Source organism: Gemmatimonas sp. UBA7669 (assembly GCF_002483225.1).
In the GTDB taxonomy this organism is placed as follows: Bacteria; Gemmatimonadota; Gemmatimonadetes; order Gemmatimonadales; family Gemmatimonadaceae; genus Gemmatimonas.
Genome location: NZ_DLHL01000011.1, coordinates 1 through 57,671, shown reverse-complemented (window position 1 = coordinate 57,671; position 57,671 = coordinate 1). Strand labels below are relative to the sequence as shown.

Sequence of the window (57,671 nt, the reverse complement as noted above, 5' to 3'; positions counted from 1 at the left end):
CGAACCACAGTTCTGGTCGAGCCGTGTGGTGGTGGACAGTCTCTTCCCGCGCATTCGCGACGCGCTGCGCTCAGACTTCTACGAGCGCGTGGAGCTCAGCTTCGACAGTCGCCTGGGGTTTCCCACCCGCGCCGCATTCTACGCGCCGTCGCGTATTGCTGATGGCGACGTGGTCTATGTGATCTCGGGCATCACCCCGCTGGACTGACCGCGGCGGCGCCTACGCGCTCCCGGCAATGAGCCGCACGAGCTCATCGGTGGCGAACGGCTTGTCGAGTCGCTGCACATCGGCATACGGCGCGAGATGCTCGTCGCTGATGACCGCTCCAAAGCCGGACATGAGCACGACGGGACAGGCATTGCCCGACTCGCGCAGTCGCGTGATGAGCTCAGCGCCCGTCATGACCGGCATCGTGTGGTCGGTCACCAGCACATCGATGTCCGGGAGCCGTTCCAGACGTGCGAGCGCCTCCGCGCCGTTGCTGGCCGTTTCCACCACAAACTCGCGACGGGTGAGCGTGCGTTGCAGCACCTGTGCAATGGCTGGCTCGTCGTCCACGACGAGTACGCGCCGACGTGCACCGACCCGGTCAGTGGAAGCGGGCGTCAGCGGGCCACTGGCCGCCGGGTTGCGGCGGTGCGCGGGCAAACGCACCGTGACCGTGGTACCGCCACCGGGCACGGACTGCAGCGACACGTCACCGCCATGCGCACCGACAATACCGTGCAGCACGCTGAGTCCGAGGCCCGTGCCCTCGCCAACGGGTTTGGTGGTGTAGAACGGCTCAAAGGCGCGCGCCCGTACGTCATCAGTCATGCCGCTGCCGGTGTCGTGCACGGCCAGCACCAGCGTGGCCTGCTCGTCCGGGTGCGCGTTCGGGTGCCCGTTCGGGAGTTGCGAGTCACGGTCTGCCCACTTGAGCGAAACGGTGAGTACGCCGCCCTGCGTGGCCCGCATGGCGTGTTCGGCGTTTGCACAGAGGTTGAGCAGGACTTGCTGCAGTTGCGTGGCGTCACCCGGAACCCAGGCGTCGCCAGCGTGATCGTCCACTGTGAGGGTGATGGTGGACGGAATGGTGGCGCGCAGCAACGTGAGCGTCTCGTCCAGCAGCGTCCGCATGTGAATGTCGCTGCGCCGCGGCGGCGTCTTGCGGCTGAAGGTGAGAATCTGACGCACCACTTCGCGCGCGCGGCGGCTGGCTACCAGAATCTGCCGTAGCGCGTCGGCCGCTGCCGGTACGGACGCTGCCGCCTGCTGCACTTCGTGCGTGGCCAGCTCGGCGTTGCTCTGGATGACCGTGAGCAGGTTGTTGAAATCGTGCGCGACACCACCGGCCAGCGTCCCCACCGATTCGAGACGCTGCGTTTCGCGTACATGGGCCTCGAGTTCGCGCCGCTCACGCGCCAGGCGCTCCCGCTCCCGCAGGTCCTGCAACTCGAGGTGCTCGAGGGTGCCTTCGTCGAGGGGAATGCGTGTGCGCCGGACGTCGAGCGGCAGCGGTTCGCCCTGCGTGGTCCGCCCCACCAGTTCCCGGCGCCACACGTCGGACGATGGCCCCTCGGCCATGCCACCAGGCAGGCCGTCGGCAACGGGAAGCAACAGCTCGACACGGGTGCCGGCCAGCGACCCGTCCTGCGCCAGCAGTTGCTGCGCGGCGGCGTTGGCCTTCCACACCACGCCGTCGAGCACGAGGAGCTGCGGGTTCACCCCGTCTTCGAACAGACGTCGAAACCGCTCCTCGCTGATGGACAGGCGCCGTTCATTGGCTTCGGCATCACGCACGCGGCGTTGCGCCGTGCGCGTGCGCCAGCGCAGAATGCCCAGCCACGTCCCAAAGAACAGCACGCCATAACCCAGCACGGCGCCAGGCGATCGCCACAGCGGTGGCAGGACGCTGAATCGACGCTCGAACACCGGCGAGCGGCGTCCCTCAAAGTCCATGACCTGCACGCGCAGCACGTGCGGTCCGGTGGGCAGCGTGAGCTGTGTATGCGTGGTGCGGTCAGTCCACGGCGCACGGTGCAGCAGCACGCCATCGAGCTCCACCTGATAGCGCAAGTCGAGATCGCGATGGTACGACGTGGCGTAGGCGGTGAGATCGAGGCGCGCTTCATCGGCCGCCACGCGGTCGCCGTCAGCGATGGGTTGGCCCGCTCCGTTGCGAATATCGACCCCAAGCAATCGTGGCGGTGCTCGCTCCATGTTCATGGCGCGCAGGGGAATGACACCAGCGCCGAGCGTGGTGCCAACCCACAGACGCTCCTGGTCGTCGATGCCGCCGATGGTCGAGACAAAGGCATGAGGCAATCCATCGGCATCGGTGAACGACGTCACGATGCGTTCCGGCTCGTTCATGGATGCGCCGAGATCGAGAATCTGCAGACCGTCACCCGTGGCAACAGCCACGCGGCCATCGGGCAGACTGGCGAGGTCCAGCACCTCGCGGCCGGCCACCGTCCACAACCCATCCGCGTCGAGACGTTTCCAGCGTCGGGTACCGCCCGCGAAGCACAGTGCCTCGAGGCCCTCACCCGTCCCCAGCACCAGCACATGCTCACCGGAGGCCAGGCGCACCGCGGTACTGGCCCGGATGAACGACTGGCCCGGGCGCGGTGGCACGTCCGGCCGCGTCCATCGCGCTCCATCGAAGCGATGCATCACGCCTTGTCGGGTGATGGCCAGCACGGACAGATGTGGCGAACCATCGGCGTTGGGTGTGCGAGCCGTGTCGACGTTCACGCTGATGATGTCGACCGGAAAACCCTCCCAGGGCGTGAGCTGATCGCTGTCGCCGACGATCCACGCGCCGCCCGTGCCGATGACCACGGGCCGTGTGACGCCGCCGGGGGTCGGCATTTCCAGCAGACCGTGGATATAGTCGCCCGGGCCAAGGCCGTTGAGGCGGCGCCAGGTGCCCGCGGCATATTCGAAGAGGCGCCACTCCACCGACAGCAGCAGGCGTTGCCGTCCGTTGCGTGTGGGCAGGATGCGCACTCGGCCATCGCCGCCTTCGAGAAACACGTTGTCGGCGCCGAGTGTACGCAGGTCGGGCAACTGCACCGCGCCCACTCCAAGCATCCAACTCCAGAAGCCGCTCTCGCCAACCCCGCGGGTGCGCGCGAGTGCCGTCACCGGATGACCGATCCACTGCGGCGGCACCACCAGACGGCCGGCCCCGCCGAGTTGAAAGCGCAACAGCGATCCGCTGCGGAAGCCCGCGTAGACCGTCACGCGGTCCCGTTCATGGGCGATTGCGCGCAATACCTGCGCCCGCGAGCCACGCGTGCGTCCGCTCAGCTCCACCAGCGTGAACGCCTGTCCATCGATGCCACGATAGAGTTCGCCGCTCAGCGCGCCCAGCCAGGTCTCGCCGCGCCCGTTCACGAGGATGCGCAGGGCGCGCGCGAGATGTTGCTGCGGCCCGATGGCCTGCCAGCGATTGTCCTCCAGCACAAAGGCGCCCGCCTGTGTGGCCACAATCGCCTGCACGCGATCACCAGCGGGCGCTGCCGCCACGTGCTCGATGGTGAGCGCACCAAGGCCATCGTCAGCGTCCCAATGTGTCCAGGCTCCGTCCTCGAGACGCGCCACGCCGCCACCGCGCGTGCCAACCCACAACACGTCGCCGCGGCTTTGTGCACCCGGGGCCGCGTCGACCATCGCATCGAGTGCCGGCATGCCAGCGGGCAGCGGTAGTCGATCGAAACCTGTTGTCTCGCGCCAACGAAACACGCCGCCCCGTGCGCCGACAATGAGTGCACTCTGGCCATTGGCCTCGCGCCAGAGCGTCGCGGAGTAGATGGGCGCAACGTCGGTCTCAAGCGTGTCGGCGCGTTCCCATGCCGTGCCGCGGCGCAACACGACGCCGAACGTGTGCACGTAGTAGCGCACATCGCCGGGCCCCTCCAGGACATCGCGGTATTCGCGGCGGGACACCATCGGGGGCAGCGACTCGGCTTGCCAACTCCGTCCGTTGAAGCGGTATACACCCTGACTGCTTCCGGCCACGAGATGCCCGCTGCGTTCGAGGCGCAGGCTCAGTACCGGTGCGTCCGGCAGGCCGTCGCGTCGTCCATATCCCACATACGCGGCGTCATCGATCTGCCCAGGCCGTGACTGGGCCTGTGAAACTGCGGGGGCGATGGCGACCAGCAGGACGAACAGAGCCCTAAGGCGAGGGAGCATGCGGCGAGGGAGGGGGAGGCACGCCCGGCGTACGGGCTGCGCCGCCCGCTCGTGTAGCATACGTCCCCCACAACGATTCGTCACGCACTGGCCGGCCCGACATTCCGTCAGGCAATCCCGTGACCAGCCCGCTTCGGCGCTGCCAATGGGGGGAACTCGGGCGGACCGCTAACTTTGCGCATAGGCGTGTCCGCTCAACGGCGGGCCCCGCTCGACTCGTACTCCTTTCAGCAGGTGCGCAGTCCGGCACCTGAGGTGTTCTTCATGTCCGTCGCCCCCGAGATGTCCACCACCGGAACCATGCCCGCGTCACGCGCGGCCGCGCTCGCCGTGGCCTGCGGACTGGTGGGCTACGCCATCATCGACGCCATTCCCTGGTTCAGCGCGCGCGGCATTCCGCAAGGCGCGGTGCAGCTGCTGTGGCTCATGCTCATGATGGCCGCGGCCGGCCTGTGCGGGTACCTGTCGCCGGTGAAGGCCTGGCGCTGGGGTGCGCTCGTGCTGGCGGTGCAGCCGCTGTTCATGCTGGGCGTCACGCTGGTTCGCGGAGAGCCCGACGCGTCGCCGGACACCATTCCGGCCCGCACATCCGTGTTCATTGCCTCGGTCTTCATCGCCACCGTGTGCCCCTTCACCCTGCTCGCCGCCAGCGCGCTGGCGAGCAAACGTCGACAGGAACTGAACCAATGACACAACGCGCCGAGCTCCACCACAGCGCGGCAAACCGTCTCACCCGCTTGGGCGTGTTGACGGTTGCTGCCGGCCTCGCGCTCGGCGCTTCAGCGGTTCGAACACCCGCGGCCCCTGGTGCAGTCGCTCCATCAGCCGACAGCGTGTCGTCGCGTGATCCGGTGGCGCGCCTCCAGTCGCAGCTGGCGGCCGGCACGGTGCGTTTGCGTCACGACTCGGTGCTGGGCTTTCTGCCGGCGCTGCTCGACGCACTCAAGATTCCCGCGTCGTCGCAGGTGCTGGTGTTCTCGCGCACGAGTCTGCAGACCGATCGCATCACGCCCTGGTCGCCGCGTGCGCTGTACTTCAATGACGACGTATACGTGGGCTACGTGTTCGACAGCCCCTTCCTCGAGATCGGCGCCGTGGATCCAACGCGGGGCGGTGTGTTCTACACCATGCCGCAGCGTCTGGGATCGGCAGCCACGGGTGGTGTGTCCCTGCAGCGTGAAGGGCGCACCTGTCTCATGTGTCATACCTCGCGCACGGCCACCGGTGGGGTAAGCGGTTTCATGGTGCTGTCCACCGTGGCCGACCGGCATGGGTATCCCGTCACGGGAGTGCACGAGGGCAGCACCACCGACGCCACGCCGTACGCGCAGCGCTATGGCGGCTGGTATGTAACCGGCACCGGAGGACATGCGGCCAATACCTATTCGCCGCTGCTCTTTCAGGACATCAGCGACAAGGACAGCTACCGCGCGAAGTTTCTGGCCGACATCACCGCCCGTCGCAATGACGGCGCTGCGGCGCTCTCCGGCGGCGCGGTGCAGAGCCTCGGCGAACGCTTCGACACCACGGGCTATCTGACGGGACAGAGCGATGTGGTGGCGCTCTCGGTGCTCACGCACCAGACCATTCTGCACAATCTCATCACGGCCACACACGAGGCCGCGCGCCAGGCGCTGCTGCAGGAGGCCATCACGCCGGGCGGCGGAGACACGGTCTTCAGTGATCACCCGGCGCTGCGTGGCGCCGTGGAGAACCTCGTGCGCGGTCTTCTGCTCGTGAAAGCCGCGCCGCTGCCCGCACCCATGCGCGGCAGCACCAGTTTCGCGCAGGACTTCGTGCGTCACGGTCCGCGCGACACCAAAGGTCGATCACTGCGCGACCTCGATCTCGAGACGCGCCTCTTTCGCTACCCCTGCAGCTTCCTCATTCACTCCGAGGCATTCACCGCGCTGCCGCTTGTGGCGCGACGGGCCGTATACGCTCGGTTGTGGGAGATCCTGAATGGTCAGGACAACACACCGGATTTGCAGGACCTGCCGGCAGCGGACCGGCAGGCGGTGACGGAGATACTCGAAGCGACCATCCCGGAGTTCGTCACACTGCGCAGCGCTCAGCGTAGTGCTCAGCGCAGCGCACGACCTCAGGGTTGAATGGCCCGCCGGCGCGCCATGAGCGCCTCGATCTCGTCGATCTCCCTCGGCACGAGTGAGAGGCGCTCAAGACCCTTGTCGGTGATGATGTAGTCGTCTTCGATGCGCACGCCGGTGTTTTCGTAGCGCTTGACGGCCGCCAGCACTTTGGCCTTGAACTGCCGATTGCGGGGCGTGTCGGGCAACACATCGAGCGCCTTGGTGCTCACGTAGATGCCAGGTTCGATGGTGAAGGCATCGCCCTCGTGAAACACCCCATCGCGACGCGCATCGCCCTGCAGCGGATCGTGCACGGCCAGCCCGATTCCATGCGTGATGCCGTGGATGGTCCACAGGTTGGCCTGCTTGCACGACGCCGGTGAGGCCGTGCAGTCCACGCGCCAGGGCGGGTCGTACTGCGCGTCTTCGCTCTCGATGAGCCCCAGTGCGGCAAGACCCTTTACACGTACCGCGACCGACGAGTCGGCGGCCGCACGAATGCTGAGCCCGGGCTTGCTGTTGCGCTCGGCCGCTGCCTGGGCATCGCGCACCAACTGATACAGAGCACGCTGCTCGGCCGTGAAGCGGCCACTCACAGGGATCGTCCGCGTGATGTCCGCCGCATAGCCCCGGTACTCGGCGCCCGCGTCCATGACCACCAGATCGCCCGGCTTCACCGGGTCGCTGTCTTTCATGTAGTGCAGTGTGGTGCCGTTGTAGCCACCGCCCACAATGGAACCATAGGCCGGCCGTTCGGCGCCGCGCCGGGTGAACTCGTACTCCAGCGCCGCGCGCAGTTCGTACTCATGCTGCGGATTGGCTGTCAGCATGGCGGCGCGATGACCCTCGGCACTGATCTCCACGGCCTTGCGAATGAGTGCCAGTTCCGTGGCCGACTTGCGCGCGCGCACCGCCAGCACGTGCGGCATGGCATTGCGAATGGTCAGGGCCGGATGGGCACGGGTAAGCGCCTTCACCGTTTCCTGGCCGCGCGTGAGTGTGTCGAGTCGCGAAAAGTCCGTGGTCTCGACATCAGGGATGTGCCAGAACACCTGACCACTGCCGGCGAGCGAGTCCAACACGCCAGCCAGGGCGGCAAAGCTGCGCGCCGGCATACCCGTTCGTGCCATGCTGCTGGCCGAGTCGGTGCGCTGACCGTAGTAGAACGCCGTGCGAGCATCGAGTGGTGTGAGGAACAACGTGCTCTGCGGCACCTTGTCTTTCACTACCATGACCAGGGCATGATCGGGCTCGTTGAGCTCCGTGAGGTAGCGGAACGACGGCAGTTGATAGAAGGTGCTGAAATCGTGTACCAGCGCGCGCCCACCAAAGGCAATCAACACGCCGTTCTCGAGTCGCTCGGCGAGTGCGCGGCGTCGGGCCGCCGTTTCGTCGAGTGAGACCGACGGTGCGGCGACCGCGGTCCGCGGCCGCTGTTGCGCCGCAAGTGTGGAGCTGCCAGTCGCCAGCAGGGTGAGCAGGGCGGCGGCGGGGACGGAAAGAGAAAGGGCGCGCATCTGTGAAAGATAGTGCGCCCTCCGTACCCCTGCGGACGGGTCAGACCGCTGGCTGCGCGGGTGGCGCGCGCGCGAGTTTGACGGCGTACATGGCCGCATCGGCCCGGCGCAGGCAATCCGCCAGCAGCTCCGGCGCCTGCCACTCGGCGGCGCCCGCGCTGGCCGACAGGGGGCCGGCCTGCTCACGGAACGGCCAGGACAACACCGCAAGCTGGCTGCGGAAGCGCTCTGCCAGACGCTGCGCCAGCGCCAGCGTGGTTCCCGGCAGCAGGATGCCGAACTCGTCACCGCCGAGACGACAGGTCACGTCCCCTTCACCGATGAAGACCCGCGGCATGGCGTTGGCCAGCGTCACGAGCGCGGCGTCGCCCACATGGTGGCCGTGCGCATCGTTGAGGGTCTTGAGGAAGTCGAGATCGATGACCACCACACTCAATGGCTGGCCACTCAACGCGTGCAGTGCGGCGAGTCGCGTGAGTTGACGCTCGAACAGCAAACGGTTGCCCAATCCGGTGAGTGCGTCCGTTTCGCTGTCACGCCGCGCTTCCTCGAGCTGCGAGCCCAGTTGCTCCACGCGTGCCGCCAGTTGCCCGAATGCCTCACGCTGCGTGTGCTGGCGTTGCCGCGTCACCTGCTCGAGATGCTGCATGGCTTGCTGAATCTCCGACTTCACCGCGCCCGTTTCGAGTCGGTCGAGCGCCGATCGCACACGGGCCACCTGTTCATCGGCCACGGGCGAAGACTGCTGCTCCGCCAACAGGGCATGATGCGAACGTTCCACACAGGTCCAGAGTGCATCGCGCAGATCGCTGAGAGCCGTGTCCACGTAGCGCCGCTCATCGCGGCGATGTGAGGCAAAGGCTTGCGTGATGCCGGTCCAGTTGCGCTGCCGGATGCCTCCGGACGCGGGCGCTTCTGCCTCGCCGACCTCCATGGCGGCATGTTCGCCGGTCTCGCGTCCCACGGCAGGCCGCTGCGCACTGCCTGGCGCTGGTGTGCCAAGCAGTGCATATCGACGCCAGGCCTCGAGCTCGTGCTGCACCTCATGGGTGGGACGATCGGGCAGGTCGAGCACGTTTTGAACGTATTGAGCCAATACCTGTCCCAACGCGTCCAGCACCGGTCCCACCTCGTCGGCTGCCGACGTCGTAGAGGGCCCAGATGACGAAGTCGTTGGTGCAGCGGCAGGCTGACGCGAAAAGAACATGAGAAGGCGGCCGATTGTCGGAAGCTGGGCGCGTGGCAGCGCCAATGGCTTCGAGTATCGGCCGGAGTGGGCGCCGGCTTTACGACCGGCGCCTGCGAAATGCCCTTTGGCGGCCTATGCCATCAGCTCGTCACGCAACAGCCACCGCAGTACGTCCGCAGCGTGGTAGGGGCCCCCACGCGCCAGATGTCCCACAGACGCGAGGTCATCGCCGCTGGTTACCAGTGGGGGTTCCACTTCGGCGCCCCGTCGCTGGCCCAGGCCAATGTCCGCCAGCAGCCCGTTGCAGAGGCACTGTCGTCCAACTGTTGCCTCCACTGCGCCACCCTTCTTCACAAAGGCCTCGACCGGCTCGGCGGCGCAGCGATAGACCAATCGTCCGTCATCCAGGCGCACGGGTTCGCGCAGATAGCCCAGGTCACAGAGTCGTTCACGGGTCCCCGACAGTGGCGTCTGGCCGTCTCGCGTGCTGAGCTGGACGACCTTGAACGGATAACCGGTGGGTGACGCGCGTGGGTCGGTGTGCACGGACACCGTGCCTTCGCGAATGCCGTCGCAAACGGCGTGGCGCAGTTCGGGCGCGAGGCCGGACTCTTCGCAGTAGGCGAACAGTGTGCCCACCTGCACACCCGCTGCACCTGCCGCTTCGGCGGCGCGCAGACCATCCGGTGTACCGGCGCCACCGGCCACCCAGAAGGGCAGGCCCAAATCAGCCATGCGCGCCAGATCCACCGCATCCCGTTCGCCATAGATCGGCTGCCCCCGCTCGTCGAGCGTGAGCGGGCCGCGTGGTGGTGCGTTGTGGCCGCCGGCCGTCGGGCCCTCCACGACGAAGCCGTCCACGCGACCCGTGCTCTTGCGCGCCAGGGTGGCCGCCAGCGACACCGCGGACACCACGGGATAGAACGCGGGACGATGCAGGGGAGTCGTGGAGAGCGCGTGGTCGGGCCAGAGTTCTGCCGGATCGAAGCGCAGTACCGCGGCATCGTCACGCGCCGCCCCCTCAATGTCAAAGCGCAGCGTGGCCGGCGCGTGTTCGGCCAGCGCATCGAGGGCCCCGGGAATCTCGCGGGGAATCCCGGCCCCCATGATGACCGTGGTGACACCGGCCAGCATGGCCCCGTAGAGCGTGGGCAGATTGGGCATCTGCACCTTGGTGAGCAGATTGAGACCGACGCCGTGTTCGTGCCCCTCGCGGGCGAGCCAGGTTTCCACGAACGCCGCGGCCACGGTGACACGCTGTCGTGCGCTGCTCACGGCCTGCTTGTACATGGGCAGCAGGTGATAGGGCCCCCCGGCGTCGCGACCGTTCTCTCGGAAATAGCGTCGCAACAATTCGTCGGCCACACCGGGTATGGGGAAATGTGAGAGCGCCCGTCGCACATGGCCCCCCGGGTCGCCGTCCTGAAGGCGCCGCACGAACACCGTGTCAATGGCCGTGCCCGACACGACCCCCAGCTGGCCCAGCCGCGAGACCGCGTTGGCCAGTCGCCAGTTGGAGACGCCAATGCCCATGCCACCCTGGATGACCCGAGGGAGCGGTGCAGGGAGGACATTCGACGGACGCATGACAGCTCGGTGCAGGAGGATGAGTCTTCGTGATGCGCAGTGCGCCGCGCAGTGTGCCTTCGGAATGTGCCGGGACAGCACGGGTCTGCGGTATTCGCAGTTCGCCTGACGGACCTGTCGGGGAAGCGCCGACAGCCACACCGGCGCCGCTGCGGCGCGCCTTCCATGCCGCCATATGGCTGCGTGATGCGGAACACGATCATGCATCGATTCGCTCTCGACCGATCGGTGACGCGCACACAACTTGCCGGGTATTGATGGCAGGTCCTTGGGAGGGATCTACTTTCCTGGCTGCTGAGGGGCGGTCCAGGGAGGCAAGACGGGGAGCGAGGCGCACTCGGGGCAGATATGTTCCCGGCATGCGACTCCTCCCCGTTCTTGTTTCCCGCGCGCTTCGCGTCACGACTCTGCTTGCTGTGTCACTCGTGAGCGCATCGCTTTTCAGCGCCGAGACACTCAGTGCTCAAGCGGGTTCTGCGCGTCTGCGTGCGCAGCTCGACAGCCTGTCCAACTCACATCGTGGTGTGGTGGGCTACCACATTCGCAACCTCGAGACGGGCGAGACGCTCACGCGCCGCGCCGACGAGACCTTCCCCACCGCGTCGCTGATCAAGGTGCCGGTCCTGGTCGCGCTGTTCGACTTGGCTGAGCAGGGACAGCTTTCGCTCGATGATCCGGTGGTACTCACGAATCTCGACAAGGTGGGCGGGGCCGGTGAGCTGCAATATCTGCGCACGCCGCTCACGTTGCGCCTCTGGGATGTGGCCTGGCTGATGACGACCCTCAGCGACAACACGGCCACGAATCTCATTCTCGATCGCATCAAGATTCGCCGGGTCTGGCAGAAGATGGAGGCGCTGGGCCTGCCGCATACCAAGGTGCATTCGGGTTCGATGACCCGCATTGCCAGTGTGGCGCCCGACAGCTCAGCCAAGTACGGATTGGGCGTCACCACACCGGGGGAAATGGCGCAGCTCTTTGCGTTGCTGGCGGAAGGCAAGGCGGTGAGTCCGAAGGCCGACTCCACCATGCTGGAGATTCTGCGTCACAACGGCGACGACACCAAGCTGCTGCGCTTCAACTACGGCGTGCGGGCCGCGCACAAGACAGGTGACGTGGATGCCGCGCGCACGGACTGTGGCGTGCTGTGGCTCCCCGCACGCGTGGTGGCCTGTGTGATGACCAAGGAGAACGCCGACACGCGTTATTGGGCGGAAAGCGAGGGCAACGCCGTCATCGCGCACATTGGGCGGGCCATTCGCGAGGCGTGGGGGGCGGCGCCTCGCTGAACATCCCGACGGACTAACGTGGCGCGAGCGTGTCGCTCGGACTGGGCGACGCGAACTGCGTGAAGAACTGGGACTGACTGACGTCGCCACCCGCCGTGGTGATGATCTCGAGACGGGCGACAATACCTGGGCCCACTTGCAGCGTCGGGCTCAACCAACCCACGCGACCAGCCACCGCGCGAACGGCTACCTGCAGCATGCCGCCCGGTTGCAGTTCGCTCTCGGGTACCATGATGGTGCGCTGCGAATTGCCGTTGATGAGTCCCAAGCGACGATTGGACGCGCCGGTGGCGCGCACCGAGAACACATTCACGTCGAAAAAGCCACGGTTGTTCACGATCATCACCACGCTGCCGCTGCTGTTGGACACGGCGTTTTTGTAGCAGCCAAGGCCAGACAGCACGACCAGCAACAGCGCCAACGGCGCCCAGCGGACGCGTCGCACAGCGAGGGGTGTTTCAGGGAGGGTCACGGTGACTCCAGCAAGCGGTCGATCATGGACTGCGTAATGAGCACCGTACCCTTGGGACTTCGCCGGAACCGGATGGCATCCGATTCCGGATCCTCACCCACCACCAGGCCCGGTGGTATGAGTACCCCACGATCGACCACCACGTTACGCAGTTGGGCGCCACGCCCCACTTCCACGTACGGCTGCAGAACCGCCCCCTCGAGCTGCGAATACGAATGCACCCGGACCCCGGTGAACAAGAGGGAACGGTTCAGCGACGAACCGGAGATGATGCAGCCACCGGACACCAGCGAGCTGAGAGCCTGCCCGCGCCGGCCTTCCTCATTGTGCACGAACTTGGCGGGTGGAGTGATCTCGGCATAGGTCCAGATCGGCCACTCGTGGTCGTAGAGGTCCAGAGCGGGGACGACGGAGGTCAGATCGATGTTGGCTTCCCAGTACGCATCAACCGTCCCGACGTCCCGCCAGTAGGCCTCTCCTTCGGTGTCTGCCTTCACGCAGGAATCCCGGAAGCGATGCGCCACCGCCTTGCCGTGTCGCACCACATAGGGAATGAGATCCTTGCCGAAGTCTCGTGATGAATGCGGATCGGCGGCATCGCGTTTCAGCAGATCGAAAAGGAACCTGGTGCGAAACACATAGATGCCCATGCTGGCCAGCGAAAGCTGCGGGGCGCCGGGAATGCCCGGCGGGTCCGCCGGCTTCTCGAGGAAGTGCACGATGCGGTCGTGGGCGTCCACCTGCATCACGCCAAAGCCGCTGGCTTCCTTGCGCGGCACTTCCAGGACACCCACCGTGACGTCGGCGTCCTCGTTGACGTGCTGCTGCAGCATGAGTTCATAGTCCATCTTGTACACGTGGTCTCCCGCCAGGATGACCATGTACTCGGGATGATACGACTCGATGATGTCGAGATTCTGGTAGACGGCATCGGCGGTGCCGTCGTACCACTGTGTTTCACTGACGCGCTGACTGGCCGGGAGAATGTCGAAGCTCTCGTTGCGTTCGGGCCGCAGAAAGTTCCAGCCGCGCTGCAGATGGCGGATGAGACTGTGCGCCTTGTATTGCGTGGCCACGCCGATGCGGCGGATGCCGCTGTTGATGGCGTTGGAAAGCGCAAAGTCGATGATGCGCGTCTTGCCGCCGAAGTACACGGCCGGCTTGGCCCGCCGGTCGGTGAGCTCGTACAGGCGGGAGCCACGCCCGCCGGCCAGAACATAGGCCATGGACGAGCGCGCCAGGGTGCCGCGGGACGACGTCATGCCGGCGGATGCTCCATTGAAGGGAAAACAACCTGCACGCTGCCATTTTGCGTCGCGTGCGGCTTGTGCGTAAGGTAGGACATGCGAGTTCTCTTCGTGGCGGCCGAAGTCGCCCCGTTCGTGAAGACCGGCGGCCTGGCCGATGTGGCCGGTGCCCTGCCTGCAGCACTCACGGCACTTGGGCACGACGTGCGTGTCATCATGCCGCGCTACCGGGCCCTGCGCGCCCGCTCCGAACCGATGGCCGGTCCGGTTGCCGCCACCTTCCTGCCCATTGGTGAACGTGCCGAGGAGATGCGCTTGTACACCGGTGCGCTGGGTGAGGTGCCCGTGTACTTCCTCGATATCCCCGCGGCGTTCGAACGCGATGCCATCTATGGTGAGCGCGACGACATTCGCCGCTTTACGCTCTTTGCGCGTGGCGTGCTGGCGGCCATGCAGCATCTGCGCGAAGTCGATGGCTGGTCACCCGATGTCGTGCACGGCCACGACTGGCATGCGGCGCTGGTCATCAACTATCTCCGCACCTACTACGCCTATACGTTCGGCCACATCGCGTCGGTGTTCACCATTCACAACCTCGCCTATCAGGGGCAGGGGCACCCCGATCTGCTGGGCGTGGCGGGCCTCACCGAAGGCGGACTGATCGAAAACGGCATGGGGCCGGGTATCGCCGGCAGTTTCAACTGCATGGCGCGTGGCATTGCCTTTGCCGATGTCGTCAGCACTGTGAGTCCACGCTACGCCCACGAAATCCTCAGCATGGAGTATGGCGAGCGGCTCGACGGGCTGTTGCGTCATCGGCAGGACAGAGTGGCCGGCATACTCAATGGCATCGACACGCAGCAATACGACCCGTCCACTGACGTGCACCTCGCCGCGCCCTTTGGTGCCAACCACATGGAGGGCAAGGCCGCCTGCAAGGCCGACCTGCAGGCACGCTGCGGTTTGCCGGTTGACGCAACACGCCCGCTGCTTGGCGTGGTGTCACGACTTGCCGAGCAAAAGGGCTTCGTGCTGCTCGAAGCGGTGCTCCCCTGGCTGTTGCGCGAAACGGACGCCCAACTGGTGTTGCTCGGCAGCGGGGACGCGCGCCTTGAGGGGGTGCTGCACCAGGTGGCGGCGCAGCACGGAGACCGCGTGGCCGTGCGCACGGGGTTCGACGTCGCGCTGGCCCAGAAGATCTACGCAGGCAGCGACGCCTTCCTCATGCCCTCGCGCTTCGAACCCTGTGGCCTCGGGCAGATGATCGCGCTGCGGTACGGCAGTGTGCCCATAGTGCGTGCCACTGGTGGTCTGGCCGACACCGTGCGCGAGGGGCTCGATGGCAATGGCTTCGTGTTTCACCCGTTCGATGCGCGCCACTTTCAGGAGGCCATGGCGCGCGCGCTTGCGAGCTTCCGGGACACGGACGGCTGGGCACAACTCCGTGAGCGCGGCATGCGTGCCGATCATTCATGGGCGCAGTCCGCGCGTCGCTATGTGGAACTCTATGAATGGGCGCGTGCGTTGCGGCGTCGCTGAGTGGCAGCGTTCGGATTGCCACACATGCGCGGAGCTAGCGCGACATGGCCCGCACGCGACGGGCCCGCAGGTCATCCACCAGCGGCACGCCGCCCACCAGCAGCAGCACCAGCGCAATGGGTACGGTAAAGCTGTAACCCACGAGCTTGAATCCCATCGCGCCAACCAGGCCGCCAAGAAAGAACGCCAGCAGCAACCCGGCCAGCACACGCAGGCGCTCCGGGTCGGCGGCCACGTCGGGACCGCGGTCGCGCGAGCGGTTCCAGTACAGCCACTTGCCCAGCTCGATGCCGAGGTCGGTGACAATGCCCGTCATGTGTGTGGTGCGAATGACACGATCGGACAGTTTGGTCACCACCGCGTTCTGCAGGCCCATGAGAAATGACAGCAGCAGCACGGTGGCCGGAAGCAGCAGGGCCTTCGCTTCGGCCAGCCGCGAGCCGGCGAGGCCGAAGAGCAGAATGAGCAGGGCCTCGAGCAGGAGCGGCAGGGCAAACGCGCTCGTCAGCTGACGGCGCTTGGCAAAGTTGACCAGAACGGCGCAGGACATCGCGCCAATCAGAAACGCCACGACGGCGCCGATGGCCGTCAACGCCAGCGATGTGCGACCGAGCACGAGATCATCAGCGGCCGCAGACACCGCCCCGGTGACGTGTGACGTATACGTACCCACCGCCAGAAACCCACCCGCGTTGATGGCACCTGCCACAAACGCGAGGGCCCAGCCCAGCTGACGATCGGCCCGGTAGCTCCGCTCGTGACCCACCAACGCGCGCGCGGTGCGCAGCGGCATCACAAGCGTCCGGCCGCGGGCACATCGCTACCGCGCTGCCCGTCCACCGACGACAGCAACGCGCGTGTGGCGCGATGCCGCGGCTGCGTCAGCACATCCCGCGGCGCACCGACCTCCACCACCTGCCCATCGGCCAGCACCGCCACGTTGTCCGCCACCGCCTCGGCGAAGTCGGTGTCGTGTGTCGTGATCAACAGGCTGCGTCCGTTGCGTGTCAGCTCGCGCAACCCTTCTGCCAGGGTGCGACGCCGCGCCGGGTCGAGCGCGGCCGTGGGTTCGTCCATCAGCAAGACCCCCGGATCAAGCGCGAGCGCCCGCGCAATGGCCACGCGCTGCGCCTCGCCGCCAGATACTTCGCCGGGCATGGCCGTGGCGCGATGTGCCACGCCGAGGTCTTCAAGCAGCGCCATGGCCCGCGACTCGGCATCGGGTCGCGACAGACCGCGCACATGACGCGGCGCCAGTGTGACGTTGTCCAGCACCGACAAATGGGCGAAGAGCGCATGCTGCTGAAACACGAAGCCCACGTGTTCACGCAGTGCACGCAAGTGCCGCTCGCGTGGTACCGGCCCGGGCAGGAGCGTCACGGCCTGTTCCACCACGATGCGTCCATCATCGAACGGTTCGAGCCCCGCCACCGTGCGCAACAGTGTGCTCTTGCCGGCGCCGGATACGCCCATGAGGGCCCACACCTGCCCACGCGGAACGGCCAGCAGCACGTCGTGCAGCACGGCGCGTCCGCCTCGCATGGCGCGCAGCTTCTCGATGTGGACCGCGTAGCCCTCACGGCGCCGCTGGCTGGCCATGCCGCTCAGGTCCAATGGGGCGCTCACGGCAGTCTCCAGCGTGCTTCGAGCTGTCGCGCCACGCGCGCCAGGGGCAGCGAAAGCGCCAGATACATGGCCGCGCAGAGCAGGCCGGGGACGAGCCAACTGCCCACGTTCGTGGCGTAGATGGCCGTCTGCTTGGTGAGCTCCACCACCGTGATGACCGAGACCAGTGACGAATCCTTGAGCAGCGCCACGAAGTCGTTGGTCATGGGGGCGAGGGCCAGGCGCAGAGCCTGCGGCGCACGCACGAGGTGAAACACCTGCCATTCACTGAGCCCCAGCGTGCGCGCGGCCTCGAGCTGCGCGCGCGGAATGGCCTGCAAGGCGGCTCGGTACACTTCCGCCTCGTACGCCGCGTAGTTGAGCCCAAGCCCGAGAATGGCTGCCAGCAGCGCCGGCAGGCGTACCACGCCGGCCAATCCGTAGTACAACACGAACAGCTGCAGCAGCACCGGAGTGCCGCGCACGACTTCCACGTACACCACGAGCGCGGCGCGCATCCAGCTCGGTCCATACACGCGTCCGCTGGCCACCACGATGCCCAGCAGCACGGCCACGGCCATGGCCGCCACGCTGATCACGACCGTCAAGGCGGCGCCTCGGAGCAGCGCCGGCAGATAGTTCGAGTCCGAGTCCGAAAGCGGAGGGGTGGAGGAAACCACCTCACCGACCGCATCGACCCCGCCGGGGGCGGAGGTTGCGGACTGCAGCACCCGCGCCTGAAACGCAGCTTGTGCGCTGTCCCATACCTGCCAACGTCGGAAAATTCGTTCCAGCGACCCGTCGGCCATGCGCAAACGCAACATGACGTTGAGTGAATCCCGCAGCGCTTCGCGCCCCTGCGCCAGCACCCCCACATAGTGGCCAGTCGCCACCGTGCCTGGCTGAATGGCAAACCCCGGTGTGCGACGCTGCGCCTGCTCGGCAAGCACATGATCGAGCAGCACCGCCTCCACTCGGCCACTCAACAGATCGGTGTAGGGATGCACGTTGTCGTCATACGACACCGGCACCACGCCGAGGTCTTTCTGCGCATCGAGCAGGAGCCGATACGCCAGCGTGTTGCCCAGCGTTGCCACGCGCTGCCCCTTGAGGTCGGCCAGGCTGCGATAGCGGGCGGTGTCGGCCGGACGCACGGCCAGCACTTCGCGAAACTCGAAATAGGGATCGGTGACGGCATAACGGACATGCAGCGCCGGGCGATCTTCGAGACCCGACAGACCCACATCCACATCACCACGCGCCACCGACTGCTCGATGGACGCCCAGGCCACCTGCGTGAACTGGGCGGTGCGGCCAAGATGCGCGGCCATGAGCTCGGCCAGCTCCACGTCAAACCCGCGCACCAGTGACGGATCCTGCGCGTCGGCTTCCACGAACGGTGCCCCACCTTCCGCATCGCCGCCCCAGCGCAGCACCGTGTCTCGGTCCGCTGCAGCTCTACGTCCATCAGAATCGGCGGATGGCTGGCAGGCAGACAGCAATACCAGCAACCACAGTCCCGCCACGTTCAACACAGCCGAGGCCAGATGCGCGCGCAGCCGGGGCAGGGGCACGACGGCTCAGTCCCCCAGCCGGCGATCGCCCTGCAGATAGCCCTTCACGTAGTCTTTCACCGCATCGGCCAGCGACGTCACCGGGGCGATGTACTCCGCTGCGCGCAGCTTGGCGATGTCCGCCTGTGTGTGGTACTGATACTTGGTACGAATGGACTCGGGCATGTCGATGAACTCGACCTGCGGCGGCCGTTCCAATGCCCCGAAGAGCGCGGAGGTCAGCGCGAGCCAGGTATTGGCCTTGCCGCTGCCGATGTTGTACAGGCCGCCTGCCGAGGGGGTCATGGCCAGATGCAGCGTCATGGCCACGGCGTCCTTCACATACAGGAAGTCGCGCTGCTGCTCGCCGTCGCGGTAGTCGGGCCGATGGGAGCGGAACAGCCGCACCACGCCGCTGTCCTCGATCTGGCCGTAGGCCTTGTGCACCAGCGAGCGCATGTCGCCCTTGTGCGCCTCGTTGGGACCGTAGACGTTGAAGTACTTGAGCCCCACGAGACGCGGCAGCACGCCGGCGCGCGCCGCATACTGATCGAAGAGGTGCTTGGAGTAGCCGTAGGCGTTGAGCGGACGCAAACGCGAGAGCGCCGCATTGCTGTTGTCGATGTCGCTCATGCCCGCCGCGCCATCGCCATACGTGGCCGCACTCGAGGCGTACACAAAGCGCACGTGTTTGCCGAGTGCCCAGTGTGCCAGTTGCTTGGTGTATTCGAAGTTGTTGCGGGCCAGGAACGTGGCGTCGAGTTCCGTGGTGGCCGAGCAGGCGCCCAGGTGCAATACAAGATCGAACTTGCCGAGCGCCCCTGAATCGAGGCGTGGCAGCAGGTCGTCGGCTTCGAGATAGTCCTCGAAGCGCAGCGGCACGAGATTGCGCCACTTCTCATCCCGGCCCAGGCGGTCGGTCACTACGATGCGCTCGACGCCCAGGGTGTTGAGTGCCCACACACAGGCGCTGCCGATGAAGCCGGCGCCGCCGGTCACCAGCACACGGTTGGGGAGACGGGGTGGTGTGGCGGGCAGTGGCAGCGGTTCGAACATGGGCGGTGTCGAGGTGAGCGATCAGGGGCGTTACGCAAAATATCACCCACCGCACAACTCGGTATTCGATCACTCACGACTCGAAACCTTGACACAGAACCCGAAACTGATCAGTTCCGGGTTCTGTGTTGGAGTTTCGGGTTCTGAGTTCATTCCGCTTGGTGCTGCTCGAAAACCTGCTGCAACTGTTTCACGAGGAAGGCCAGATCCTCGCGGGAGGTAGCCAACGGTGGTGAGAGCCGGAGCACCGTGCCGTGGGTCTCCTTGCACAGCACGCCGCGCCGCTGCAGGGCTTCGGCCCAGGGACGCGCCGCTTCGCGCAACTCAATGGCCCAGATCAGGCCGCGGCCACGCACGGCCACGATGGCTGGGTGGTCCAGCTTCGCCAGCTGTGCACCCAGCCACTCGCCGGATTCAGCCGCGCGCGCGATGAGCTGTTCGTCGTCCAGTACCGCCAGCGCCTCGAGGGCCACCGCACAGGCCAGCGGGTTGCCGCCAAACGTGCTGCCGTGCGAGCCCGGTTCGAAGAGCCCGAGCACGTCACGACGGCCCACCACGGCCGACACCGGATAGCAGCCACCCGACAGCGCCTTGCCCAGCACGTACAAGTCGGGCTTCACGCCGTCATGGTCGCAGGCAAACCAGGCCCCGGTCCGTCCAAGACCGGTCTGAATCTCGTCGGCCAGCAGCAGCACGTTCTGCGCGCGGCAGAGCGCGGAGAGCTCGCGCAGAAAGCCCTCGGGCGGCAGCAGCACGCCCGCCTCGCACTGAATGGGTTCGACCAGTACGGCGCAGGTGTGGTCGGTCATCGCGCGGCGCACGGCCTCGAGATCGCCGAACGGCACGAGCGTGAAGCCGGAGGCAAACGGCCCGAAGTCCGCCCGGTAGGCCGCTTCACTGGAAAAACCCACGAGCGTGGTGGTGCGGCCATGGAAGTTGTTGGCAAACGCGATGATCTGCGCGTGGTCCTGCGGAATGCCCTTCACACGATAGCCCCAGCGGCGCGCGGCCTTGATGGCCGTCTCCACTGCCTCCGCTCCGGTGTTCATGGGCAACACCATGTCCATGCCGCAGCGCCTCGCCAGCGCCTCGCAGAAGGCGCCAAGCTGTTCGTTGCGGAACGCGCGTGAGGTGAGCGTGACGCGCGACGCCTGCCGCGCCATGGCGGCCAGCAGCCGCGGATGCGCGTGCCCCTGATTCACGGCCGAATACGCACTCAGGCAATCGAGATAGCGCCGACCGTCGACGTCGGTCACCCAACTGCCCGAGGCTTCGGCAATCACCAGGTCGAGCGGGTGATAGTTGTGGGCGCCAAATGCGTCTTCGCGGGCAATGAGTGATGCGGTGCGGTCTGAAGGGCCCGAGACGTGTTCGGAGTGGGTGTGCACAGCGGTGGTGGTCATGTGGGGACTCCGACGGGGTCAGAGAATGCGGCGGCCAAAGGCGCTGGCCACCAGATCGGCCGCCAGCTCGGCGGTGGTGTTGCGGCTGTCGAGAATGGGATTGAGCTCGACGAGGTCCATGGCGAGCGTGACCCCGCGGTCGTGCAGGATTTCCATGGCCAGATGCGCCTCGCGTCGTGTCGCGCCGCCTTGTACCGGTGTGCCGACGCCGGGCGCTTCCGCCGGGTCCACCCAATCGAGGTCGAAGGACAGGTGCACCCCAGCCGTGCCGCGCGTGGTAATGTCCAGCGCCTCTTCCATCACTTGCCGCAGCCCGCGCTCGTCGATGTCGCGCATGGTGAACGCGCGGATGCCGAGACGGCGGATGGTCTCCCGTTCGGCGGGGTCGACGTCGCGCAGCCCGACATAGGCCACGTGCTCGGGCCGCACCGCCGGGAATACCGACGCCAGGCGGGCGAGTGGCGGAAACCCAAGGCCCAGCAGGTGAGCCACGGGCATGCCGTGCACGTTGCCGCTGGTACTCGTTTCCGGCGTGTTGATGTCGGCGTGCGCGTCAAGCCAGAGCAAGCCGATGGCTTGTCCCCGCTCGGCCATCGCGGTGGCGGTGCCCGCCACGGAGCCGGCCGCCAAAGAATGGTCGCCACCAACCACCAACGGACAGCATCCGTCGCGAATGGCGGCGGCCGTCCGGCCGGCCAGGTCGCGGCACACGGCCGTAATGGCGCCCAAGCGCGCCTCCGGGGTGGCCGGCAGCGATTCCCGGTCGGGAACGGTGACGTTGCCCACGTCCTGCATGGTTGTTCCAAGACGCGAGAGCTGGGCGACGAGGCTGGACAGACGCAGGGCTGATGGCCCCATGTCGACGCCACGCCGACTGGCGCCAAGGTCCATGGGCACCCCGATCAACTGGATCGGTTGGGAGGCCTGAGGGCCCCTGAAATCGGAACTTTTCGCCATGCTTCTAGCTTACGGCCCGTCCCATGATAGCAACAAGCACAACATTATGACAAAATGTCCGACATACTGAGCAATACGCCAAGACGAAATGGCAGAATGCATAACAACGCATTTGACAGTTACCGGTCCGCCGGACTAATGTCGGCCTATCAGTTCCCACCCACCACCGACTCCCTCCTATGAAAATCAGAGTCCTCACGGCGCTACTCGGTGCCCTGGTCTGGACGACGCCCGCCGTCGCCCAGGACAAGGTCGTCACCGGTAAGGTCAGCCGTGAAGCTGGGGTGCCCCTTTCCGGTGTCACGGTCATCGTGAAGGGCACCAATACCAGCACCCAGACCAACACGAGCGGCGACTACAGCATCCGCGTCAGTGTGGGTCAGACCCTGCAGTACCGGTTGATTGGCTACCTGCCGCAGGAGCGCAACGTCGGCAGCGGCAACATCATCAACGTCATGCTCGACAAGGCGGCGGCGAATCTCGACGCCATGGTCGTGACCGCGCTCGGCCAGCAGGCCGTGCAGCGTAGTCTCGGTGTGTCGCAGCAGACGGTGGCCGGCGCTGATATCGCGCAGACCGGCCGCGAAAACTTCATCAACGGTCTGCAGGGTCGTGTGGCCGGTGTGGAAGTCACGAGCACCTCGGGTCTGCCTGGTGCGTCGAGCTCGATCACCATTCGTGGTGTGAGCTCGATTTCCGGCAGCAACCAGCCCCTGGTCATCGTGGACGGTCTGCCGCTCGACAACAAGACCACCAACACGAATGTGCTTGGCTCCGATGCGCCCGGGTCGCAGACCGCGTTCAACAATCGCGGTCTCGACTTCACGAACCGTGCGGCCGACATCAATCCGGACGACATCGAAAGCCTGGTGGTGCTGAAGGGGCCTGAAGCGGCGGCCCTTTACGGCATTGATGCCGCCAACGGCGCCATCGTCATCACCACCAAGCGCGGTCAGGCGGGCACGGGTGGCTTCACCTACAGCAACAACATCCGCATGGACCAGACGCGCAGCCGCCCGGAGCTGCAGCGCGTCTACGGACCCACGTCGCAGGCCGGTGACCTGCTGGGCTCGTTCTCGTACTTCGGCGCTCCCTACGCGCCCAACACCACGTTCTACGACAACGTCGACGGCTTCTTCCAGACGGGCGTGTCGCAGCAGCACAACCTGACGTTCAGTGGTGCCACCGCCGACTCGCGCATCAACTACCGTCTGGGTCTGGCCATGACCGATCAGGAGAGCGTGATTCCGACGCTCGGCCTCAATCGTGTCAATCTCACGGGCGCCACGGGCGCGCAGGTCAAGGACTGGCTCAAGGTGGACCTGTCCATGGCCTACACGAAGTCCAAGAACGATCAGCTCATTGGCGGCGTGGGCGGCCCGCTCATCGGCCTGCTGCTCTGGCCGCAGACCGATCAGGCTTCGGACTTCCTCACGCCGTCGGGCCAGCGCCGCCGTATCACGCAGCTCGCCGCCGGTGGTGAGACGGACAACCCGTACTTCTCCATCAACCGCAACGGGCGCGAGGACAAGAACGAGCGTCTGGTGGCCAACCTCGGATTCGTTTTCACGCCGGTGAAGTGGGGCAGCCTGCGCTTCAATGTGGGCTCCGACGGCTACACGGCCGAGAACCTGATTCTGCGTCATCCGGAGTCGGCGGGCGCCGGTTTCAACAACAACGGCGTGCTGGATGTGGCGACCGACGTCACGCGCAGCATCAACACGCAGACGATTCTTCAGATCAATCCCATCAAGCTGACCAGCCGTCTCAAGCTGAGCGGCCTGGTGGGCAATCAGATCAACGACTACCGGTCGCAGGTGAATGCCATTCAGGGCATGCAGTTCCTCGACCCGAACTTCGTCTCGATCAACAACACCAGCATGCGCGCCCCGCGCACCACGCTGGCACAGCGTCGCCTGGTGGGTGTGTATGGTCAGGCCACCTTCAACTGGTCCGACTACTGGTTCGTGAACGTTGCCGGCCGAAACGACTGGACGTCCACGATTCCCATCGAACGGAACTCGTTCTTCTATCCCTCGATCAACACCAGCTTCGTGCTGGATGACGCCTTCCCGGAGCTCAAGAAGACGCTCACGGCGCGTCTGCGCGCGGCCTACGCCGAGGTGGGCAAGGACGCCCGGCCCTACGCGTTCCGGCCGGCGCTCGAGTACAAGCTCACGACGGGCGGTGGCTACGGCTACGGCTTCACGGGCCCGAACGTGAACCTGCGGCCCGAGTTCGCGAAGTCGTACGAGTACGGCGCCGACCTCGGCTTCTTTGGTGGGCGTCTCGGTCTCGACGTCACGACCTACCGCAAGGAGACCACGGACCAGATCGTGAACGACATCCGTGGTTCGTATGGTACCGGCTTCATCCTGTTCAACCTGAACGGCGCCTCCACGCGCAACACGGGTCTTGAGATCACGGGCCGCGCCAAGATGGTGAACCGCGCCAACTTCGGCTGGGACATCATCACCAACTTCGACCGCTCGCGCGGCCGTGTGCTCAAGCTGCCCAACGAGCTGCCCGAGTCGTACGTGTCGGACACCTGGCTCTACGGCAACGTGCGCAATGGTGTGCAGCCCGGTCTGTCCACGCGCTCGCTCACGGGCCTGTTCTACCTGCGCAACAACAAGGGTGACCTGCTCATCGACCCGACCACGGGTCTGCCGCTGCGCTCGACGGCCTTCATCGACGCCGGCTACGATCGCCAGCCCGACTGGACCATGGGCATCACGAACCAGGTCCGCTACAAGAACTTCACGATGTCCATGCTGTGGGACATCCGCCGTGGCGGCGACGTGTTCAACGGCACCGAGCAGCTGCTCACCTCGCGTGGTCTCACCAACCGCACGCTCGACCGCGATCAGCCGCGTGTCATCGACGGCGTGCTGCGTGACGGCCGCGAGAACAGCGACAATCCCACGCGCAACAGCATCGTGGTGATTCCGGCGGTGCAGAACGGCTACTACACGGCCATTTCCGAAGAGCTGTTCATCGAGAAGGACATCAACTGGCTGCGCCTGCGCGACGTGACCATCCGCTACGCGCTGCCGGCTTCGCTCCTCAAGGCCCGTGACGCCAGCGTGGCGCTCACGATGACCGACCTGTTCGTGTTCACCAACTACTCCGGTCTCGACCCGATCGTGAACGGCAACAGCGCGGCTGTGGGCGGTTCCGGCGCGGCAGGTATCGACGTCGGCAACTTCCCGATTCCGCGTGGTATCGCCTTCAGCCTGCGGGTGAACTACTGATGAAGACGATGCGACTTTCCGCTGCGCTGCTTGTCGGCGCCCTCTCGCTGTCCGCCGTGGGCTGCGACGACTTCCTCGACGTCAACGAGAATCCCAACGCCCCCCAGACCGTCTCGGCCAATCTGTATCTGTCGCCGATGCTGCACTGGATGGTGACCTCGCCCCAGTTCGACGGCCGCTTCATCGGCCGCTACACGCAGCAGTGGTATCTGCCGGGCACCACGTTCAGCACCTGGGACCGGATGGGCTACGATCCCTCCAGTGACAACGGCGGCCAGCTCTGGCGCGACGTGTACTGGAACATCGGCCAGAACCTCGTGGACATGATGCAGAAGGCCGAAGCCGAGGAGCGCTGGGACCTCCTGGGTGTGGGCTATGTCATCAAGGCCTGGGGCTGGCAGCAGCTCACCAACGTGCACGGCGAGCTGATCATCAAGCAGGCCTTCGACCAGACGCGCTTCACCTTCGACTACGACAGCGAGGAGTTTGCGTATCAGGAGATCCAGCGCCTGCTGGGTGAGGCCATCAAGAACCTCGAGCGCACCGATGGCGCGGTGGATCCGGCGTATCTGGGCCGCACCGATCGCATCTACGGCGGTGACCGCACCAAGTGGCTCAAGCTGGCCTACGGCATGCTGGCGCTCAACCTGAACCACTTCAGCAACAAGTCCAGCTACAAGCCGCAGGATGTCATTGCGGCCGTGGACAAGTCGTTCACGAGCAACGCCGACGACGCGCTGCTGGCCTTCCCGGGCACGGTCAACGACGACACCAACTTCTGGAGCCGCACCCGCAACAACATCACGAACTACCGTCAGACGCGGTTTGTGGTGGGCCTGCTGGATGGCACCGAGTTCGGTGGCGCGGTGGATCCGCGCCTGAGCCGCATGCTCTCACCGTCACCGGACGGGGTGTATCGCGGGCTGGACATCAATACGCTCAACTTCGGCGGTCTGGCCGCGGCGCAGCAGCCACAGAACTTCTTCGGCTATGTGGGAGCGGGCGGCCTCGGCCTGCCCAGCCGCTACATCTTCTCGGAGAAGTCGCGGCTGCCCATCATGACCTACGCACAGCTGCAGTTCATCAAGGCGGAAGCGGCGTACCGTGCGGGCGACAAGGCCACGGCCCTGGCGGCTTATCGCAATGGCGTGGCGGCGCACATCGACTTTGTGAACGCCCGCAACCGCGACGACAACCAGACGCCCACGCAGATCACGGCGGCCGAGCGGGATGCCTTCCTGGCCAACCCGAACATCGTGCCGAGCGCGTCACAGCTCACGCTCACGCACATCATGAGCCAGAAGTACATCGCGCAGTGGGGCTGGGCGCACGTCGAGCTGTGGACGGACATGCGGCGTTACAACTACACCAACATCGATCCGGCCAGCGGCCGTCAGGTGTATCCGGGCTTCGTGCTGCCAGTCAACCTGTTCCCGGACAACGGCGGCAAGATTGCGCAGCGCATCCGCGCCCGCTTCAACTCGGAGTATGTGTGGAACCGTGCGGCGCTCGACAAGATCGGCGGCCTCGCGCTGGACTTCCATACCAAGCCGCTCTGGATCACTCAACCGTAACCCACCATGACCACTTTCTCTTCTTTGCGTACGATGGTTGGTCGGGTGGCCACGGTGCTCACCGCGGCCGCGCTGCTGGCCGGTTGTGAGAAGAACGCGGTGCAGGATATCACCGGCAGCCTGCCGGCGTCCCGCATCAAGTTCTTCAACTTCGGTGTCGGCGCCCCGCAGGTGCACTTCTACGGCAACGACCGCAAGCTCACTGCCACGACCTCCGGCACCGGCGTCGAGTCGACGGTGGGCGTGGGCTACGGCGGCGTGGCAGCTGGCGGCTTCTACTCCGCCATCGAGCCGGGCCAGTACACCTTCACGGCCCGCATCACCGCCACCGTGGACAAGGACCTGCCGGTAGCCACGGTGCAGGGTACGCTCGAAGCCAACAAGAACTACTCGTTCTACACGAGCGGTACGTACAACACGGCCACCAAGACGATGGACGGGTTCTTCGTCGAAGACGCGTTCCCCGAAGATTTTGACTACACCCGGGGATACGTGCGTTTCGTGAACGCCATCGCCAACTCGCAACCCATGGCGCTCTTTGCACGCGACCAGCTCACGGGCACGGAAGTGGCGATCGGCGGCAGCGTCGCGTACAAGGCAGGTGGGGCCTTCACGGCCATCCCGAACGGCGTGTACGATCTCTTCGTGCGCGCGCCGGGGTCCACCACCAACCTCATCACGCGCACCGGTGTGTCGTTCACCAACGGCCGCACCAATACGATCGCCGCGCGTGGGACCATGGGCACCACTGGCACGAGCGCGCCAGCGCTCGATAACACGCTCAATCGGTAAGCTCCGGCCCTCGGAAACCAGGAGACCCCGGCACCCGCCGGGGTTTCTTGTATCCGGCGGTATCGGTTTCACTCTCCGCGCGCCTGCCTGCGCCATGGACGATCTCGATCATCAACTCATCGCTCTGCTGCGCCAGAACGCGCGGGAGAGCGTGGCCTCGCTGGCCAAACATCTGCGAGTGTCACGTGGCACCGTGCAGAACCGCATCGACAAACTCGTGGCCTCACGCACGCTGCTCGGCTTCACGGTTCGCACGGCACCCGATGCCGGCACGCACCGCGTACGCGCGGTCACCATGATTCGCACGGAAGGCGACGCCGACGCGGTACTCAAGTCCCTGCGCGGCTACCCGGAGGTGCGGGCGCTGCACACGACCAACGGACGCTGGGATATCGTGGCGGAATTGGCGACGGATACGCTGCAGGAGTTCGACGAGGTGCTACGGCAGATTGGCAAAGTGCGCGGGGTGGCGAATACGGAGACGAGTTTGCTCTTATCGACGCACAAGTAGGGGTTTGGCGGAAAAAGCAGTCGGGGCGTTCTCGGTCCACCGCTCTGGGACGTGCGCCATGGGTTCTGAGTGTGCGTGGTGCAGCGGCGGCACCGCGCTATCCGGAAGTTGTGGAAAACGAGATCTCGCCCCCGAACCACTCGAACACACAACCCATAACCCACGTCCCACGGCTGTGGATCGCGGCAACTTGCACCGACGGTTGCGAATTCTTATTGTATCAATTGCTGTTCCAATTACCCATCCCATTCCGATCCCATGTTCCCCACCACCGCCGAGTACCCCATTGCCATCCGGGCCTCCGACCTGGATCCATCCGACCACCAGTCGCTGCACGAACCCATGATGCGCTGGGACGCCCTGGTCGTGCTCATCGGGACCGTGGCGCTATCATATCTGGCTTAGGGGCTCAGCCGTTTGGCGGAGCCGACCGGTTCGTCCCTCGTTCCGTTCCGTCATGAACTCCGCTGTCCCTCAACCGGCCTCGGCCGCCGCGCCGCGCCGCGATACGCGCTCCCCACTCCAGCGTCTGCTCAAAGGCATCGAGCTCGCCTGGCGGCGCGGATTCTTTCGTGTGCTGGCCGGCATCATCTGGCTGAGTGACCGCTTGCCGCGGGGCCCGCGCGTGCCAGGGCCGCAGCGCGTGCTGTTCCTGCGCCCCGACCGCATCGGCGACATGATCGTGTCCACGGGCGTCATCCGCGCCATCGGCGGCGCACCTGATACGGTCCTCGACGTGCTCGCCGCGCCGGGAAACGCCACCGTGCTCGCCGCGGAGCCCGCCGTGCGGCGCGTACATGTGCTCAACCGCCGACGCTTCGCCGATTTGCGCGCCGCCGTGCGCACGTTGCGCCACGAGCGCTACGACGTGGTGGTGGACTGCATGCCCACCGCACCCTCCGTCACCATTCTGCTCATCGTGCTGGCTATTGGCGCCCGACGGCGCGTTGGTACACGGGGCCGCGGGCTCGATCACATCCTCAGTCCGGCCACGCCGTCGCTGCCACTCGAGTCGCACATCGTGGACCACCTGTCCCTGTTGGTCCCCCCGTTCCGGCCGGACGCCGCCACGCTCGACCTGAGCCCGGTTCTGGTGCTCACCAGCGACGAACAGGCAGGCGCCGAGCAGGTCTGGGAGGCCGACAAGTCGCGCCAGATGCAAATCACCAAGAACGCATCAACACGACTGCTGGTGAACATCTCCGCCGGCAAGGCTGCGCGTTGGTGGCCGGCCAGTTCCTATGCCGCTGTGGTTGCCGCCGCCCGCAACGCCCGGCCAGACCTCCAGGTGCTCATCATGTGCGCGCCCAACGAACGCGATCGCGCCGAGGAACTGGCCGAACTCACCGGGGCTGGCATTGCTCCAACCGGCAGCCTGCGCAGCGCCATGGCCATTGCCGGCGCGGCCGATGTGGTCTTCACCCCTGACACGTCCATCGCGCATGCGGCCGGCGCGCTGGGAGTGCCGGTCGTCGACATGCTGCTCTTTGGCAAGGAGAGCGGCTGGGGCGTGTACCGGCCGCTCGGCGAAAACATGGAAAGCCCCACTGATCAATTGCAGGACCTGGGGCCTGAGCAGCCAAGCGCCGCCTTGCTCCGTGTCCTCTCGCGCGTGGCCCCGCAGCGCGCACGGGGCCACGCCACGCCGGTTACTTGACGCCCAGCTGCTTCCTGAGGAAGGCTACGGTGCGCGGCCAGCCGTCCTTCGTGGCGGCAATGTTGGCTTCCTCTTCGGCCGGGTTGCGGCCGCGCGGGCTCGGGTCGCCCTGCGCGCGCAGGAAGCCATGGATGGCGCCCGGGTAGTTGATGCCCTCGTAGGTCTTGCCGTTGGCCTTCATGACCGAATCAATGGCCGGCATGAGCGCGGCAATGCGCGCGTCGGCCGTGCCGTTCAGCATGAGCACGGGCTGCGTCACCTTGCGCAGGGAATCGGCATCCACCGTAGCTGGCACGGCGGCTTCTGTGGCGGTGGCCGGACGACCCGGCTTGGTGTACGGCGCGCCGTAGAACGGCACGGCCCCGCTGAAGCCCTTCACGCCCCCGTTCACCGCATGCGCCCAGGCCGTCGTGCCGCCCCAGCAGTAGCCAATGACCGCGTAGCGCGGCGACGCACTGGGCAGGGTCATGGCGTAGTTGGCCGCGGCGATGATGATGCGATTGCGCTCGCCGGTGTTCACGCCACCGATCAGGGCGCGAGCCGTGTCCGAGTTGAGCTCAACGGATGACGGGCCGCCGGGCCGCACACGCGAGAGGAAATCGGGCGCAACAGCAATGAAGCCGTCGGCCGCCACCTGATCGGCCACGCCGCGCACCCAGGTGGAGAGCCCGAAGATCTCATGCACCACGACCACCACCGGGGCCTTCTGCGACGCCGTCTTGCTGAACGGATACACGACCCAGGCCATGACCGAGTCGGCCGAGCCCGGCGCTGAGGGGAACTTCACCCATTCGGCATGCCGCGGGCTGTTCTTCAGACGTTCGGCGGCGGCAGCGTTGCTGGGCGGAAGCGATGCGTCCTGGAAGACGGGCGCTGTGGTGACCGACGGCGCCATCAGATCCTTGGCCATCATGTGCGCGCTGTGGTCGTCGTTGCTGGGTCCACCACGACCACTGGTTGCCGGTTCGATGAGCGCGAGCTGCGCGTCGCTGGCACGCTCCGGTGTATAACGCTGCGTCGTGCAGGCGGCGGTCAGCAGCGCGGTGCCGGCCAGCAGGGGCAGGGGGCGAACAGCCACGCGAGTGGACAGGCGGAAACGGGAGAGCCGCATGAGAGGTCCTGGGAAGGAAGTGGGAGCGTCGAATGTACAGCGTGCGGCGTGGCGTGACACGGGCCCCTGCAGCAGTTTGCGGATATGACGCCTGCTTCGGTTGTTCTGTTCCTCGCCGCCTGGCTGCCTGCCATCGGTTCGTCACACCTTGCAGCGCGGCCGTCTTCCGCGCAGCCGCCTGCCGCACATCCGCTGTGTGTGGACGCCGACGCCTTTCTTCGTGGCGATCGGGCCATGCAGACCATGGTGGAGCCGGATACGGTGAACGACTGGCGTACGCGGCAGCGGCAGTTCGGCTGCAAGGTCACGGCAGCGGGGGCCACCACACAGGGCGTGCAGCGCGAAGCGGTGTACTTCTACGAGCGCGTGCGCGCCACGGGCTGGGTGCGCACGCCCGATCCGCGCGACGCACCCAACGAAGGCGCACTGCGCTTTCGCAAGGGCAAGGCGGACTGTCTGTTCAACGTGTACGGCGACGCCATGCTCATGACCGACGCCGAGATGCTGGTGGAGGACCGGCGTCCGCTCAAGCCGGGTGAGGTGCGCTACCACGTGTACGCCATGTGCATGACGGCGATGCCGGCGGCGGCGCGGGATAGCAGCGCACACTGAACAACCCACTACTCGGAACCTGAACACAGAACCCGAAACTGATCAGTCTTGAGTCAGGCGTGTCCGGTTAGAAGTCGAAGAGTGACAACTGTTTAGCGACATCAAGCGATTCGAGCTCCAGCAACGACGGCGTAAGTAGTTGCTGGAGCTCGACTTTCTCGCCGAGGGAAATACTGAGGATTTGCAGGATGGCGTGCATCGGGAGGGGCGAGGCGTAGCGCTTCTTCGCGAGCGCCACCAAGACGTAAACCGCCAGGGCCACCCAGACTTGCGTGTAGACCGCATTCTCGGACTCGCCGTAGAACGCCTTGATGCGCAGGTGCTGCTTGATCCAGCGAAAGAACAGCTCGATCTGCCAGCGCTGCCGGTACAGGCTGACCACCGTCAGGGCGGGGAGCTGCATGTGATTGGTGAGAAAGCGATACGTGCGGCCCGTCTCGGGATCGCGATAGCGAATGAGGCGGAGTTGTCGCGGATAGGCGCGCAAACTGGCGCGGACCGTGAACTGGATCGTGTGATCGGCGCGGATGGTGGGATCGCTGGGGCGTCGGCGACGCATCACCTGCATCCCGAGATTGCGCTTGGCGCGCACGACGAAGAACGCGTGCGCCTCCGTGAAGCGATAGAGGCCGGCGAAGTCCATGTAGCCGCGATCCAGCAAGTAAACGGCCCCGGGTTCGGGCACGACATGCTGCAGGAACGTCATGTCGTTGTCGCGGCCAGGTGAGAGGCGGACAATCGTGGGCAGCTGACTCCGCAACTCCAGCACCGTGTGCAGCTTGATGCCCGCCGTGGTGCGCCGATAGGTCGCCCATGGAAACACACTGCGACACAGGCGAATCAACGTCGCGTCCAACGCAAAGACCGACCCCCGCAGTGCCGACCCCAACGCGTCGCCGGCATACAACGGGCGGGCGAGCGCGATCAGATGTTCGCCAAAGTCGCGAAAGATGCGCCAATCGCGGCGCTCGTTCGCATCGGCCAGCGTACTCCGCTTGACCGGGGCTCGCCAGCCCATGTGGTAGCGCTTGGCGCCCAACGCGTCGAGACACACGCACACATCGCGCAAGCTTTCCCGATACGTCAGTTGCCCAAAGGCGAGGGCGAGAAACTGATCCAAACATCGCAGGGTGCGCACTTTGCGATCCCCACCATAGCGCGCGGCACACCGATGCAGCGCGCGCAATGGCACCAGGTCCATCAACTGCGCAAACACCGTGCGTCCAACGTTCACAGGCCACCCCGCCGAATTGGGATGGCCTCGAACTTACCGATCAAATTGAAATCGATACACGCCCAACGCGCGGCTAAGTGACCACCGCATATTCACTTACCGAACACCCGCCGACTCTAGACCGGACACGCCTGAGTCTTGAGTTCTGGGTTCAGGTTTGGAGTCTTGAGTTTGTTCAGTGCGTCACCGCCCCTCGGTCCGCCTGCCCCACCACCTGCCGGTACTTGCTCAGCACGCCACTCGCCACCGGCTGCGCACGATCCGGCACTGACGCCAATCGCGCCGCGAGTTCGGCCTCGCCAACCTCGAGCTCAATACGCGCCACACCGGGCCGCGCATCAATGGCAATGATGTCGCCGTTGCGCACGGCGGCCAGCGGCCCGCCAACGGCAGCTTCGGGTGCCACGTGGCCAATGCACAACCCACGCGTGGCCCCACTGAAGCGGCCGTCGGTGACGAGTGCCACCTGCTGTCCCATGCCCTGCCCGTACAACAGTGCCGTGATGCCCAGCATTTCGCGCATGCCGGGCCCACCGCGCGGGCCTTCATTGCGAATGACCAGCACCTCGCCGGCCGCATACTGACGCGCCACCACGGCCGCCTGCGCGTCCTCTTCAGATTCAAACACGCGCGCCGGTCCTCGGTGCACGAGCGTGCCTAGGCCCGCCACCTTGAGCAACGCACCATCGGGTGCCAGCGACCCGCGCAGCACCACCACGCCGCCGTCTGCGGAGCGGGCGTTGTTTGCCGCACGCACCACCTCACCGTCGGGCGCGGCGCAGGTCGACAATTCCTCCGCCAGCGTGCGCCCGGTATAGCTGAGGGCATGACCATGCAGATGCCCCGCTTCGAGCAGCGCGCGCAAGACCACCCCCACACCACCCACGTGGTGCAGGTCGCGCGCGAGAAAGCGTCCGCCCGGCTGCAAGTCGGCAATGAGCGGGGTGCGCGCAAACACGGCCGCCACATCATGCACCGTGAACTCAATACCCGCTTCGCGCGCAATGGCCGGCAGGTGCAATGCCGCGTTGGTGGAGCCGCCCGTCGCACTCACGGCCGCGCAGGCATTCTCCAGCGCCTCGCGGGTGACGATATCGCGTGGCTTTGGCGCATCGTGCATGACCGCACGCATGAGCGCGGCCGCCGCGCGGCGCAGCATGGGCGCGCGCGCACTGTACACCGCCGGTATAGTACTGGAGCCGATGGGCGAGAGGCCCAGCGCCTCACCCACCATGCCCATCGTGTTGGCCGTGAATTGTCCCGCACAGGCCCCGGCGGTGGGAATGCAAGCCGACGCCCGCGCGCGCAGCGCTGCCTCGCTCGCTTCACCGGCCAGCACACGACCAATCGTTTCGTAGGTCTCGCCCACATGCGTGTCGCGGCCCTGCCAGTGACCGGGCAGCGTGGCCCCGCCATGTATGAATACCGACGGGACGTTGCAGCGTAGCATGCCCATGATGAGACCGGGCAGGTTCTTGTCGCAGCCGCCAATGGCAAAGATTCCGTCCCACTGATGGCCCTCGGTGCTGGCCTCCACGCTGTCGGCAATGAGTTCACGCGACACCAGTGAGTAGCGCATGCCGCGATGCGCCACACTGAGGCCGTCGCTCACCGATACCACCGGACACTCGTGCGGCATGCCGCCGTGTGCGTACACCCCCATGCGCGCGTGCTGGGCCTGCTCACGCAACCCGAGGTTGCAGGGGCTCATCTCGCCGCCCGTGTGAAACACCCCGATGTGCGGGCGCGCGACTTCGTCGGCATCCTGCCCCAGCGCCTCGAAAAATCCGTGCGTGACGGCGCGCACGACGCCCTCATGAATGGCCTGCGAGCGGAAGCGACGCGGTCTCGTCATGAATCTGACGCGGAGCTCGTGGCGCGACGCAAGCGGATGAGGCGCGAGGCGTCGGCATCGGGACCTACCTCGGCTTCCACGATCGCGCGCCGATATTCGCTCAGCGCGGCGTAGGTGATGGGAATGTCGGCGCCCACTGATTCCGCCAAACGCACCACCTGTTCGATGTCCTTGCGGAACGTGGAGACCGCACCAAGTCGCGGCTTGTCCACGTTGCCAGCCATGCGCGGACCAAACACCTGCAGCGGTAGCGAATCGGCCCAGCCACCCGCCAGCGCTGCCGGGAGCCGCGACGCATCCACGCCGCTGCGTTCGGCAAAGGCCAGCATCTCGGCGATCACCATGAGGTTGCAGGCCACCAGCTGCTGATTGCAGCTCTTCGCGAGCTGACCCGCGCCGTGTCCACCCATGTGTGTTACGCGTTGGGCGAGCGCATCGAACACGGGGGCCGCGCGTTCAATATCGGTCGCCTCACCGCCGGCAAACACGATGAGCGTGCCCTTGCGTGCTGCCGGCGTGCCGCCGGATACCGGCGCGTCCAGCCAATGCGCACCGCATTCCGCCTGCAGGCGCTGGGCCATGCGCTGGGTCGCGTCGGGAGCAATGCTGGACAGGTCGACAATGAGATGCTGCGCGCCGAGCACCGTCACCAGGCCGTCGTGACCAAACACGACCTCCTCCACGGCGGTCGTGTCGGTAAGGCAGAGGCATACCAGCGCGGCGCCCTGCGCCGCATCGCGGGCACTCGTGGCGGCCTGCGCTCCCGCCTCCAGCAGCGGTGCCAGCTTGTCGCGCGTGCGGTTCCACACCACGACCTCGCGTCCGCACTCGAGCAGACGTTCCACCATGGGCGTGCCAATGAGACCGGTGCCGATGAACGCGATGCGTGCGGCCGTGGGTGTGGTCATGATCAATGCGTGGCGGGGGCGTGCATCAGCCGTTGAGATGCAGGCCGTTGTCGATGCGGATGGTCTCGCCGGTAATGCCGACGGGGCCATCGATCAGAAACAGCGTGAGCGCAGCCACTTCGTCCGGCACCAGCAACCGCTTGAGTGGTTGGGTTTCGAGATAGCGCGCTTCGACCGCAGCCAGTGCGTCAGGGTCGAGAACCCGGCTGGGTAAACCACCCGCCACATACCCTGGCGCGACGGCGTTCACGCGAATGTGCGGCGCAAGCGCACGCGCCATGGAGAGCGTCAGGCTGATGACGGCGCCCTTGCTGGCGGCATACGCCGCCGACGACCCCACACCGGACAGACCCGCAATGGACGAGTAATTCACGATCGCCCCGCGACCACTGCGCTCGAGTGCACCACGGCAGGCGCGGATCATGTGAAAGGTCCCCATGACGTTCACGTCGTTGGTGCGCGTGAACTCACTGGACGGCAGCGCCTCGAGATCGTGATGCGGAATGAACCGTGTCACGCCGGCGCAATTCACCAACCCGTCGATGCGCCCATACGCCGCCTCGAGCTGTGCGGCGGCAGCGCGGCAGGCCGCGTCATCGGTGACATCGAGCGGCAGAACCAGCGCCTCGCTGCCCAGCGAACGGCAGGCCGCGGCCACGTCCTCCGCGTCGCCGAGTGTGGACGGCAGGGTGGCGATGCCCACTCGCCAGCCGCGTGCGGCAAAGGCACGGGCACAGGCGGCGCCGATGCCCGTGGCCGCACCGGTGATGAGCACAACAGGAGACATCGAAACAGCGGACATGGCAGCGGGGAAAGGAGCAAAGTCAGGGAAGACGCGTTACGCGATGCGCATCACGGGACGCGTGTCAACACAAAGTCCCAGGCGCGTGCGGCGCCGAGGTGCATGGCGGTCACGCGCCCGCGGCGGTCACGCGAGAACCACACGGCCTCGCCGGGGCTGGCAAACGCATCGCGAAACGTGGGAATGAGCGTGCGCTCAACGCCTGCGCGAGGACTCACGACCAGACGGTCGTTACGCACCGTCACGAACCATGTAGTCCCGATCTCGTCACTGTGATAGCGACCGGCCAGTGCTGCCAGTTCGGCGGCGGTCGGCGCCCACGGCTGCTCGGCGCGATGACGCCATACCACGGAATCGCCATCGCTGGTCACGAAGCGCAGCGTGGGCGTGCGTCCATCGCTGTCCATGGTGGGGCGCACGCGCAGGTTGCCCGCCTGCAGCGTGCCGTCAGCCAGGGCACGCACCGGTGCTTCGCCAAGTCGCAGCACACCGCGCACCGTATCGAGACGTGTTACCGTGTGCCAGCGGGTGTCCTCATACAAGCCGCGCCAGCGCAGCAGCGCCGGGGTATCGAGTGGCACTGTGTCGGGCGCCGAGGCGCGCGGCAACTCGGGGTGCAGCGCATCCACCAGGGCATGTGAGTAGGCCGTGGCCGACGCACCGGCCGCGTTGCACAGCACGGCGATGGACAGGTTGTTGAGCTCCGGATAGCGCGCGAGATACGTGCTGTATCCGGCCGTGGACCCTGAATGCGCGATCTCCGTGGTGCCCCTGTAGCGCTCCACCGTCACACCCAGCGCGTAGGCAATGTCGAGCCCGTTGTTGAGTCGCATGCGTCGCGTGAGCGAGTCGGTCACGGCGGAGCCCAGAGCCTTCGTGGTCAGCGCTTCGTTCCAGCGCAGCCAGTCACCAACCGTGGTCCACAGGCCCCCTGCCGCAATGATGTGATCGAAGGGCATGTCGAGTCGCCACGTGTTCCCCACCCGGCGATACGCCTGCGCCAGCCCCGGCACCACGCGCGTGTAATCGTCGCGCCAGGACGTGTGCTGCATGCCCAACGGCTCGAAGATGCGCGTGCGCGTGAAGTCGCTGAACGACTGCCCGGCCACACGCTCCACGAGCGTGCGCAGCAGCAGGAAGCCCGAGTTGGTGTACGAGTAGTGCGCACCAACCGGGTAGTTGAGCGAGCGCTGCGCGGTGATGAGGGCGAACACGTCAGGCTGCGTGTGCACCCGCGTGCCACGCGGCCAGCCCTGCCAGGCTACGAGGTTGCTCCATTCGCGCAGACCGCTCGTGTGTGTGAGCAGATGCCGCACGGTGATGGGACGGTCGTACACCGGCAGCTCAGGGAGCCAGGTGCGGGCATCGGCGTCCAGCGAGAGCTTGCCGTCTGCGGCCAGCAGCAGCACCGCCGTGGCCGTGAACTGCTTGGCCACCGAGCCCGACTCGAGCACGGTACCCGGGGTGATGGCGCGCGCGCCTGCCAGATCGGCCATACCGTAGCCGCGTTCGAGCAATACCGTGCCGCCGCGCGCCACGCCGACCGCGCAACCGGGCGACTGCGTGGTGTTCCACGTCGCAAATACGCGATCACTGGCTGCCACGAGGTCTGACGGTGGCAGCGCCATGCGCGGCAGCACACCGGGCAATGCGCGAGCCGTCGCGGGCTGCACTGACGTGCGCTGTCCGGACGCGCCCTGTGCATGAACAACCCGCGCGTGGGCAAGGTGTGCCACAGCCCAGAAGGCCAGCGTGGCCGACTGCGCACGCGAGGACCAACCGTACCGCGGGGCGAGGAGAGTGCGGGTGGTGGAGAGCATGCGCGAATGTACCGCCTCGTCGCGCCGCCGCCACCTCGCCTAGCCGTTACTCCGGACGTCGCATGACCGCATCCACCACGGCCGAGCGCCCAACGTGCTTGCGGCCCTCATTGAGGATCGGTTCGTGTTCGATGAGGTGCAGGATCTCCCAATCCGCAAACCATGCGCGCAACAGATCCTCGGTCCACAGCTGGGCCGGGTTCGAGGGGCCGCCGGTCTGATACTGCAGTTGTCGTGGTGAGTACCCCTCGAGCAACACCAGACCACCGGCGCGCGTCGCCCGTTTCATGCCGGCAATGATCTGCGCTTGTTCTGCCGGCTGGCCGAATTGAAAGAAAATGCCGGCCACCACATCGAAGTCGGCCTCCGGCCAATCCCAGGTCAGCACATCGGCCTCCTCGATCTGCACCGTCACGCCGCGCGTGGTCGCCAGACGTCTGGCCTTGGCGATGGCGTTCGGCGCCACCTCCACCGCATGCACCTCGAGCCCCTGCTCGGCGAGCCACACCCCGTTCCGGCCTTCGCCGTCGGCGACAGCCAGCGCACGCTGGCCGGGCCGCAGCCGGTGTGCCTGTGCCGCCAGAAAGGCGTTGGGAGCCGTGCCGAAGATGTACTCCGGGGTGTCGAATCGCGCGTTCCAGAACTCACTCATGATGCAGTAATTTAGTCCCATGCCCATCTACGTCTACGAAACGATTCCCGCCGCGCCCGATGAACCCGTCGAGCGCTTTGAACTGCGGCAGTCCATGTCTGACGCACCGCTCACCCAACACCCTGAACGCCCGGTCCCGGTGCGGCGCGTGCTGAGCGGTGGACTGGTGACCTTCATGCCGAATAGCGCCGACGCCTGTGCCGCACCCGGTGGCTCGCGCGGTGCCGCGCCCATGGGTGGCTGCGGTGCCAGCAGCTGCTGCATGAACTGAGTGCGCTGATGCCCGCAAAAAAGAAGGTTCCCAAGTCCGCGCCCTACGAAAAGGGCGCGTGGGCCCATGTGTTCGCGCCACGCACCAAGGGCGAGCGGCGGTACTGGCTCATCAAGTCCGAGCCGGATGTCTTTTCATACGACGACCTGGTGGCTGCGCCCAAGCATACAACCTGCTGGGACAGTGTGCGCAACAGTGGCGCGCGCAACTTCCTGCGCGACGGCATGAAGAAGGGCGATCGTGCGTTCTACTATCACTCGAACGCCGAGCCGTCGGCCATTGTGGGCATCTGCGAAATCGTGAAGGAAGGCTATCCGGACCACACCGCCTTCGACCCTTCGCACGACTACTTCGACGCAGACTCCGATCCCGCCCACCCGACCTGGTTCATGGTGGACGTGAAGGCCGTCGCCAAGTTCAAGACACCCGTTACGCTGCCCGACATCAAGGCGGACCCGGCGCTCGCCAACATGGCGCTGATCAAGGTGAGCCGACTGTCCGTCGTACCAGTCAGCGCCGCCGAGTGGGAACACATCTGCCAACTCGGCGGCGTCGCACCCTGACCCTTAGTATCTGACCGAGGTCAGATACTGTTCGTCAGCTGGCCCTGGTCCCCTTGATCTCCGAGGGGGCCGGCGTCGCGCTGACGAAGGGCATCTCGCGCAGCATGCTGCCACGGAGCTCATTGCCGTTGGCGTTCAATGTCCACGTGACCGTAACTTCACGTGTGGTCTCTTCGCCGTTGAGGTTCATGCGCACGGTTTGCTTCTGCACAAACTCGGCGCCGCGTGCGGCGGCCTTGCCGCTCAGTGTCACCGGACTGGTCGGCGCCGGGCGTCCATCGCTGCGCTTGGTGACGAGAATGCTGGCCACCAGCGAGTCGCCCCGGGACTCGATGCTGATGACTCCACTGGCCATGACCGGTGTGACCACGTCGTTCTCCACCACGCGACCCAATTCCCACTCGGCGTTCCACTTGCCGAGGAGGGCGGACACGGACAGAGCAGACTGGGCGGAAGCGGACACACTGCACAACGCCGACGCGGCGGCGATGAAAAGAAAGCGGCGCATGGTAGGCTGGGGCTGATGGTGACGCGCGGCCACACACAGCGTGGCCAGGATACGACTGTGTCACCGACCGGAGCCTTCAGGGTTGCCAAGGCCGCCGGCGGCCCAGCGCTGGCCTGCCGCTGCCCTGCCGAGGGCTTATCGCCGACGCCGCGCCCGCAGATACTGATCGGGCCAGGGGCCGTCCTCGCCGAGTTGGTTGGCAGCCTCCAGTGGCCAGCGCGGATTGCGCAGTAGCTCCCGCGCCAACAACACCACGTCTGCGTCACCATCGCGCACAATTTGTTCGGCTTCCTGCGGCTCGGTGATGAGACCGACCGCTGCCGTGGGCACGGCAGCCTCGGCACGGATGCGCCGTGCGAACGGCACCTGGTACAGGGGCTTGACGTCGATCTGCTGCGCCGACGTGAGACCGCCCGATGATACGTCGATGCAATCGACGCCAAGCGCGGCAAGCTCGCGACTGAGCGTGACACTCTCGTCGATGCTCCATCCGCCCTCTGCCCAATCCGTGGCCGAGATGCGCACGACAACGGGCAGATCCTCCGGCCATACCGCGCGCACGGCGCGCGAGACCTCGAGCGTGAGTCGCATGCGATTGCTCAGCGAGCCGCCCCACGCGTCGGTGCGGGAGTTGGCAAGCGGCGAGAGAAACTGGTGCAGCAGGTAGCCATGCGCCGCATGGACTTCCGCCACCACAAACCCTGCTGCGAGGGCACGGCGTGCGGCGTCAGCAAAGGCCGTTACCACCTGCGCGATGTCTGCCTCGGTCATCGCGCGTGGCTGCGGATAGCTGGCGCTATAGGCCACGTCATCTGGCCCCACCACCTGCCATCCACCGTCTTCGGCTGACACGGCCCCTTGACCTTCCCAGGGTCGCCTGGTGCTGGCCTTGCGACCGGCGTGGGCCAACTGGATACCGGGCACCGCCCCCTGTGCGCGCACAAAGTGAGTGATGCGCTGCAGCATGGGCACGTGCTCGTCTTTCCAGATGCCCAGATCGTACGGCGAAATGCGTCCCTCGGGCAACACACCCGTGGCTTCGCAGATCACCAGGCCGGCGCCACCGGTGGCGAAGCCCCCCAGGTGGACCAGATGCCAATCGGTCGCAAACCCGTCGACACTGGAGTACTGGCACATGGGCGAGACGCCAATGCGGTTGCGCAGCGTGACCGAGCGCAACGTGAAGGGCGAGAACAGAGCGGACATGGCTGGCTGCCTGGTAACGAACGGACCGATCCCTGCACTCGGATGGCAGGGATGCATTGCACAAATATGGCCGGCCATGCAGCATCAACGACACCGCTGCCCGTTGCCGCCTTCGCGCCTGTCATGACCGACCATTCTCCAATTCTTGCCGGTATCGCATTTGTCACGCTGGTCGTGGCACTGACGGCGTTCGGCCGACGATTGCCGGTCCCACCGCCGGTGCTGCAGGTGCTTGCTGGCCTTGGTCTTGCGGCGCTGCCCGGTGTCACGGTGCCGACGCTGCAGCCGGATCTGGTGTTCTTCGTTTTTCTGCCGCCCATTCTCTGGGCGGCGGCGTTCTTCACGTCGCTGCGTGAGTTCAAGGCCAATCGGCGCCCGATTGGTTTGCTCGCCATTGGCCTCGTGGTGGTGACGACCGTGAGCGTGGCCTTCGTGGCGCGCTGGCTGTTCCCTGACATGCCCTGGGCCGTGGCCGTGGCCCTCGGTGCCATTGTCTCGCCGCCCGATGCCGTGGCTGCCGCCGCCGTTGTTTCACGATTGCCCGTGCCGCGCCGCGTGATCGTGATTCTTGAGGGCGAGAGCCTCGTGAACGATGCGTCCGCGCTCGTGCTCTATCGCACCGCGGTGGCCGCCGCGGTCACCGGTGTGTTCAGTGTGGCCGAGTCGATGGTGCGGTTCTTTCTCGACGCCGGTGTGGGTGTGCTGATCGGTCTGGCCACGGGTTGGCTGCTCATTCAGACTGCGCGGCGCACACGCGACGAAATGGCCGAGGTGCTGCTCACGCTGGCCGGGCCGTATGTCGCGTGGCTGGTGGCGGAAGAGCTGCACGTGTCGGCGGTGCTCGCCTGTGTGGCCGGCGGTTTGTACACGCGTCAGTATCTGTCGACGGCGGTGGGGCCTCGCTCGCGTGTGCAGGCGCGCGCCGTGTGGGACCTGCTCGTGTTTGCGCTCAACGCGATGATCTTCGTGCTGCTGGGCATGCAGTTCACGGCGCTGCTGTGCTCGACCACGATGGCGACCTTGCCGACGCTGCTCTACCCGGGCTTGATCATCAGTCTGGTACTGGTGGCGGTGCGTCTGGTGTGGGTACCCGTCGCCACCTGGTGCCCGCGCTTTCTGTCGCCCACGATCGCGCGCAATGAACCCGTACCGTCGGCCAAGGCGGTCTCGTTGGTGGCCTGGACCAGCATGCGCGGCATTGTGTCGCTGGCCACGGCGCTTGCTCTGCCGCTGACTCTCGCCGACGGCTCGCCGTTCCCGTACCGCCAGGAGCTGCTGTACATCACCATGACCGCCATTCTGTTCACACTGGTGGTTCAGGGCTGTACGCTGGCGCCGCTCATCCGCTGGTTCCGATTCGCTCCCGAAACCCATCACCTGCATGAGGAGCGCCTGGCGCGCCTGGAAGCGGCGCGTCGCGCGCAGGATGAGCTCGAGGACGCGGTGCGCGAGGGCACCGTATCAGCAGAAGACGCCCGGTGGTTGCGCGCTGAGCTTCGCGAACGCGTGGAACGCTCCCATACCACGGGCACCAGCGGCGACGCCGCAGGGCGGGCGCGCTCACGCGATGCGTTGCGCACCCGCATGCGTGAAGCCGAGCGGCGATTGCTGCTGCGATTGCGCAACGAAGGCGCGATCTCGGACGAAGTGCTGCGCACACTCGAGGAGGAACTGGATCTCGACGCCATGCGCGGGCACAGTCACGCGCACTGACGCCGCCTCGTCCTGGCTCAGGGCACCATGGGCCCTTCAGCCGCAGGGGCGAGGCGTGTGCTGCCCTCCGGCAGTCTGTCCAACCGGCTCAGGCGCTCCACATCGATGGCCAGCGCTTCGTCCATGGACTCGATGAAGATGCTGGCGAATCGGGCATCCCAGGTCACGTCCTCCCAGGTGAAGGAGTGACGCACGGAAATGCGTGTGGAGAAGGTCTCTTCGTGGGCCGTCACGAGAATGAGAATCTCCGCGTCGCCATCACGCAGGCGTTCGGGTGTCACGCCTCGCAGGGGGCTGTCGGCCGTGAGCGGATGCACGACGGTCCAATGCAGCGGAAAGAAGGCCACATCGTCGCGCTCGAGTGTGAGGCGATGGAAGTTCCGCTCGCGTACCCCATCGATGGTTTCGAGCCAGGTGACGTACACGGCGGCGTGCACATTGGTGAGCTCACTCATGGACTCGTTGACGAAGCGGAACATGAGCCCGCGTCCGCCCTCGTACGGCGCAATGACAACCGAGTCGCTGAAGCGCAGCTCGGCGCGTGGCCGGGTGAGGCGCGCAATGACGAGACCGGCAATGACCATACCCACCAGCGGCCCCAGTAGCGCCTGCACGACGGTGAGCGAGTGCGCCGCAGCTCCCACGGCGTGCATGCCGTCGACACCCGTCGTGGTGAAGATGCTCACGCTGTAGACCAGCGCCGCAAGAAAGGGGTCGTCCAGGCCCAATGTGTCGCTGCCGGACAGCGCACCGGGCCCCAGTGACCGATAGGCGAGGGCAAACAGCCCATTCACCAGCAGGACGATACCCACCGTCCATACGAGAAAGTCGCGCCAGGTCGCGCCGAGGGCCGCCAGATAGGCCCGGCCGGTGCGTGCGCCGCGCAATCCCAGTTTTCGGGCCGTGGGCTGCCCGGCACGCGTGAGAAAGCGCCCGCGCGCAGTGTTGGCCACCACCCGGCCGAAGCCGAGGTCGCTGTCCTCGGTGGAGGTGGTGGCAAAGGAGCCGCGCTCGCGGTCGCGCTCGCGTGCCGCGTTTTCGTGAGATGTGGAGGGCATGGTCATGTGCTGCGCAGCATGGACACTGGTGAAATGAGGCCGTTGGTCCCGGCCAGGCGGCGAGGTCCGGCCCGTCACGCTATACTCGGGTCATGACCATTCGAACGGAAGAGGAGCTGAACGGCATGCGGCGGGTTGGGCAGCTGGTGGCGCGCACGCTCGATGCCATGGAGGCTGCCGTGGCGCCCGGTGTGACCACCGCGCAGCTCGACACGATTGCGCGTGACCTGGCCACGGCACACGGTGCCCGTTCGGCGCCCCAGCTCACCTACGATTTCCCGGGCTTCACCTGCATCAGTGTGAACGACGAGATCGTCCACGGCATCCCGGGCGCGCGGGTGTTACGCGAGGGTGACCTCGTCACGCTCGACGTGACGCTTGAGCTGAACGGCTACATGGCCGACAGCGCCCGCACCGTGGCGGTGGGCACGCCGCCCAGGGGTGGCGCGCAGCTGCTGCGCATGGCACGCGAGGCACTGGAAGCCGGCGTGACCGCTGCGCGGCCGGGGCGCCGGGTGCGCGATGTCGGGGCTGCCATCGACCGCTGCGTGCGCAGCCATGGCGGGCGGGTGTTCCGTGAACTCGCCGGACACGGCATCGGTCGGCAATTGCACGAGGAGCCGACCGTGCCCAACTGGGACGACCCCGAAGCGGACATGGTGCTGCACGAGGGACTGGTGTTGGCGGTGGAACCCATGCTCGCCGGCCGCGCGGCCCGCGTCGTGGAGGATGACGACGGCTGGACCTACCGTACGCACAACGGCGCGCTGGCCGTACATCAGGAACACACCATCGTGGTGCGCGCCGGTGGCGCGGAGATTCTCACCCTCGCCTGAGCGGCATCATGCAACGACGGGACTTCGTGCATCAGGCCCTGCTGGGCGGTGCGGCCTTGGCGGCGTGGCCGCGACTTGGCGGGTCGCTACCTGGCGGGTCGCCACTTGGCGGACGGCATGCCCGCGATGCTGCTGCGTCGCAATCGCTGCGGGTCAACGGGCAACGGCTGAACGGCTGGCTTGCAGCCTTCGATCGTGTGGGGCGCACGCCGACCGGCATCAATCGTGTCGCGTACTCGCCTGCCGATCTTGAAGGACGGGCCTTCACGCTCGACCTCTACCGCCAGAGCGGACTCGCGCCGCGCATTGATGCCGCGGGCAACATTGTGGCGCGCGTACCTGGCACGCGTGCCGACGCCAAGCCCATTGTGATCGGCTCGCACGTGGACTCGGTGACCGACGGCGGCAACTTTGATGGCCCGGTGGGCTCGTTTGCCGCCATTGAAGTGGCGCGCACACTGGCCGAGAACGGGCGGCGTCTCGCGCATCCCCTCGACGTGGTGGTGTGGCAGAACGAGGAAGGGGGCACCTACGGCAGTCGCTTCTGGGCCGGTCTCGTGTCGGAGGCAGACCTGGACAAAGTCGCGCGCAGCGGCAAGACCATTCGCGAGGGCGTTGGGCTCATCGGTGGCGATGTGGCGCAGGTGGCGTCCGTGCGCCGTCAGCCCGGCAGTGTGCATGGCTACCTCGAGCTGCACATCGAGCAGGGCGGATTGCTGGAGAAGGCCGGTCTCAAGATTGGCGTGGTGCAGGGCATTGTGGGGCTCCGTTGGTTCGAGATCACCATCACCGGTTTTGCCAATCACGCCGGCGCCACGCCCATGGACCAGCGGCAGGATGCCATGCTGGCCGCGGCGCGTTTCACCGTGGCGGTCAACGAGGCCATCCGGCGTGTGCCTGGACGACAGGTGGCCACCGTGGGGCGCGTCAATGTGACGCCCAACACCACGAACGTCATTCCCGGTCAGGTGGTGCTCACGGTGGATCTGCGCGACATCGAACAGCGCACCATCGAGCAGTTTACGCAGACTTTCGAGCAGTTGGGGCGCGAAATCGGCGAGGCCACCGGCACCCAGTTCCGCTTTGCGCGTCTCACCGACAGCAAGCCAGCGCTCGCCGATCCGCGGGTCATGGACCTCGTGCAGGGGGCGGCCACGTCCCTTGGCCTCACGCATCAGCGCATGCCCAGCGGGGCGGGGCACGACGCCCAGGAAATGGCGCACCTCGGACCCATGGGCATGATCTTCATTCCGAGTGTGGGCGGTATCAGTCACTCGCCACGCGAGTTCTCACACGCCGCCGACATCACCAATGGCGCCAACGTGCTGCTGCACGCGGTGCTGGCCGCCGACCGCGCGCTCGACTGAACCGAATGGCCGGACTGCACCTCGTCACCGGTGACGCACCGGCGGCGCTGCTCGCGCATCTCGACGAGCAGCTGCGCGACACGCCGCTCTCGCCGTTCGACGATGAGACGATCATCGTACAGAGTCTCGGCATGGAGCGTTGGGTGCGGCAGCAACTGGCCACGCGTCGGGGCTGCGCGGCCAGTCTGGCCATGCCCTTTCCGGCGGGGTTCTGTCGCACGCTGGCTGACACCCTGCAGCGCGACGCCGCCTTTGCCGGGCACGCGCCGACACCGCTCGACACGCGCTTCGAAGAGGCGGCCCTCACCTGGCGTCTCTACGCCGCGCTCGGTGAACCGGAGCTCCTGCAGCACGCCGCCTGCGAGCCCCTGCGCGCGTATCTGCAGGGCGCCGACGATCGCAAGCGGTTTGGACTGGCCCGCAGCATCACGGCACGGTTCGACGAGTATCGACTGTATCGTCCCGAGGTGATGCTGGCTTGGGAAGACGGTCGGCTCACCACGAAATCGGCGGCCGAAGCCTGGCAAGCCGTGCTCTGGTGTCATCTCCTGCGCGGAGAGCGACCCATGCATTTTGCCCGCTGGTTCACCGGCACCATTTCGCGACTCGAGCAGGCCACGGTTGCCCCAGCGGGCCTGCCGCCACGTGTGGTGGTCTTTGGCGTCTCCACCCTGCCGCCCGTTTTTGTCCGACTGCTCAGGGCCGTGGCTCGCTTTGTGCCGGTGCATGTCGCGGTGCTCTCGCCGGGACAGGACAGTTGGCGTGAACATGGCGCACGCCATCCGCTCGCGGCGCGTTTCGCTGCGGCGTCCCGCGAGTTGCTGCAGGATCTCTCGACGCCCACACCGGGTGTGCCCGTTGACGTGGTGCACACCCACGTGTCGGTACTCGGTGCTGAGGACGCGCGCGCACAGCCCGCCAGTCTGTTGCACCAGCTGCAGCGCGCATTGCGTGCCGGGACCGCCGACGCAACCGCCACGATGCTGCAGCCCGGCGATCGTTCGCTCACCGTGCAGGATTGTCATTCGCCGCTTCGGGAACTCGAAGTGCTGCGCGACCAACTGCTCGATGCCTTCGCCGCTGATCCGACGCTCAGGCCGCACGACGTGCTGATCATGGTGCCGGACGTGGAGACGTACGCGCCGCTGGCGGAAGCCATCTTTGCCAACGAACACGATGGACTCGCACGCATCCCGTTTCGTGTCGCCGATCGGGCACTGTCCCGCGATGTGACCCCGGCGCGAGCGCTGCGCGAGTGGCTGGACCTGGTAACGGCGCGCGGCACCGCGAGCGAGCTGCTCAACCTGTTGTTCATTCCGCCCGTGCGCCGCGCTGCGGGAGTGTCCGGTACGCAACTCGACCGCATTGCGGGCTGGGTACGCCAGGCCGGCATACGATGGGGCGAGAGTGGCTCGTCGCGCGCTGCCGAGTTTGACGTGCCCGGGGTGGACGACCATACCTGGCGGCAGGGGCTCGATCGCCTGCTGGTGGGCTATGCGGTGGGCAACGTGGCCGCAGTCCTCGGTGATGTGCGTCCGGTGGGCGGCGATACCTCCGGTGATACGGCGCTGCTGGGGAGTTTCGTGGAGTGGGTGGAGCAGGTCTTTGACTGGCGTGGCCGGTTCAAGGCGGCGCGTTCGGCGCGTGAATGGTCCGAAGTCCTGCAGGCGCTGCTTTCCTGGTTGGTTGAGCCCGACAGCGACGAGGAGCGGCAGGCGGTGGATGCGCTCCGGCGCAGCATGGCGACGCTATCCGATGCCGCGCGGCATGTGGGCGACTTGCCGCTCTCATTCGAAATTGTGCGCGAATGGCTGCGTGCCAGCCTTGAAGATGGGGAGCAGGCCAGCGGATTTCTCACGGGCGGCATGACGCTCTGTGCCATGAAGCCCATGCGTGCGGTGCCCCATCGGGTCATTGCCATGCTCGGCCTCAGTGACGACGCGTTCCCCAGGCGCCAGCGGCGCACGGCGTTCGATCTCATCGCAATTGAGCCGCGGCGAGGAGATCGGGAGGTGCGTGTCGACGACCGGCAACTCCTGCTCGACACGCTGCTCTGTGCTGAAGACCGGCTGCTGCTCTCCTACGTGGGGCGCTCCCAGGTGGACAACGGCGAGCTCGCGCCGTCCATCGTGGTGGCCGAGTTGCTGGACTATCTCGATGCCACCGTACGGGCGACAGACGAGCCTTTGGTGAATGGGGCAGGCCGCGTTGGGTCCTCACGCACCGCGCGCGCGCTACTGCATGTCCGTCATCAGCTGCAGCCGTTCAGCCCCGCCTACTTTTCAGGGTCTGCCGGCAACGACGGAGCGCTGTTCACCTTTGATGCCAGCATGGCGCGCGGTGTGCGGGCGGCGCAGCATCGCAGCGAACATCCCCCCGCGTTTCTCGATCCGCTGCCGACCGTGCCGCTTCTCGCGCGCGATGCCCTGCGAGCGCCCGAGCCCTGGCTGCGGGTCAGTGTAGAGGAGTTGGTGGACGCCTGGAGTCATCCGTCGCGCTGGTATTGCCGCCGCGTTCTGCAAATGGATGTGCGACGCGGCGCTGATCGTCTGGACGACGTCGAGCCACTGACGGTGGACCCGCTGCTCCGCACGCGCATGCAGCAGCAATTGCTTCAGCATACTCTGCACGGTCAGCAGGTCACGGCACCGTTCCTGGCCTACGTGCTGGCCGGAGGCGAGCTGCCGCCTGCCGCCTTGGGTCAAAGCTGGATGCAGCGCCTGCATGATGACGTCCAGCCTCTGCTCGACCGACTGAATGCGTCGCTGCGGCAGCCGTCCATGGCCGTGGATATTGCGGGCGCTGACTGGCAACTGCAGGGCACCCTGGATCTGCAGGTGGCCGGCGGGCAGTGGTGCGTGCGCGCGGCCAGGCTCAAGGCGCGCGATCACCTGCTGGCCTGGGTGCTGCACCTGGTGCGCGCGGCGGCGGCAGAAGGTGGTGTCACCTGGCTCTACGGCACCGACAGTGCCGTGAAGCTGTCCCCCCTGACCGCCGTCCAGGCCATGGCGCGCCTGGATGCCCTTGTGCAGGGCTTTCGCATCATGAGCCGCATGCCGGTGCCGTTCTTCACACAGAGTGCGTGGGCGTATCGGGAGATGCTGCGCAAGGGCGCGGTGGATCAGGACCGGCTGCTGCGCGATTTCGAGGCCAGCGGAGAGTACGCCATTGGCGCCGACGGCAGTGACGATCACGTGCGGGCGCTGTGGCGTGGCGTTCGCCCGCTCGAGGTCCTCTGGCCCGAGTTCAGTGCGTGGTGCGACGTGTTCTGGCAGGACCACGAGGTCACGCCGGCATGATGGCAAAGCCAAGCGTGTCATCAGCTACCCGCGAAGCCTTTCGCGCCGATCGTTCGCCGTTCCTTCCCGGCATCGCGCTCATCGAGGCCAGCGCCGGTACGGGCAAGACGTTCAACATTGCCAAGAGCATGGTGCGTCTGCTGCTCGAGCGACGACCCGATGGCGCGTGGATGGTGGACGGGCTGGCAAACGTTCTGGTGGTGACGTTCACCAAGGCGGCCACCAACGAACTGGTGACACGCATTCGCGAAGAATTGCGTCTCGCGGAACGCGTGTTCGCCGCGCCAGACATGGTGGACACGGCGAATGCGAGTGTGCAGATCCTCCGCGCCATGGCCGCTGGCCGTGAGGATGACGCGGCGATGCGCCTGCGTGAAGCCGTGGCCACCCTCGATGCCCTGGCGGTGTTCACCATCCACGGCTTCTGCAAGCGTGTGCTCGATGAGTACGCACTGGAAAGTGGCACCCCATTCGAAGCAGACCTGCTCGAAGACGAGCAGGATCTCGAGCGGCTGGCGCTGCAGGATTGGTGGCGGCGTTGGGTGTACAGCGACCGCTTGCTCGCCGCCCTGGTTGTGAGTGAGGGATGGAAGCCCAACCGCTTCCATGCCGACTATCGCCTGGCGCGGCGCGTCGCTGACGTACGCCTCGATCCTGACGAGGAGGCCAACACCGTCCGCACGGTGTTGCTCCACCAGGCCACGGCCTTCATGCGCGCATGGCAGCACCTCGGTGCGTCGGGTGCCGAGCAGTGGTTGGGCAACAAGCCGTTCAACACCAGCACGTCACTTGCCACGCCCGATGGGCGACACGCGTTGTTTGCGCAGATGGACGAAGCTGTACGGGAGTCCGACGCCACCGGGCTGCCAACGGTGAGCCTGCTGACGCTGGCCCGTCGATTCAGTACCGAGGTGCTGAGCAAGGACTTCAACAAGCGCAGCAACGCAGGCAAGGCCGCGGTGGCCGATCTGGCCTTGCAGCCACTGGTGCAGGCAGCCGACAGTGTGCTGGCGTCTACCGCGCGCATGGAGCAGGCGCTGCGTGCCGACTGTGTGCACTTCGTCGATCGATGGATCGACACCGAGAAGGCCCGCCGCGCGTCGCTGGGCTTTGATGATCTGCTGCAGCGTCTTGCCGACGTCTTGGAGCGGCAGGGACCCGAGGGACTGCTGGCGCACGCGGTACGCTCGCAGTTTCAGGCTGCACTGATCGACGAGTTTCAGGACACCGACGCGCATCAGTTCGCGATCTTTCGCACGGCGCTGCACGGCTGCCCGCTATTCCTCATCGGCGATCCCAAACAAGCCATCTATGGCTTCCGTGGCGCCGACGTACAGGCCTATCTCACCGCCGCCGACACGGCAGAGCGGCAGTTCACGCTCGAGCGAAACTTCCGCAGCACGCCACGCATGGTGGAAGCGGTCAACGCCCTGTTTGCGCGGCGACTTCAACCCTTCGTTGACGACGGGATTGCCTACCATGCCGCGCAAGCGGCCACACACGCAGCGGAGCCGGCCCGTTTGCCTGGCGGGCCGCACGCCTTGCACTGGCTCTTCGTGCCACCGGCAACCGGGCGTGGTGGCGCACCGGCGTTTACCGGAGCCACTGAGGCCCGTCGTCTGTTGTTCGCCGCCTGCGCGCGGCACATCGTGCGCAACATCGAAGACGGCTGGACGCCCGGCAAACTCGCCGTGCTCGTACGTTCGGCCAGTGAAGGCATCGAGATGGCCACCGTGCTTCGGAACGCACGCGTTCCAGCCGTCGTGTCAGGTCTCGGCGATGTGATGCAGTCCGAAGAGGCCGCCGAACTCTTGCTGGTGCTCGAGGGCATAGCCTCACCGCGACACGTGGCACGACTGCGCGCGGCGCTCGGTACAACGCTCTGGGGGCTTTCGCATGCGGATCTGTTGCGGCTGGCAACTCCGGAAGCCGAGTCGGCGTGGACCGCCATCACCGACAGCGTGGATGGACTGCGCGAACGCTGGACCACACGTGGACTGCTGCCCATGCTGCAGCAGTGGTACGCCGAGTGCGGTGTAACCGAGCGACTGTTGAGTGAACCGGAGGGTGAGCGTCGTCTCACCAATGTGCGACATCTCGAAGAGTTGCTGCATGCCGCCGTGCTGAGTGAGCACCTGAATGTGGAGGGCACGCTGCGCTGGCTGCGCACGCAGATGGCCGAGGCCGAGGAGCGGGGGGACCGTCCCGGCAACCGCCCGGTCACGGAGCTGCGGCTCGAAAGCGATGCCGATGCCGTGCAGATCGTAACCGTGCACAAGAGCAAGGGGCTCGAATACGACATCGTCTACTGTCCCACCCTGTGGAGCGCCTATCCGGTGCAGCCTGATGCACCGGTGCTCGTGCACGAACAGGACGGCGTCGTGCTTGATCATGGATCGCCACAGCGTCCTGCCCGTCAGGCACCTGCAGATCGTGAGCGCCTCGCAGAGGAGAGCCGACTGCTGTATGTGGCGCTCACGCGTGCAAGGTTCCGCACGGTAGTGGGCTGGGGCCCCATCACGCATCGGCAGCGAGGTGATGTGGCGGCGCAGAGCGCGCTGTCGTGGCTGCTGTTCGATGCCGCGGCAGGCGGCGTACCGGATACCGGTGCGGTGTCGGCCCCGCTCATGGCCGATGCACTCGCAGCCGGTCCGCAGACGTGGCAGACGCATCTCGAGGCCGTCGTCGCCATGCATCGCGATCTCATGGCCATGGAGACCGCGGACTCCACGCTCGTGCCGCCACTGTCCCTCACGACGGCACGTGCCCGGCCGGTACCCGTGGTGCGCACTTTGCCCGACGAGCCGCCACCCGCCCGACGCTTCGACACCTATCGCATCGCGAGCTTCACGTCGCTGTCCCGGCCTCTGGCCGGCGCCTCGGCGGTACGTGATGTCGATGACCCGAATGAAGACGCCGGCATGGCGCCCAGCGAAGAGGGCCCGGCGCTCTCAGCGCGCGATCTGCCACGTGAGGACTTTCGCGCCTTTCCTGCGGGTAGAGAGGCCGGCATTGCCCTCCACGCGCTATTCGAACACAGCGCGTTCGATGCCACACCCGCCCAACTTCGTCCGATGGTGGTGCAGCGTTTGCACGAGGCCGGATTGCTGCAAGCCCCTCCGGAAAGCGACCTTCGTGTGGACGCAGTGGTCGACATGATGCAGCGCACCCTCGGTACACCCATCCCTCTCGACGCGTGCGGACTGCCGAGCTTTGCGTTGCGCGACGTGCGCGGGGACCGCGCGCGGCACGAGTGGCAGTTCCTGTTGCCCATGGGTGCGCAGGACGCCGTGGTCACACGCGAGCGTTTGGCGCTGGCCTTTGCGCAGCACGGCGTGGGTCCGGTGTCCGAGTATGCCGAGGCCTTGCGGACGCTGGGTCCCACGCAGCTGCACGGGTATCTCACCGGCTTCGTCGACCTGCTCTTCGAGCACGATGGGCGCTGGTGGGTGGTGGATTGGAAGTCCAACCAGCTTGGCACCACGCCAGCCGCCTATGCGAACCATGCATTGACGGCAGTGATGGTCGACCATCACTACATCCTGCAGTACCATCTCTATCTCACGGCGGCCTATCGCTTTCTGCAGCATCGTATGCCGGATTTCGACTACGACCGCCACATGGGCGGTGCGGCGTACGCATTCCTGCGGGGATTCGGAGTGTTCAACCCCGCGCCGGCCCAGGGCTGGTTTGTGGACCGGCCACCACGCGCGCTCATTGAGGCGCTCAGTGCCGCCTTTGGGGAGCAGACACTCTCACGGAGACGCGAATGAGCACGCATGTCGGCGTGGCCACTCCGGTCGAAGTGATGTGTCAGGCCATCGACCGGGCCTTTGCGCGGCTTGTGGCACGGCAGGCGTCGGATCACGCGGAACAGGCCCTGTTGCATGACACGGCGTTGCTGCTCAGCACTGAGCGGGCCCAGGGACACAGCTGCATCGAGTTGAGCGCATGGGCGAAAACCACCGTACGCTTCATGCACGATCGCGCGGCCGAGTCGCATGACATCACCTGGCCTGCGCTTGACGCATGGCAAAGGGTCCTTCGCGATAGCCCGCTGTGCCGTGTCGCGCACGAGACAACATTGCGTGATGAGTCTGCAGCCTCGGCCATGCTGGTGCTCGACGGCGCGCGTCTGTATCTCGCGCGCTACCATGATGCCGAGTGCCGGCTGGCGTTGAGCATCCGGCGGCGTGTGCAGCACCCTGCGCCGGTGGAGGCGCCCGGACTCGCGGCGGAGTTCGCCCGTCTGTTTCCACCCGACCCTGAGAAGACCGATTGGCAGGCCGTCGCGGCGCAGACGGCACTTGACCTGCCTCTGGTCTTTGTCACCGGCGGACCGGGCACGGGAAAGACCACCGTCGCGGCGCGCATGCTGGCGCTGCTGCTGCATGCCGACCCGTCACGTACCGTAGCCATTGCCGCGCCCACAGGCCGCGCGGCCGCTCGTCTGGTGGAGTCCATTGGCGCGGCGGCGGAGCGCGAGCAACTGTCGGCTGCGGTGCGCGCCCAACTCCCCACCACCGGTGCCACGCTGCATCGCTTGCTGGGCTATCAACCGTGGAACGAAACCTTCCGCCATGATGCCAGTCATCCGCTGCCGCACGATGTGGTGATCGTTGACGAGGCCAGCATGGTGGATGTGCTCATGATGGACGCGCTGTTTCGTGCGGTGCGTCCGGGCGCACGGCTCATTGTACTTGGCGATCCGGATCAGTTGGCCAGCGTGGACACCGGCTTTGTACTCGGTGACGTGGTGCGTGCGTCCGCCGCCGCCGCAAAGCGCGCAACGGGGGCGCACGCTGGTGACGCCCCGCTGGCCCGCGCGGTGGTGCGCCTGCGCCATTCCTGGCGATTCGGCGCGCAGCCCGGTATTGGAGCACTCGCCACCGCCATGCAGCAGGGCGACTGGCCTGCGGTGGCGCGTGCGCTGGAGCCTGGCCAATATCGCGACGTGAGCATGCGGGACTGGTCGCCAGCCACCTTGCATGCGGCGACGATCGATGCCTTTGCGGCGTACATCGCCAGCGACACCCCCCGCGACGCTCTGCAAAACCTGTCACGTTTTCGTGTGCTGGCCGCCACGCGCGAGGGGCCGCGTGGTGTGCAGGGACTCAATGCCCTTTTCGAGCGTCAACTGCGACGTGCCGGTCGGGCGACCTCGGGGTGGTACGATCATCGGCCCGTGCTCATCACCGCCAACGATCCGTCGACACAGCTGTTCAACGGCGATATTGGCGTGACGCTCCGTGTGAATGGCGTGGTGGGCGTGCATTTCCTCCAGAGCGACGGGCAGGTGCGCAGTCTGCCGCCTTCGCGTCTGCCTGCGCACGAGACGGCATGGGCCATGACCATTCACAAGTCGCAGGGATCGGAGTTCGACATGGTGGTGCTGGTACTGCCCGAGCAGGATTCCCCGCTGCTCACCCGGGAGCTGCTGTACACGGGCGTCACCCGGGCGCGTCAGCGTGTGGTGCTGCTCGGCGAGGCCCCGCCCCTGCGCAGGGGAGTGGAGCGAAGCGTGGTCCGCAGTTCCGGCCTTGTGGATCGACTGCTGGATCCGCTGACCGTCTGACGGGTGCCAACACAGGGCCGGCAACTCGCTGGGGGCGTGGGCAGGGACTAGCTTCAGGGGGTTCCTCTCCCTCCTCCACGATCCGCCGCGCCATGACGCCGAATCGCCCGCAGTCCATCCTGCCGTCTGGAGCCGCCCGCTCCCTGATGGCGCTCGCCACGCTCTCGCTGCTTGCCGCGCCAGCGGCCGCGCAATCCGATGCCTTCTTGCGCGTGCGTATCGACGAGGCCCGAAACCGGGCCCTGCTCGAGATTCCACGGGCACAGCTCAACGTCCCCTTCCTGCACCAGGTCACCCTGGCCACCGGATTGGGCAACGGCAATCTCGACCGCGGACAGACCGGGCCGAGCGGCATCGTGAAGCTCGAGCGCCGCGGCAATCGGGTGCTCATGGTGCGCGACAACTACACGGCCCGTGCGCCGCGTGGTGATGCCGAGAATCAGCGCGCGGCCAGTGATGCCTTCCCGCGTTCCATCGTGGCATCGCTTCCCATTGAGCGCGATACCAACGGCGTCATTACGGTGGACGCGTCGAGCGTGTTCCTTGGCGATGCCTATGGTGTGGCCGACGGTCTGCGGCAGGGTGGTGGCGCGGGCGGTACAGCGGCGGTGGCGCCCGGCAGCGGCAACTATCGTCTCGATGTGCAGCGCAGCTATCTCGACCCGGAGCGCACCAAGGCTTTTCCGCGCAACGTCGAAGTGCACGCGGTGCTTACCTTCGTCACCGATCAGGCGCCGCGCGGACGTGGTGGATTGGCGCCCGATGCGCGCGCCATGACGTTCGAGCAGCATCACTCGCTGGTGGTGCTGCCGGATACGGCCGGCTACCGCCCGCGCGCCTACGATCCGCGCTTCGGCTACGGTGGCACGCAGTTCTTCGATCTCAGCAAGGGATTTGAGGGCGACTACCGCGGTGGCTTCATCAACCGCTGGCGGCTCGTGCCCAAGGATCCTGCGGCATACGCGCGCGGCGAACTGGTGGAACCGGTCACGCCCATCATCTACTACTTGGACCCCGGTATCCCGGCGCCGTATCGCGAGGCCTTCCGCGCGGGTGGCAACTGGTGGAGCAAGGTGTTCGAGGGCGCGGGCTTCAAGGACGCGTTCCGCGTGCTCGACCTGCCGGCCGGAGCCGACCCCATGGATGCGCGCTACAACATGCTCATGTGGGTGCATCGCACGGGGCCGGGCCCCAGCGTGGGGCCGAGCTACAGCGATCCGCGCACGGGCGAGATCATTCGCGCCGTCGTGCGCATGGATGCCTGGCGCTCGCTGGTGGACTACAACATCTGGGCGGGCACGGTGCCGGCGTTTGGTTCAGCCGGCCCCAATGTGAGTGCCGAGGCCTTTGCGATGGCGCGTCGTCGTCAGCACACGGCGCACGAGATCGGGCACACGCTGGGCCTGTCGCACAACTACATCGCGTCGGCGCAGAATCGCTCAAGTGTGATGGACTATCCCTTCCCGCTCATCCTGGTCACCGACAAGGGGACGCTGGATCTGCGGCAGGCGTACCGTGAAGGACCTGGCGCCTGGGACTCGCTGGCCATCAATCTCGGCTACCACTGGTACGCCGACTCGGCGGCGGAGGCCGCGGGCCTCGCGGCCATCATGAAGGACGGCCTGACGCGCAATGTGCGCTTCATCAACGACACCTACGCGAATGCCAACGGCTCCATGCCCTGGGTGACGCGCTGGGAAGAGGGCGCCACGCAGTTCGAGGCGGTGTCGCGAGGCCGCGCGGTCCGCCGCATCATGATGGACGCATTCGACGAGCGCGCCATCAAGCCAGGCGAACCCATGGCGCTGCTCAACATGCGCTTCGCGCACGTGTATCTGCATCATCGCTATTCACTCGAAGGCCTGGCCAAGTACATCGGCGGCATGGACTTCACCTTTGCGCTGCGCGGAGATGGACAGACACCGTCCACGCTCATCCCCGCCGCCGACCAGCGCAAGGCACTGACTGCCGCGCTCGATGCCATTTCGCCTGCCGAGCTGGTGGTGCCGGAAAAGGTCATCAAGCTCATTCCGCCGCCACCACCGGGCTTCAACACCGACCAGACGTGGATTGAGGGCAGCGGTGGCACGACCTTCGATGCCATTTCGCTGGGTGGTGGACTGGCCACCGAGGTGATCGGCTACCTGCTCGATCGTGAACGGGCCGCGCGCCTGGTGCAGCAGGTGGCGCGTGATCCGCGGCAGCTCTCGCTCGACGAGGTGCTGACGGCCGTGATGCAGCGGACCTGGCTGGCTGTCGCTCCCACAACGGCCGCCGAGCGGGCCATGCTGCGTGCCTCGCAGCGTGCGGCGCTGGATATCGTCATGGACCTGGCTGGTGATGCGCGCGCCATGCCCGATGTGCGTGCGGCGGCGGTCATGCATCTGCAGCGGCTGCAGACGCGGGTCGACAAGGACTTCTCAGCTGATGCCGCGCAGATGGCGCACATCGTGGCGGCGCGTCACGATCTCAAGCGCTTCTTCGAGGGCAACGATCAGCCCAACTTGCGTCCGCGCTATCCGGTGCTCACGCTGCCCTGGCCGTGAGTACCTTGTCCGCTGGTTGTTGAGCATTCGACCGGCATCGTCAACAGCTCACGCAGAGAACAGCAAGAGAACCGCAGAGAACGCAGAGGCGCGTGGGTACAGAACTCAAAAGAGACTCAGACCGCCGTTGATCCGTGTTGTTTCCGCGGCATCCGTGTCATCCGCGTCGAGGCCCTTTGCTGCAGTTGACTGCAGTTGACTGCAGTTCTCTGCGTTCTCTGCGGTTCTCTGGTAGTCCTCTGCGTGAGCTGTTGACG

Annotated in this window: 43 protein-coding genes (1 of these 43 running past the window's edge); 21 read left to right on the top strand and 22 right to left on the bottom strand. The window is 66.3% G+C overall.

Annotated features, from left to right (window positions below; genetic code table 11):
- Positions 1-208: the 3' end of a DUF6174 domain-containing protein gene (locus B2747_RS02685; protein WP_291156564.1), read on the top strand. 278 nt of this gene lie to the left of the window's left edge; only the last 208 of its 486 coding nucleotides appear in the window; its start codon lies beyond the left edge, outside the window; the stop codon is at positions 206-208.
- Positions 209-220: 12 nt separating this feature from the next.
- Here B2747_RS02685 and B2747_RS02680 read toward each other — a convergent pair whose 3' ends face one another.
- A complete protein-coding gene (locus B2747_RS02680; RefSeq protein ID WP_291156562.1) occupies positions 221-4,186 on the bottom strand; it encodes an ATP-binding protein in 3,966 nt (1,321 codons plus the stop codon).
- A 264-nt stretch (positions 4,187-4,450) separates the two neighbouring features.
- On the opposite strand from B2747_RS02680, the gene B2747_RS02675 reads away from it, so the two are divergent.
- Both B2747_RS02675 and B2747_RS02670 read left to right on the top strand, forming a co-directional pair.
- On the top strand, positions 4,451-4,876 hold the full coding sequence (locus B2747_RS02675) for a hypothetical protein (RefSeq protein ID WP_291156559.1): 426 nt from the start codon (positions 4,451-4,453) through the stop codon (positions 4,874-4,876).
- Between the two features lie 143 nt (positions 4,877-5,019).
- Positions 5,020-6,297, top strand: coding sequence for a hypothetical protein (locus B2747_RS02670; RefSeq protein ID WP_291156557.1), 1,278 nt, complete (start codon positions 5,020-5,022; stop codon positions 6,295-6,297).
- On the opposite strand, the gene B2747_RS02665 is transcribed toward B2747_RS02670, so the two are convergent.
- The 3 genes from B2747_RS02665 to B2747_RS02655 all read right to left on the bottom strand — a co-directional run bounded on the left by B2747_RS02665 (position 6,288) and on the right by B2747_RS02655 (position 10,569).
- Complete coding sequence (locus B2747_RS02665) at positions 6,288-7,793, bottom strand: aminopeptidase P N-terminal domain-containing protein (RefSeq protein WP_291156555.1); 1,506 nt, start codon at positions 7,791-7,793, stop codon at positions 6,288-6,290. The genes B2747_RS02670 and B2747_RS02665 overlap by 10 nt on opposite strands.
- Positions 7,794-7,833: 40 nt before the next feature.
- Positions 7,834-8,868: a GGDEF domain-containing protein gene (locus B2747_RS02660; RefSeq protein ID WP_291156552.1), complete on the bottom strand. Its 1,035-nt coding sequence runs from the start codon at positions 8,866-8,868 to the stop codon at positions 7,834-7,836.
- Positions 8,869-9,114: 246 nt separating this feature from the next.
- Positions 9,115-10,569, bottom strand: a complete 1,455-nt coding sequence (locus tag B2747_RS02655) for a nitronate monooxygenase (protein WP_291156549.1) — start codon at positions 10,567-10,569, stop codon at positions 9,115-9,117.
- Between the two features lie 425 nt (positions 10,570-10,994).
- Here B2747_RS02655 and B2747_RS02650 point away from each other — a divergent pair, with 425 nt between their 5' ends.
- Positions 10,995-11,858: a serine hydrolase gene (locus tag B2747_RS02650; RefSeq protein WP_291156546.1), complete on the top strand. Its 864-nt coding sequence runs from the start codon at positions 10,995-10,997 to the stop codon at positions 11,856-11,858.
- Between the two features lie 13 nt (positions 11,859-11,871).
- On the opposite strand, the gene B2747_RS02645 is transcribed toward B2747_RS02650, so the two are convergent.
- Both B2747_RS02645 and glgC read right to left on the bottom strand, forming a co-directional pair.
- Positions 11,872-12,330: a hypothetical protein gene (locus B2747_RS02645; RefSeq protein WP_291156544.1), complete on the bottom strand. Its 459-nt coding sequence runs from the start codon at positions 12,328-12,330 to the stop codon at positions 11,872-11,874.
- Entirely contained in the window at positions 12,327-13,592 is a 1,266-nt protein-coding gene (gene glgC, locus B2747_RS02640) for a glucose-1-phosphate adenylyltransferase (RefSeq protein ID WP_291156541.1), read from the bottom strand. The genes B2747_RS02645 and glgC overlap by 4 nt, the downstream gene beginning before the upstream one ends.
- A gap of 81 nt (positions 13,593-13,673) precedes the next feature.
- Between glgC and B2747_RS02635 the strand changes: the two genes are divergently transcribed.
- The gene (locus tag B2747_RS02635; protein ID WP_291156538.1) at positions 13,674-15,116 is read left to right on the top strand and encodes a glycogen synthase; all 1,443 of its coding nucleotides are present in this window, start codon (positions 13,674-13,676) and stop codon (positions 15,114-15,116) included.
- Positions 15,117-15,150: 34 nt separating this feature from the next.
- On the opposite strand, the gene B2747_RS02630 is transcribed toward B2747_RS02635, so the two are convergent.
- The 6 genes from B2747_RS02630 to rocF form a co-directional block, all read right to left on the bottom strand.
- The gene (locus B2747_RS02630) at positions 15,151-15,909 is read right to left on the bottom strand and encodes a YoaK family protein (protein ID WP_291156536.1); all 759 of its coding nucleotides are present in this window, start codon (positions 15,907-15,909) and stop codon (positions 15,151-15,153) included.
- The gene (locus B2747_RS02625; RefSeq protein WP_291156534.1) at positions 15,909-16,742 is read right to left on the bottom strand and encodes an amino acid ABC transporter ATP-binding protein; all 834 of its coding nucleotides are present in this window, start codon (positions 16,740-16,742) and stop codon (positions 15,909-15,911) included. Before B2747_RS02625 ends, B2747_RS02630 begins: the two co-directional genes overlap by 1 nt.
- Positions 16,739-18,295, bottom strand: coding sequence for an ABC transporter substrate-binding protein/permease (locus B2747_RS02620; RefSeq protein WP_291156531.1), 1,557 nt, complete (start codon positions 18,293-18,295; stop codon positions 16,739-16,741). The genes B2747_RS02625 and B2747_RS02620 overlap by 4 nt, the downstream gene beginning before the upstream one ends.
- Before the next feature lie 6 nt (positions 18,296-18,301).
- On the bottom strand, positions 18,302-19,330 hold the full coding sequence (rfaD, locus tag B2747_RS02615; protein WP_291156528.1) for an ADP-glyceromanno-heptose 6-epimerase: 1,029 nt from the start codon (positions 19,328-19,330) through the stop codon (positions 18,302-18,304).
- 149 nt (positions 19,331-19,479) lie between these two features.
- A complete protein-coding gene (gene rocD, locus B2747_RS02610) occupies positions 19,480-20,733 on the bottom strand; it encodes an ornithine--oxo-acid transaminase (RefSeq protein WP_291156525.1) in 1,254 nt (417 codons plus the stop codon).
- A gap of 18 nt (positions 20,734-20,751) precedes the next feature.
- The gene (gene rocF, locus B2747_RS02605; RefSeq protein WP_291156521.1) at positions 20,752-21,690 is read right to left on the bottom strand and encodes an arginase; all 939 of its coding nucleotides are present in this window, start codon (positions 21,688-21,690) and stop codon (positions 20,752-20,754) included.
- Between the two features lie 179 nt (positions 21,691-21,869).
- Between rocF and B2747_RS02600 the strand changes: the two genes are divergently transcribed.
- The 6 genes from B2747_RS02600 to B2747_RS02575 all read left to right on the top strand — a co-directional run bounded on the left by B2747_RS02600 (position 21,870) and on the right by B2747_RS02575 (position 29,478).
- The gene (locus B2747_RS02600) at positions 21,870-24,944 is read left to right on the top strand and encodes a SusC/RagA family TonB-linked outer membrane protein (protein ID WP_291156518.1); all 3,075 of its coding nucleotides are present in this window, start codon (positions 21,870-21,872) and stop codon (positions 24,942-24,944) included.
- Positions 24,945-24,952: 8 nt separating this feature from the next.
- The gene (locus tag B2747_RS02595; RefSeq protein ID WP_291156516.1) at positions 24,953-26,518 is read left to right on the top strand and encodes a RagB/SusD family nutrient uptake outer membrane protein; all 1,566 of its coding nucleotides are present in this window, start codon (positions 24,953-24,955) and stop codon (positions 26,516-26,518) included.
- A 6-nt stretch (positions 26,519-26,524) separates the two neighbouring features.
- Complete coding sequence (locus B2747_RS02590; RefSeq protein WP_291156514.1) at positions 26,525-27,310, top strand: hypothetical protein; 786 nt, start codon at positions 26,525-26,527, stop codon at positions 27,308-27,310.
- 94 nt (positions 27,311-27,404) lie between these two features.
- Complete coding sequence (locus B2747_RS02585; RefSeq protein WP_291156511.1) at positions 27,405-27,821, top strand: Lrp/AsnC family transcriptional regulator; 417 nt, start codon at positions 27,405-27,407, stop codon at positions 27,819-27,821.
- Positions 27,822-28,079: 258 nt separating this feature from the next.
- Positions 28,080-28,226 carry a hypothetical protein gene (locus tag B2747_RS02580; RefSeq protein ID WP_291156509.1) on the top strand — a complete coding sequence of 49 codons (147 nt, stop codon included), beginning with the start codon at positions 28,080-28,082 and terminating at the stop codon, positions 28,224-28,226.
- A gap of 52 nt (positions 28,227-28,278) precedes the next feature.
- Positions 28,279-29,478: a glycosyltransferase family 9 protein gene (locus B2747_RS02575; RefSeq protein ID WP_291156507.1), complete on the top strand. Its 1,200-nt coding sequence runs from the start codon at positions 28,279-28,281 to the stop codon at positions 29,476-29,478.
- Here the strand turns inward: B2747_RS02575 and B2747_RS02570 are convergent.
- Positions 29,471-30,589 carry a dienelactone hydrolase family protein gene (locus B2747_RS02570; RefSeq protein WP_291156505.1) on the bottom strand — a complete coding sequence of 373 codons (1,119 nt, stop codon included), beginning with the start codon at positions 30,587-30,589 and terminating at the stop codon, positions 29,471-29,473. The two genes, B2747_RS02575 and B2747_RS02570, sit on opposite strands and share 8 nt — an antisense overlap.
- Positions 30,590-30,673: 84 nt before the next feature.
- Here B2747_RS02570 and B2747_RS02565 point away from each other — a divergent pair, with 84 nt between their 5' ends.
- Positions 30,674-31,201: a hypothetical protein gene (locus tag B2747_RS02565; protein ID WP_291156503.1), complete on the top strand. Its 528-nt coding sequence runs from the start codon at positions 30,674-30,676 to the stop codon at positions 31,199-31,201.
- 67 nt (positions 31,202-31,268) lie between these two features.
- Here the strand turns inward: B2747_RS02565 and B2747_RS02560 are convergent, their stop codons facing one another.
- The 6 genes from B2747_RS02560 to B2747_RS02535 form a co-directional block, all read right to left on the bottom strand.
- Positions 31,269-32,435 carry an IS4 family transposase gene (locus B2747_RS02560; protein ID WP_291156501.1) on the bottom strand — a complete coding sequence of 389 codons (1,167 nt, stop codon included), beginning with the start codon at positions 32,433-32,435 and terminating at the stop codon, positions 31,269-31,271.
- 175 nt (positions 32,436-32,610) lie between these two features.
- A complete protein-coding gene (locus B2747_RS02555) occupies positions 32,611-34,290 on the bottom strand; it encodes a dihydroxy-acid dehydratase (RefSeq protein WP_291156499.1) in 1,680 nt (559 codons plus the stop codon).
- On the bottom strand, positions 34,287-35,198 hold the full coding sequence (locus B2747_RS02550) for an NAD(P)-dependent oxidoreductase (protein ID WP_291156496.1): 912 nt from the start codon (positions 35,196-35,198) through the stop codon (positions 34,287-34,289). The genes B2747_RS02555 and B2747_RS02550 overlap by 4 nt, the downstream gene beginning before the upstream one ends.
- A gap of 25 nt (positions 35,199-35,223) precedes the next feature.
- Positions 35,224-36,000: an SDR family NAD(P)-dependent oxidoreductase gene (locus tag B2747_RS02545; RefSeq protein ID WP_291156493.1), complete on the bottom strand. Its 777-nt coding sequence runs from the start codon at positions 35,998-36,000 to the stop codon at positions 35,224-35,226.
- Positions 36,001-36,050: 50 nt separating this feature from the next.
- Positions 36,051-37,820, bottom strand: a complete 1,770-nt coding sequence (locus B2747_RS02540; protein WP_291156490.1) for a serine hydrolase domain-containing protein — start codon at positions 37,818-37,820, stop codon at positions 36,051-36,053.
- A gap of 46 nt (positions 37,821-37,866) precedes the next feature.
- Positions 37,867-38,472, bottom strand: coding sequence for an SAM-dependent methyltransferase (locus B2747_RS02535; protein ID WP_291156487.1), 606 nt, complete (start codon positions 38,470-38,472; stop codon positions 37,867-37,869).
- A 19-nt stretch (positions 38,473-38,491) separates the two neighbouring features.
- Between B2747_RS02535 and B2747_RS02530 the strand changes: the two genes are divergently transcribed.
- Together B2747_RS02530 and B2747_RS02525 are read left to right on the top strand one after the other, a co-directional pair.
- Positions 38,492-38,743: an FmdB family zinc ribbon protein gene (locus B2747_RS02530; RefSeq protein WP_291156483.1), complete on the top strand. Its 252-nt coding sequence runs from the start codon at positions 38,492-38,494 to the stop codon at positions 38,741-38,743.
- 8 nt (positions 38,744-38,751) lie between these two features.
- A complete protein-coding gene (locus B2747_RS02525; protein WP_291156480.1) occupies positions 38,752-39,306 on the top strand; it encodes an EVE domain-containing protein in 555 nt (184 codons plus the stop codon).
- A gap of 34 nt (positions 39,307-39,340) precedes the next feature.
- On the opposite strand, the gene B2747_RS02520 is transcribed toward B2747_RS02525, so the two are convergent.
- Complete coding sequence (locus B2747_RS02520) at positions 39,341-39,814, bottom strand: hypothetical protein (protein ID WP_291156477.1); 474 nt, start codon at positions 39,812-39,814, stop codon at positions 39,341-39,343.
- Between the two features lie 135 nt (positions 39,815-39,949).
- Positions 39,950-41,020 carry an NADH:flavin oxidoreductase/NADH oxidase gene (locus B2747_RS02515; RefSeq protein ID WP_291156475.1) on the bottom strand — a complete coding sequence of 357 codons (1,071 nt, stop codon included), beginning with the start codon at positions 41,018-41,020 and terminating at the stop codon, positions 39,950-39,952.
- Between the two features lie 123 nt (positions 41,021-41,143).
- Between B2747_RS02515 and B2747_RS02510 the strand changes: the two genes are divergently transcribed.
- Positions 41,144-42,733 (top strand): Na+/H+ antiporter, encoded by a 1,590-nt coding sequence (locus tag B2747_RS02510; RefSeq protein ID WP_291156474.1) that lies wholly within the window; start codon positions 41,144-41,146, stop codon positions 42,731-42,733.
- A 17-nt stretch (positions 42,734-42,750) separates the two neighbouring features.
- Here the strand turns inward: B2747_RS02510 and B2747_RS02505 are convergent, their stop codons facing one another.
- Entirely contained in the window at positions 42,751-43,791 is a 1,041-nt protein-coding gene (locus B2747_RS02505; protein ID WP_291156471.1) for a hypothetical protein, read from the bottom strand.
- Positions 43,792-43,883: 92 nt separating this feature from the next.
- Here B2747_RS02505 and map point away from each other — a divergent pair, with 92 nt between their 5' ends.
- The 6 genes from map (at position 43,884) to B2747_RS02475 (ending at position 57,414) form a co-directional block, all read left to right on the top strand.
- The gene (gene map, locus B2747_RS02500) at positions 43,884-44,627 is read left to right on the top strand and encodes a type I methionyl aminopeptidase (RefSeq protein ID WP_291156468.1); all 744 of its coding nucleotides are present in this window, start codon (positions 43,884-43,886) and stop codon (positions 44,625-44,627) included.
- Positions 44,628-44,635: 8 nt separating this feature from the next.
- On the top strand, positions 44,636-45,994 hold the full coding sequence (locus B2747_RS02495) for a Zn-dependent hydrolase (RefSeq protein ID WP_291156465.1): 1,359 nt from the start codon (positions 44,636-44,638) through the stop codon (positions 45,992-45,994).
- A gap of 5 nt (positions 45,995-45,999) precedes the next feature.
- Positions 46,000-49,293 (top strand): exodeoxyribonuclease V subunit gamma, encoded by a 3,294-nt coding sequence (locus B2747_RS02490; RefSeq protein ID WP_291156462.1) that lies wholly within the window; start codon positions 46,000-46,002, stop codon positions 49,291-49,293.
- On the top strand, positions 49,290-53,066 hold the full coding sequence (gene recB / locus B2747_RS02485; RefSeq protein WP_291156461.1) for an exodeoxyribonuclease V subunit beta: 3,777 nt from the start codon (positions 49,290-49,292) through the stop codon (positions 53,064-53,066). The genes B2747_RS02490 and recB overlap by 4 nt, the downstream gene beginning before the upstream one ends.
- On the top strand, positions 53,063-54,868 hold the full coding sequence (gene recD / locus B2747_RS02480) for an exodeoxyribonuclease V subunit alpha (RefSeq protein ID WP_291156458.1): 1,806 nt from the start codon (positions 53,063-53,065) through the stop codon (positions 54,866-54,868). The genes recB and recD overlap by 4 nt, the downstream gene beginning before the upstream one ends.
- 92 nt (positions 54,869-54,960) lie before the next feature.
- Positions 54,961-57,414, top strand: coding sequence for a zinc-dependent metalloprotease (locus tag B2747_RS02475; protein WP_291156455.1), 2,454 nt, complete (start codon positions 54,961-54,963; stop codon positions 57,412-57,414).
- Positions 57,415-57,671 lie beyond the last annotated feature (257 nt).

Bases quoted from the DNA above. Each gene is read 5' to 3' on its own strand.
- B2747_RS02680 (WP_291156562.1), bottom strand. From the start codon at position 4,186: ATGCTCCCTCGCCTTAGGGCTCTGTTCGTCCTGCTGGTCGCCATCGCC.
- B2747_RS02675 (WP_291156559.1), top strand. From the start codon at position 4,451: ATGTCCGTCGCCCCCGAGATGTCCACCACCGGAACCATGCCCGCGTCA.
- B2747_RS02665 (WP_291156555.1), bottom strand. From the start codon at position 7,793: ATGCGCGCCCTTTCTCTTTCCGTCCCCGCCGCCGCCCTGCTCACCCTG.
- B2747_RS02655 (WP_291156549.1), bottom strand. From the start codon at position 10,569: ATGCGTCCGTCGAATGTCCTCCCTGCACCGCTCCCTCGGGTCATCCAG.
- glgC (WP_291156541.1), bottom strand. From the start codon at position 13,592: ATGACGTCGTCCCGCGGCACCCTGGCGCGCTCGTCCATGGCCTATGTT.
- B2747_RS02635 (WP_291156538.1), top strand. From the start codon at position 13,674: ATGCGAGTTCTCTTCGTGGCGGCCGAAGTCGCCCCGTTCGTGAAGACC.
- B2747_RS02630 (WP_291156536.1), bottom strand. From the start codon at position 15,909: ATGCCGCTGCGCACCGCGCGCGCGTTGGTGGGTCACGAGCGGAGCTAC.
- rfaD (WP_291156528.1), bottom strand. From the start codon at position 19,330: ATGTTCGAACCGCTGCCACTGCCCGCCACACCACCCCGTCTCCCCAAC.
- rocD (WP_291156525.1), bottom strand. From the start codon at position 20,733: ATGACCACCACCGCTGTGCACACCCACTCCGAACACGTCTCGGGCCCT.
- rocF (WP_291156521.1), bottom strand. From the start codon at position 21,690: ATGGCGAAAAGTTCCGATTTCAGGGGCCCTCAGGCCTCCCAACCGATC.
- B2747_RS02600 (WP_291156518.1), top strand. From the start codon at position 21,870: ATGAAAATCAGAGTCCTCACGGCGCTACTCGGTGCCCTGGTCTGGACG.
- B2747_RS02595 (WP_291156516.1), top strand. From the start codon at position 24,953: ATGCGACTTTCCGCTGCGCTGCTTGTCGGCGCCCTCTCGCTGTCCGCC.
- B2747_RS02590 (WP_291156514.1), top strand. From the start codon at position 26,525: ATGACCACTTTCTCTTCTTTGCGTACGATGGTTGGTCGGGTGGCCACG.
- B2747_RS02585 (WP_291156511.1), top strand. From the start codon at position 27,405: ATGGACGATCTCGATCATCAACTCATCGCTCTGCTGCGCCAGAACGCG.
- B2747_RS02580 (WP_291156509.1), top strand. From the start codon at position 28,080: ATGTTCCCCACCACCGCCGAGTACCCCATTGCCATCCGGGCCTCCGAC.
- B2747_RS02575 (WP_291156507.1), top strand. From the start codon at position 28,279: ATGAACTCCGCTGTCCCTCAACCGGCCTCGGCCGCCGCGCCGCGCCGC.
- B2747_RS02570 (WP_291156505.1), bottom strand. From the start codon at position 30,589: ATGCGGCTCTCCCGTTTCCGCCTGTCCACTCGCGTGGCTGTTCGCCCC.
- B2747_RS02565 (WP_291156503.1), top strand. From the start codon at position 30,674: ATGACGCCTGCTTCGGTTGTTCTGTTCCTCGCCGCCTGGCTGCCTGCC.
- B2747_RS02555 (WP_291156499.1), bottom strand. From the start codon at position 34,290: ATGACGAGACCGCGTCGCTTCCGCTCGCAGGCCATTCATGAGGGCGTC.
- B2747_RS02550 (WP_291156496.1), bottom strand. From the start codon at position 35,198: ATGACCACACCCACGGCCGCACGCATCGCGTTCATCGGCACCGGTCTC.
- B2747_RS02545 (WP_291156493.1), bottom strand. From the start codon at position 36,000: ATGTCCGCTGTTTCGATGTCTCCTGTTGTGCTCATCACCGGTGCGGCC.
- B2747_RS02540 (WP_291156490.1), bottom strand. From the start codon at position 37,820: ATGCTCTCCACCACCCGCACTCTCCTCGCCCCGCGGTACGGTTGGTCC.
- B2747_RS02535 (WP_291156487.1), bottom strand. From the start codon at position 38,472: ATGAGTGAGTTCTGGAACGCGCGATTCGACACCCCGGAGTACATCTTC.
- B2747_RS02530 (WP_291156483.1), top strand. From the start codon at position 38,492: ATGCCCATCTACGTCTACGAAACGATTCCCGCCGCGCCCGATGAACCC.
- B2747_RS02525 (WP_291156480.1), top strand. From the start codon at position 38,752: ATGCCCGCAAAAAAGAAGGTTCCCAAGTCCGCGCCCTACGAAAAGGGC.
- B2747_RS02520 (WP_291156477.1), bottom strand. From the start codon at position 39,814: ATGCGCCGCTTTCTTTTCATCGCCGCCGCGTCGGCGTTGTGCAGTGTG.
- B2747_RS02515 (WP_291156475.1), bottom strand. From the start codon at position 41,020: ATGTCCGCTCTGTTCTCGCCCTTCACGTTGCGCTCGGTCACGCTGCGC.
- B2747_RS02510 (WP_291156474.1), top strand. From the start codon at position 41,144: ATGACCGACCATTCTCCAATTCTTGCCGGTATCGCATTTGTCACGCTG.
- B2747_RS02505 (WP_291156471.1), bottom strand. From the start codon at position 43,791: ATGCCCTCCACATCTCACGAAAACGCGGCACGCGAGCGCGACCGCGAG.
- map (WP_291156468.1), top strand. From the start codon at position 43,884: ATGACCATTCGAACGGAAGAGGAGCTGAACGGCATGCGGCGGGTTGGG.
- B2747_RS02495 (WP_291156465.1), top strand. From the start codon at position 44,636: ATGCAACGACGGGACTTCGTGCATCAGGCCCTGCTGGGCGGTGCGGCC.
- B2747_RS02490 (WP_291156462.1), top strand. From the start codon at position 46,000: ATGGCCGGACTGCACCTCGTCACCGGTGACGCACCGGCGGCGCTGCTC.
- recB (WP_291156461.1), top strand. From the start codon at position 49,290: ATGATGGCAAAGCCAAGCGTGTCATCAGCTACCCGCGAAGCCTTTCGC.
- recD (WP_291156458.1), top strand. From the start codon at position 53,063: ATGAGCACGCATGTCGGCGTGGCCACTCCGGTCGAAGTGATGTGTCAG.
- B2747_RS02475 (WP_291156455.1), top strand. From the start codon at position 54,961: ATGACGCCGAATCGCCCGCAGTCCATCCTGCCGTCTGGAGCCGCCCGC.